The organism is Polaribacter septentrionalilitoris, assembly GCF_009832745.1.
In the GTDB taxonomy this organism is placed as follows: Bacteria; Bacteroidota; Bacteroidia; order Flavobacteriales; family Flavobacteriaceae; genus Polaribacter; species Polaribacter septentrionalilitoris.
In genome coordinates this window covers 57672-109574 of sequence record NZ_VRMJ01000032.1, presented here as the reverse complement: position 1 = coordinate 109574, position 51903 = coordinate 57672, and the positions used below count along the sequence as shown (strand labels likewise).

Below are 51903 nucleotides of genomic sequence, written 5' to 3'. Positions count from 1 at the left end.
AGAACATCTTTTTACCATGAAGTACTTTGGCATAATAATCTACTTTAGTAGTTACTGATAAGTTGGATAAAAGAGCTTCTGGTATAACTCTCAATAATTGATTTACTGAAATTTTATGATCTTTAAAAACTGACATAAATAGCTGATTATCAGATAAAAAGATACGTAAATATTATCAAATAAACAAGCTAAATAGTTGATTTTTAGTTTCTTAAATAGTAATTTATAAAACAAAAAAGTCGGAAGAAAAATCTTCCGACCATGACTAACAATTTAGTCGGACTTTTTTATTATATCATAATCAACTAAACCAAAATGAAAACACTTTTTAGAAATTACACAAATACATTTAGAGGCCTCTCTAGAGAAGTTTGGTGGTTGTCTTTAATCACTTTTGTTAATAGATCTGGTACTATGGTAATTCCATTTTTATCATTGTATTTAAACAAAAGTTTAAACTTTTCAATGCCAGATGTTGGTTGGATCATGTCTTTTTTTGGTTTGGGCTCTGTTGTAGGAACTTGGATTGGAGGTAAATTAACAGACAGAATTGGCTATTATAAAGTGATGTTTGTGAGTCTCTTTTTAACTGGAGTTTTTTTTGTGTTACTTCAATATGTAGAATCTTTCCACGGATTTTGTGCAGGTATTTTTTTGGTAATGTTAGTGGCAGATGCCTTTAGACCTGCCATGTTTGTTGCACTGAGTGCCTACAGTAAACCAGAAAATAAAACACGTTCTGTAACACTAATTCGTTTGGCAATTAATTTAGGGTTTTCTGCAGGACCTGCAATTGGCGGTTTCATAATTACAGCAATTGGATATCAAGGTTTATTTTGGATGGATGGAATTACCTGTGCTTTGGCAGCAATTTTATTGCTTAACGTACTAAATCCGAAGAAAGTAAAAGTATTGGATGAGGTAAAAGCTATAAACCCTGTTTCTGCTTATGAAGACAAAGCATTTTGGATATTTTTTATAGCGATGTTTATTTTTGGTTTTGTGTTTTTACAATACTTTTCTACAATGCCTTTGTATTATAAAGATAACAGAATGCTATCAGAACTTGAAATAGGATTACTGATGGGTTTTAACGGATTTTTTATTTTTCTGCTTGAAATGCCGCTGATTAAATGGTTAGAAGATTCAAAAAAATCGAAAGTAAAATTAATTGCTTTGGGATTGTTTTTAACAGCGATGAGTTTTATCGTTTTAAATTTAACAGGTTGGATTGGAATTCTAATTCTTGGGATGTTATTTATGACAGTTGGAGAAATGATTGCATTTCCGTTTTCAAATGCCTTTGCTGTAGAAAGAGCTAAAAAAGGAAATCAAGGAGAATATATGGCTCTATATAGCATTTCATTTTCATTATCACACATTTTTAGTCACAATATTGGTATGCAAATGGTTGATGAATTTGGTTATGAAATCACTTGGAATATAATTACACTTTTTGCTTTATTTGGTGTTTTTATTTTACTGTATTTGTTAAGTGTTTTGAAAAAAGAGAAATTAATTAAACCTTAATTACTCCTGTTTTCCCTAAAATAAAACCAATAATTCCTACTGTAATCATAATAACAATAAACAAAATAACTAATCCTAATAAGAATTTAAGTAATCTTAAAATAGACTGCCAAAAACCATGTTTATAGAATTTAGCAAAAACATATAAATAGTAAGCAATATAGAATAATGTGCTATATATGTATATAGCAGGATTAACTAAAATGGCAAGAAAAAAAGCGATAAGAACTACAAAAGTAGAAAAACCAGAAATGTAAGCGTTGATAATGACATGTTCACCAAAATTATGTGGTTTCCAATAGGTCCATTTGCTTAGTAAAGTATAGAATAACAAAAATACAAAAGTCAATAAATTATAATATTTAAGCATAAACTTCATCATATTATCCATGAACTTTAATTGCATTTGAGCAACTTTCTTTTCAAGTTGAAGTTTTTGCAGTTCTTTTTTAGAGGTTTCTGGAGTTGTAATAATTTCCTTTTCAGCCTTTTCTTTGAGTTCCTCTATTTGATATGAATTAACATTAGTTTGTATTCTAATAAAATCTTCTGCATAATAGTTGAAAATTAATAATGATAAACCAGCACCAATGGCTAAAAAAGCAAACGGATTTACATATCTTTTACGAACACCTGTTAAATATTCATTAATAACATCATCTGGATGGGTAGTCATTTTACGAAGTGTAAGAAAAAAACGACTATCTACACCAAAAGTATTAATAAAAAGATCTACAATAAGTTGCTTAAATGTAATTCGATTTAAGACCACCTTAGCACCACAATTATCACAAAATTGTGCATTCTCTTCTAAAGGATCTTCACAATTTTTACAATTCATATAGTTAGTTTTTTAACTCATTTCTCCTCATTGGCATCCCGTCAATTAGGGTAAATAATTTATCTAAAGATACTAATTTTGTTTGTCTGAGCTTTATGCCACCATCTAAACCAATTAACACAACTTCAAAAGTCATGTTTTTTGAACGGTATTTTTTAGTTAGTTTTTTTGCAGGGTACCATTTAGAGTTAAAATCTGTGGTAAATTTATCTTTTGAAAATTGATAAATAATTAGCTTTCTTTCCAGTAATCCTTCTTTATCTTTTGATAAAATATTGATTTGCTCCTTAAAAATATCTGAGTTTCTGTCATCAGAAAACACCAACAGCAGTCTGTTTTTCCATTGGTGTTTTTTTAAATCTTGACTTAGCATATTAGAAGTTACGATAATCATAAAAAGAAAACATGCAACTCTCATTCGTATGAATTTAAACCTTAATCAATCGCTTTTTTAAAAGTCCTCTTACCACCAACAATAGGTATTGTAATTTTGGTTTCTTTTAGATCAACAGTTAATTCAGTTCCTGGTTTAGGCAATAAGGTGTAATTGTTATCACTCGAAAAAATCATCAGCCCAATTTGTTGACCTTTTTTAATGATTTGATCATCAGGTTGTAAATCAAAAGTCATTTTATAAAACTTACCCGGTTTTAGAGGTTTACTTTTTGTTAACGATTTGTAATTCTGCAAATCTGCCCAACTACGAGTAATTATGTTATCAGTAATTTTTGATCTTCTACCTTTATTCCATGGTAAAGAAACTAAGTAAACCGATAAATTTACAGCAGGTTTAGAACTTGCAGCTTTAATAGTTATTGTTGGAATTCCTGAAATATGAATGTCTTCTTTTAATATTGGAGAAACATATAATAAGCGATGATTTGTATAATCTGCCTGCGCTAAAGCTTCAGAAGAAAAAGAATAATTGTCTACTAAAGTTTCAGTTCCTTTAGAGTTTGAGTTGTCTAACGTTAATGTCCCAGCTTCAGGTGAATTTCCGTTTAAATAAAAAGTCACGTCTTGAGCTGCAGGATTTGGATAGTTTTTATATGCTGTTGGCTCACTTCTTTTATCATTTTCTCTAACAATCCAAGCTTTTGGGTCATTCTCTACACCATTTTCTATACCATGTAAATATCGTGTAAACCAACGATTCATCATTTTTATAGGAGGAGGTCCACCATGACCGTTTTGATGATAATAAATTTGAGTTGATAACCCCATTTCTGAAGCTTTTTTGTAGATTCTGTAACTATGTTCTGGCATTACATTCCAATCATTAAATCCATGAGACATCAACAAGGCTGCTTTCATAGGTTTCATGTCATTTAAATAATCACGTCCAGCCCAAAAATCATTATAATCACCAGTAAGTCTATCCATACCATTTGCCATCTCAGTATCACGAACTTTAGCATTGTTATAATCTCTTTTTCTAATGAATTTTTTAGAACCAACATTATCTTTCATATAACTCTTATTCGGAATTAAATCTTCTCCACCACTATGAATAAAGTCATATAAAACATCAATATCTTCACCCAAATAGCCACCAGGAGAACGTACCAAACCATTAGATCTATAATAATGATAATAAGATGTATTTGGAGCAATAGGTATAATTGCTTCTAAGCCATCTACACCAGTTGTTGCAGCTGCTAAAGGCAAGGTTCCGTTGTAAGAAGTTCCTGTCATTCCAACTTTTCCAGTTGTCCAATACGCTTTTACTTCTTCTTTTCCAGTTCTCGATGAATAGCCTTTTGCTCTTCCATTTAGCCAATCTATGACTGCTTTTGGTGCCAAGGATTCATTATCACCACCTACTGTTGGAGAACCATCTGACAAACCTGTTCCTGGAGATGAAGAGTGCACAACAATATAACCTCTAGGAACCCAAGTTCTTATTTGAGAATTAGAAATAATAGGTCTTTTACCTCTTCTTTTTACTTCAGCATGATTTCTTTGTTTTGGTTCTTCACCAATTTCATGCTTTACATCCCAAAAAATAGGAGCATTGCCTGCTGTTCCAGCGTAATAAGGGCTTGATTCGTACACAACAGGAAGTTTTAAACCGTTTTCTGTAGCTGCTGGTCTAGTTACATCTACATGCATTCTGTCTAGTTTCCCATCTCCATCTGTGTCAAAAGTTGTTTCAACCCATAAATCATGACGAATCCATGTTGATTGATCTTTAAATGCTTCTACAATTTGTGCTTCACCATCTTTAAAGACTGGTTTTGCATCTTGAGCATTAAGTTGATAACAAAATGCTATAAGGTAAAATAAAATGATTTTTTTCATGGATGTTATTTTAATACTGAAAATTCAATACTAGAATCTGTAAATACAGTATGGGTTTGTGTTTTAAAGTCTTTCTCATCTGCTTTGTATATGTTGTCTACATAAGTTTGCGGATTTAAATCGATTAAAGGAAACCACGTACTTTGTACTTGAATTTGTAGTTTATGTCCTTTTTTAAAGGTGTGAAAAACGTCTTGCAGTTTAATATTTACAGCGGTTTTTCTATTAGGAGTAAAAGGTTCTGGTTTTGAAAAACTATTTCTAAAACGTCCACGCATTACTTCACTTCTTACCATTAAATGATAATTACTCATTTTTAAATGATCTTGTAATTTATCGTTATTTTCTTTTGTGTCTGAAGGATGAACATCAATCACCTTTACGATCCAATCTGCTGCAGTTCCAGTTGTAGCTACTTTTAGTTTTGCCATGATATCTCCAGCCAAAGTAAAATCCTCAGTTAAGACATCCGTTTCAAACACCAAAACATCAGGTCTTCTTGCAGCAAAACGCTGATCGTCTGTCATGTATTTTCTTGGTGTAAAAACGGTTTTAATATCTTCTGAATAAGGTACAGGACGTTTTACATCGCTTATAAACTGAATTCCTTTAGGTGATTTTTTGTCAGTAGTTAATTCTTGATTTTCAGATAAAAACCAATCTTGCTTTACCACATTTTTTGGCGGCCAAGAATCATAAGAACTCCATTCTTTTTTACCAGAATCATACACGTAGGCTTCAGGCAAACCAGAATTTTTATCACCTTTTCCTTTTAAGAAGTGATGAAAGAATTTTGTTTCAACTTCAGATTGATATTTTAAAGAAATAGAATCACCAAAGTAATAATTACCAACAGAATTTTTTACTCCAGTTCTTGCCCATTTTCCATGATCCCAAGGTCCAAAAACCATGGTGTTGTAATTGTCTTTTCCTTGTTTTTCAATGCCTTTGTAAGTTTCTAAAGGACCGTATAAATCTTCAGCATCAAACCAACCACCAACAATCATTGTTGCTACAGAAGAAGGTACTTTATCCATGTGTTGAATGATACCTTTACTTTGCCAAACTTCATCATAATTAGGATGCTCTACAATCTCTTTCCAGAAGAAATCATCAATTTGATTTTTTTTCTGAGTAGCACTGACATCTAACTTATCATACCGAAAAAATTCATTCAAGTTTTTTAAAGGACCTTTATCTAAGAAAAATTGATATTGGTCTTGAGTATTCATTTTCGGAAAAGAGTACCAAGCTGTATCTGTTGGAGTGTCTTTGTAAGTACCAAATAAAGAAATTGCTCTAAAATAACTTAATAAAAATGCTCCATTGTGATGAAAATCGTCAAAGAAAAAATCACCAATACATGCCTGTGGAGAAGCTGCTTTTAAAGCAGGATGTGCATCTATTGTAGAAATTGTTGCATAATGTCCTGGATAAGAAATTCCCCAAGTTCCAACTTTTCCATTATTATTTTCTACGTTTTTAACTAACCAATCTATGGTGTCATAAGTGTCAGAAACTTCATCAGCTTCATTTTCTTTTTTATTAGGAATATAAGCACGCATATTGTCGTATACACCTTCGCTCATCCAGCGTCCACGAACATCCTGATACACTACAATGTATTTGTCTTTCATTAAATGCTGGTTTGGACCAATTCTAGTTTTCATTTTTCCTTCTCCATAAGGTCTTGAGCTGTATGGAGTTCTTTGCATTAAAATTGGATATGTTTCACTTTTATCCTTGGGCGAGTAAATGGTTGTATGTAATTTTACACCATCTCTCATTACAATATCAACTTCTTTTTTTGTGTAATTGTCAGTTACAAAAGTGTCTTTTTTTGCAACAGTTGTTTTGTCTTCTGAAGATGAATTTGTGCAAGAGAAGAGTATTGAAAATCCTAAAAATAATAGTAGTAAATATTTTTTCATGATAGGTTAGTTTTATTTTGCTAAAATTACGAAACTAAAAAGAGTTTCTTAAAAAGGAATTGTTAAAATGATTTAATACTTAATGGATAAGAAATAGCAGACTAAGAAGGAGGTTTAGTAATTAATTGGAACTAATAAAGAGTTCAGCATTTAATCGAATAATAAAAAAAGGTTCTCATTTGAGAACCTTTTTTTGTGATTTTACAACCCTTTTAACCAAGCATTTCTTAGTTGTTTCTTAGGATTTGTATCTGGTAAATCTTCGATAACCAGTTTTTCTACTTCAGCATAACCTTTGGTAAAATTGCCTTCTAGTTTTAATTCTTTTCCATCTCTTACGACACCAAAACTAATTTTATCCCCCTCTTTCCATTGCATAGACTGTCCAATAAAATTTCTAATATTTTTTAAAGTAACAGCTTCTCCGTTTATAGATTTGATAACATCACCACCTTTTACACCTAAAGCCTCTAATGCGGTGTTTTTTCTATTGGTAAAAAAGATTTGTCCTTCTCTGTTTCCAGAAATAAACATTTGTCTGCTGCTGTCAAAAAAGTAACCTGCATCAATTTTTTCTTTTTTCTTTACAATACCAACTTTAGCAAAGTATTCATCATAATCTATAGCTGTATTACCAGTTAAGTGACTTTCAAAAAAAGTACCAACAGAAGGATATGTCATACTCGTAATTTCTGCAAGAATTTCATCGTCTTTAAAAGGTTGATGTTCTCCGTATTTATTAGATAAATCTTTCATTAAATTTCGAATACCATATTTACCTTTGCTTTCTTCTCTTAATAGAATGTCTAATGTCATCCCAATCAATGCTCCTTTTTGATATACGTTTCCGTAGTTTTTAGCATATTTATCTTCTAAAATATTTTTACTCATTTTAGTAAAAGACATGGTATCATTAAAACGTAAAGAACGAGCAATTTTACCTTTCATTTTATCAATGAATTCTTGCTCAGTAATTAGTCCTTGATTTACTTGGAATAAATTAGCAAAGTATTCTGTAATACCTTCGTACATCCATAAATGTTTTGACATGTTAGGTGTATTAAAATCAAAAGAATGTATCTCTTCAGAATGCACAGATAATGGCGTTACAATATGAAAAAACTCATGAGAAACTGTTCCGTTAATCATTCCGTTTGCCAATTGTTGTTTGCTGTAGGTTTCTGGATAAACAACAGTTGTTGATGATAAATGTTCTAATGCACCAAAACTATTCCATTTGTATATCGTTGGATCAAATAAATACACTAAAATATTGTACTCATTAGTAGTAGAAAAACCTTCTAAAAAATTGGTTTGAGCTTCAACCATTTTCTTTAAATCTTCCTCCATGTCTTTTGCAGCATGTTTGTTGTTAGGCGAATAAACAGCCATTGAAACTTCAACACCGTTAACTTTAAAATTAACCGTATTTAATGGAGCATACATAATAGGATTGTCTGAAATCTCATCATATCTGCTTGCTAAAAAGATGTCTTTTGTATTGTCTTCTTTAGTTGTGTTTTTATTGATTAAAGATGAAGTCTCATACAAATTATCAGGATGAGAAATTGTCAATTCATAAGGATTTTCTTTGTCGCCTTTAAAATATCCTACAAAACCAGGAAGGTTTAAAAAGAAATTTTTACCCGCTTCAATATTGGTTCCAGCCATGACATAAATACCATGTTTTTTCTTAGAATCAAAAGTATCATCAACCCAATAAGAGATTTTATCTAATTGTTTGGCATTGTCAATTTGCCACGAATTAGGGTCAAGTTTACTAACTTTAAGTTCGTTTCCATCGTAATCAAATGCTTTGATGTTTGAGACAAACTGACCATAATCACTAATTGCATAAGTTCCTGGTACAATTGCAGGAATTTGATATACTACAGATCGTTGGTTAAATTTTCCAGGATTCACTTCTACCTTAACTTTATCGTCAACAACGTTATTTAAATCCATTAAAACTTTAATGGTAGTATCTTTTTTTGATACATTAAAAGTGGCACAACTACCTAAAAAAGCAATGGTAATTACAGCAATTAATATTTTTTTCATGATTGATATATTATAATTTCGAGCAAAAATATTAGATTTTATTAGTTTTTAAGTCTATTTAACAAAACTTTGGGAGGTTGTAATTTTAACAATTAGAGCATATCGTTGTCAATTATAAATGCCTTATTTTTGCAAAATATGCAAGAAACAAAAAAACATCAATTAACAGATTGGTTACCAACTACAAAGAAAGAAGTTAAAATTCGTGGTTGGGAACAATTAGATGTTATTTTATTTAGCGGAGATGCTTATGTAGATCATCCTTCTTTTGGTCCTGCAGTAATTGGTCGTATTTTAGAAAGTTATGGTTTAAAAGTGGCCATTGTTCCGCAACCTAGTGTAAACGATAATTTACAAGATTTTGAGAAATTAGGGAAACCAAGATTATTTTTTGCTGCTACAGGAGGTTGTATGGATCCTATGGTATCTAATTATACAGCCAGCAAACGCAGACGCGATAAAGATGCCTATACACCTAATGGTGATAAAGGTTTTAGACCAGATTACGCAACATCTGTGTACTCGAAAATTTTAAAAGAAAAGTTTCCTGATGTTCCTGTTTTAATTGGCGGTATTGAAGCTTCTCTAAGACGTGTAACACATTACGATTACTGGTCTGATAAATTGTTGCCTACAATTTTAGAAACTTCTAAAGCAGATATGTTGGTGTACGGAATGGGAGAGCAGCCATTACGTGAAATTGTAGAACTGCTGCAAAAAGGAGTGCCATTTTCTAGTTTAAAAAACATCAAGCAAACTGCTGTTTTAATTAATCCTAAGGATGAGAAAATACCAGTTGTAAAAGATTGGGAAGACGTAGAAATCAATTCTCATGAGGCATGTTTGGGTGATAAAAAAACCTTTGCATCTAATTTTAAAACGATTGAACAAGAATCAAATAAGTTAAAAGCAAGACGAATTTTTCAAAAAGTTGGTAAGCGATTATTGATGATAAATCCACCATTTCCAACAATGACAGAAGCAGAAATTGATGGTTCTTTCGATTTGCCTTACACAAGATTACCGCATCCAAAATACAACAAACGTGGACCAATACCTGCGTTTGAAATGATAAAATTTTCGATTAACATTCATAGAGGTTGCTTTGGTGGATGTAGTTTTTGTACGATTTCTGCACACCAAGGAAAATTTATTGCGAGTAGAAGTCAAGAATCTGTGTTAAAAGAAGTAGATAAAGTGGCTAATATGCCAGACTTTAAAGGCTATTTGTCTGATATTGGAGGTCCTTCTGCAAACATGTATCAGATGAAAGGAAAAGTACAAGAAATTTGTGACAAGTGTGTTGCGCCTTCTTGTATATCTCCTGTAATTTGTTCTAATTTAGATACATCACACAAACCATTAACAGAGTTATATCAAGCTGTTGATAAACATCCAAAAATAAAAAAATCTTTTATTGGTAGTGGAATAAGGCATGATATGTTAGTGCCAGAATTCAATAAAAATGCCGACCCAAAAGAATTGGATGCTTATACAGAAGAGGTGATGACCAAACACGTTTCTGGCCGTTTAAAAGTGGCTCCAGAACACACTTCTGATCCTGTTTTAAAGTTGATGCGTAAACCTTCGTTTACCTATTTTCATAAGTTTAAAGAACGTTTTGATAGAATTAATATCAAGAAGAGACTAAATCTACAGTTAATACCCTATTTTATTTCAAGTCACCCAGCAAGTGAAGTAGAAGATATGGCAAATTTAGCAGCAGAAACCAAAGATATGGGCTTTCAATTGGAGCAAGTTCAAGGTTTTACACCAACACCAATGACAGTTGCTACAGTGATTTATTATTCAGGATATCATCCGTATACATTAAAACCAACACGAACTCCAAAAACCAAAAAAGAAAAAGAAGACCAACATAAATTTTTCTTTTGGTATAAGAAAGAAAACAAAGATTGGATTAGAAATACCTTAAATAAAGTTGGTCGTCAAGATTTGTTGAAAAAATTATTGCCTGAGAACAATTCTTGGCAAAAGAATAAAAAAGCCAAAGCTGCAAAACATACTTTTGATGATGCCATTCCTTTTAACAAGCGTAAAAAGAAAGTAAAACGAACTTCTAAGAAAAGGAGGTGAATATTATCTATAGTTTACTTTACACCGTTTATTGAATTAATTTATTGGTGTCAAATGAAGTAACTAAAGAAAATCGTTTATTAAGTATTTAATAGAGATAATTTCAGACAAAATTTTTTATGACGCTCAACTATTATTACTAGTTGGTAAAAACAATACTTTTAAAATTAAAGTAGTTTTATCAATAAAAGGAGACATAAGAAAGATTACAAAAACCTTCTATACCAACTATCTTCTATTGGTACTTCCCAAAAGTTATCGAAATCGTGTTTAGAAGTAATTAAGTTGTCAAAAATGATAGTTTTAGAAGTAACAGCTTTATTTTTTAAAAGTTTTTTAAAATCTTTTAACTCTTTATATTGTAAAAATTCTCCTTGTTTAAAACAGACGTTCATTTTGTCTAACAATTCAATATTATAAAAGTTTTGGAGTTCTAAAATAAAGGATACAGATGCATCAATATCTAAGCTTGTTAAATTAGCTTCGGTATCATCAGCAGCCAAAATAATAAACCTGTTATATAAAAATTGATATGAAGCTTTAAAATCAGGATTTTCTGATTTCCATTTTGTAACAAAAGATTTGATATTATGTTCTAACTCTTCAATTTCTGTAGGGTAAAATTTTCTACTTGAAGGATAGATCCATATTTTGGCATCATCTGGTAAGGAATTGTATTCTACAAACATCTTTAGATTATAAAGATGCAAATATAGAAAAAGAAAAACCGTAATCTTTTATATGAGATTACGGTTTTTATTATGCTTCTTTCAGGATAGATTTTTGAACAATTTTAATAAAATCATTTTGTATATCTTTTCCTTTGTCTTTGTTATACCAAACCTGCAAATCTTGTTTAAATTGAGCATCTAAGCCTCCATGTTCAGTTTTATAGTCCTGTACCATTTTAGTTGCTGTAGTTGGTCTTGGCCCCCAAGTGTCAATTACATTGTTTTCGTTGTCTAATGCTATTAATTTAGGGATTGCTTTACCACCGTTTGTTAAAAATAAATTCATTAATTCTTCATTCTCATCTCTTAAGACCAATTGAAGATTTATATTTTTATTTTCTGCAGCAATTTTATTGATTACAGGTAAATTTTGAGCAGCATCACCACACCAACCTTCAGCTAAAACCAACCAAGTTTGAGATTCTTCTAAAGATTGAATTACATTAATAGTTTCTTCATATAATTTAATAGTTTTATCTAATCTTTTCATCCTTTTGTCATTCAACAAGCTGTAGTTGGTCAAAGCTTCAGATTGTTCAATTCCAGTAGCTTTTCCATCATTTAACAAGTTGCTAACTAATGCTCTATATTCTTGATATGTATAGGCGTTATCTAAACTTTTCTCTATAATTTGTTTCATGTTTTTTTAATTTGATACAAAGTTACTTTTTATGTTTTCTATATATAGTAACTATTGTTACATACTGTATAAGACGAACAAATTTAGCTTCCTTACAATATGTATTACTGATGTTTTTTTAAGTTTAGAATGATGTCTTTTGTCATCGATGCTAAATCAAATTGATGTTGCCAATTCCAATCTTCTCTGGCTTTAGAATCGTCTATAGATTGTGGCCAACTATCTGCAATTTGTTGTCTAAAATCTGGTTGGTAAGATATCTCAAAATCAGGAATGTGTTTTTTAATTTGTGTAGCAATTTCTTTAGGTGTAAAACTCATTGCAGCTAAATTGTAGCCTGTTCTTACTTTTACTTGAGACGATTTTGCCTGCATTAGTTGAATTGTTGCATCGACGGCATCATCCATATACATCATTGGCAAACGAGTGTTTTCTGATAAAAAACAAGTGTATTTTTCTTCTTTTAATGCCTTAAAATAAATGTCTACAGCATAATCTGTTGTACCACCACCTGGTTTAGATTTCCAAGAAATAATTCCTGGATAACGCAAACTTCTCACATCTACTCCATATTTATCATGGTAATAGTTACACCAAAATTCTCCAGCTAGTTTACTAATACCATAAACAGTAGAGGGTTCCATTATTGTGTTTTGAGGAGTGTTTTCTTTAGGTGTAGTTGCGCCAAATACAGCAATAGAACTTGGCCAATAAATCTGTTGAATGTGTTTTTCTTTGGCTAAACCTAAAACAGCTAACAAAGAATTCATGTTTAAATTCCAAGCTTTTTGAGGATACTGTTCTGCAGTTGCAGATAACATGGCTGCCAATAAATATACCTGAGTAATATTGTATTTTTTAATCACTTTTAAGATTTGAACTTTGTTGGTAGCATCTATAAGTTCAAAAGGACCAGAATTCATCATTTCTTCATTCCCTTCTCTAATGTCTGATGCGATAACATTTTTATTACCATAGATTTCTCTTAGCTTTTGGGTAAGTTCATTTCCAATTTGCCCACTAGCACCTAGAATTAACAATGTATCACTCATAAAAATTTAATTGCAATATTATTAGCGACAAAGGTACTTAATTTTGTTATTCTTAAAAAAGAGGATTTTAAATAAATATTTGTTAAAAAAATAGTAAAATTAAGTCGATTTGTTAGTGTTTTATTAAATTGTATAAAGCTAGAGGTAAAATGTGTATTTTTACCCAACTAATTTTTAGAATGTGAAATCAATTACCTTTTTTGTTGTTTTTTTACTTTTGTGTTCTTGTGGTAATAAACAGAATACTAACAATGATGAATCAAAAGAGACACCTAAACTAAGTGTTGTAGAAACTCATACTCCGTTGATAGCAGTAAATGAGGGTTTTACAAAAGAAATTGAAGATTGGAAAGAATTTAATGCTCTAATTTCTTTTATAAAAAAATTCGAAAAAGTTTCTCCAAGAGAAGCGTTAAGTAACGCTTTAGAATTAAATGATTTGGTTAAAAACTTAAAAGATAGTGTTGTACCAGCAATTTTTAATATTCCTTCTTTTCATGCAAGAGTAAATGTGCTTGAAAATGAAACATTACGATTGGCAGATTTAACATTAATTTCTGCAATTACTGCAGATGATGTGAATTCTCAGGTAGAGAAAACCATTGCTGCAGCATCTTCTGTAAATTCTAAAATAAACACAATATTATCCAAAAAACGTTTTGAAGACGAAATTAATTTTGATTTAGATAACATCGGAATTGATTCAACTAAAATTGATAGTCTTTCTAGAAAAACTATTGATATGAATAAGCAGAAAAAACAAGTTAAGAAGAAATATACCCCAGAAAAATAAAAATGAAATATTCATATTTAACTATAATTTCGCTAATTTTATTTACTGCTTGTGGCAACCAAACTGAAGATTCAACTCAAACTGATGTCACAATAAAAACAACAGTAAATACATTATTAAATGATTGGCATAAAGCAGCATCAGAAGCAGACTACAAAAACTATTTTGACAAAATGGATCGTGTTTCTGTATTTATAGGAACTGATGCTACTGAAAACTGGACTAAACAAGATTTTGAGAATTACAGTAAACCACATTTTGACAATGGTAAAGCTTGGGATTTTAAAGTATTAGAAAGAAATGTTTACCTAAGTGATTCAAAAAAACTGGCTTGGTTTGATGAAAATTTAGACACAAAAAGAGGAACTTTTAGAGGTTCTGGAGTGTTAGAGAAAAAAGAAAATACATGGAGAATAAAACATTACGTATTATCTCTTCCAGTTCCTAATGAAGATATGGCTGAAGTAGTTAAGATTACTAAAAAAAATGATTCTATTTTTAGAAGTAAATTTAATTAAGAATATCATTTACTGTTTTGTAAATTAACTCAGTTTCATAGCCTTTTCTGAGTAAAAAATCAATGAGTTTTTTGTTTCTTTTATATGGATTAGATTCGTTGATAACTTCGTTTCTGTTTTCTGTAATTCTGTAAATGGTAGCTATATATTCTTCTTCATCAATTTCTTTGAGTGCTGTTTTGATATTGTATGCAGAAATATCTCTAAATTTTAACTCTCTAACAATACGTTGTTTTCCCCAATGTTTAATTCTAAATTTCCCTCTGGCAAAACTTTTTGCAAACCGTTCTTCATTTAAAAAGTTGTTTTGCATTAGACTTAATAAAATCATTTCTTTCGCTTCTGGAATTAAATGATATTCTCTCATTTTTTGCTCCACTTCTTTATGACATCGATCTTGGTAGACACAATATTGCTCTAATTTTCGTTTTATTTCATCAACAGTAAAAGATGGTTTTTGTAACATGGTTTCGAAAATACAAAAAGGATTGAAATCCTAAGACTTCAATCCTTTTTAATTAAGTTTTATTAAATTGTTTTATCCAATTTCTTCAATTTGTTTGCTCATTTCTAATTGTTCTGAACTTTTAGAACCTCTTATCCACATTTTAAATTGTGTAATTAAGTAGAATAAAATTGGTACTACAACCAAAGTTAAAAAGGTTGCTACAAATAAACCATAAATAACTGTCCAAGCTAAAGGACCCCAGAAAATTACATTATCTCCACCCATGTAAATGTTAGCATCAAACTCACTAAACAAGGTAAAGAAGTTGATGTTTAAACCAATTGCTAACGGAATTAACCCTAAAATAGTAGTAATTGCCGTTAATAATACTGGACGTAAACGTGCTTTTCCTGCTTTTACCACAGCTTCAAAAAGATATTCTTTTGGTAAAAATGCTGTATCTTCTAAATCTAATTCTTCCTTTTTTCTGTCGATTAGTAATTGTGTATAATCAAGCAGTACAACTCCATTATTTACTACAATTCCTGCTAGAGAAATTATCCCCATCATCGTCATCATAATTACAAAGGATGCACCTGTAATTACAATACCTCCAAAAACTCCAATAAAGCTTAAGAAAATAGCAATCATAATAATGGCAGGTTTAGAAACCGAGTTAAACTGAAAAATCAAAATAAAGAAAATCAAAGCCAAACCTTTAAAGAAAGCACCCATTAAAAAGGTTTGTTGTTTGTTTTGCTCTTCTATCTGACCTGTATAATCAATACTGATGCTAGCTGGTTTTTCAGTAAAGTTTTTCATTTCTTCTTTAATCTGATTTACTACAGCAGCAGCATCTACATAACCAGGAGCTAATTGAGAATATACTGTAACAACACGTTTGGTGTCTTTGTGTTTTATAGCACTAAAACCAGAACTATTAGATTGTTTTGCAATTGCAGAAATTGGAACTGCTTTTATTTGCCCTGTATTGTCTCTAAACGTAATTGTTTGGTTGAATAATGCACTTTTGTTATACCTAATATCTTCATTAAAACGAACATTAATGTCATAATCATCCCCATCTTCTTTATAAATACCCGCTTTTGCTCCAAAAATAGAATTCCTTAATTGTTGTCCAACTTGTCCTGTAGCTACACCTAATTCCCCTGCTTTTTTTCGATCAACTTCTACTTTCATAGAAGGTTTGTCTTTGTTTACATCAATTTTTAATTCATCAACCCCAGGAACATTTTGTGAGTTTACAAAAGCACGCATTTTTTCTGCAGTGGCAATCAATTCCTCATAATCTTTTCCTTCTAATTCAATATTTATAGGCGCTCCTGCAGGTGGACCATTAGCATCTTTTTCAACAGAAATTAAGACTCCAGGGTAAATTCCTGTTAGGGCTTCTTGTACTTTTTGACGTAATTTTTCACTATCTAAACCACGTCTGTACTTATATTGACGCATTGAGGCAGTAATTTTACCTTTATGTGGCATTTCTGCAGCAGAACCACCATCAGTTTGTGGATTTCCAGCTCCTTCACCCACTTGAGAAACAGCACTTTCTACCATAAAGTTTTTACCATTATCCATATACAACTCTTGGTTTAAGATGCTATATACACGTTGCTCAATTTCTTTGGTAATTTTATTGGTTTCATCAATATCTGTTCCTTGTGGATATTCGATATATACCACAACTTGATTTGGTTTGTTGTCTGGGAAGAACTCAATCTTTGTTCTTTGCGACGCAACTGATGCTCCAAAACCTCCAAAAGCTGCAAATAATAAGATAAAAGTCCCGACTGTAATTGCAATTGGTTTCCATCCACTTAAAGCCGCTTTTAATGTTTTTTCATAGGTGTTTTCTAACCAAACTAATGTGTTTTTTTGAAAATAATTAGCAGCTTTTCTTAAGAATAATCTGTATACCCACAACATAATTGCAGTAAATACCATAACAGAACCTAAGCCTCTATATTCGCCTCCAACTAGTAAAATTACAATACCAAACAACCCTACAATTGCAGAAATGGTAATAATTCTTTTGATAGGCATGTCTTTATCTTCGGTGGTCATAAACTGAGAAACCAAAACAGAATTAAAGAAAATAGCCACTACTAAAGAAGAACCTAAAACTACAGATAATGTAATTGGGAAATAAATCATAAACTGCCCAAAAAGCCCAGGCCATAAACCTAATGGAACAAATGCTGCAACTGTAGTTACAGTAGAAATAATAATAGGAAAAGCAATTTCTCCAATACCTTTTTTGGCAGCTTCTACTCTAGATAGCCCTTCTTCATCCATTAAACGATATACGTTTTCTACAACCACAATTCCGTTATCAACCAACATTCCAAGCCCCATAATTAGTCCAAACAGAATCATGGTGTTTAGGGTGTAGCCAATAGCGCCTAATATCATTAAAGACATAAACATAGACATTGGAATAGCAAAACCAACAAATAGTGCGTTTTTAAACCCTAAAAAGAACATTAAAACAGTTACTACTAAGATAATTCCAAAAATAATATTGTTAACCAAATCGTCTACTTGACCAATGGTTTTGTCAGATAAATCATTGGTTATCGTTACTTCTAAATTCTTTGGGAAATACTCATCTTTGGCTTTATTTACAATAATTTTTATTTCATCTGCAGCAGCAACCATATTTTTCCCAGCACGTTTTTTTACATCTAACATAACCACTTGTTTACCATCTTTTCTGGCAAATGTGGTTTTGTCTTTTTCTTTAAAACTTACAGTTGCAACATCTTTTAAGTAAATAGAATTCCCTTTTTCAGACTTAATTACAAAGTTTTTTAAGTCTGATGGTTTATCTATTTCTCCTAAAATTCTTATGGTTCTTCTCTGTCCGCTTGCAATTAAATTACCAGCAGAAGAGGTAACATTTCCATTTTGGATGGCACCCACAATATCGTTAAAGCTTACTTGCATAGCCATCATTTTATAGATGTCTACAGCAACTTCAACCTCTCTGTCTTGCACACCTCTAATGTCTGCTTGTTTTACTTCATTTAAATCTTCTATTTCATCTTGTAAATATTCTGCAAACTCTTTTAGTTTTTGTAGCGGATAATCACCAGAAATATTAATATTTAAAAAAGGAATCTCTTCAGACATACTTAAATCAAAAGCATTTGGATCTACTTTTGCACCATTAAACGTTGGCCAATCTTCAGATGCTTTTTCAGTATCTAATTTGTCTTTTACACGTTGTTTGGCAACTTCAACATCCATGTCATCATCAAATTCTACAATAATCATAGAATAATCTTCTTGAGAAGTTGAGGTTATTTCTACAACACCACTCAATCCTTTTAACTGATCTTCAAGTGGATCTGTAATTAGTTTTTCTATATCTTCTGCAGTGTTTCCAGGATAGAGAGTGCTAATGTATATTTTGGTTTCTTTAATTTCAGGAAAATCTTCGCGAGGCATACTAAAATATGCAGAAATACCTAAAATTAGAATCAAGAAAATAGCAACATACATCGTGGTTTTATTTGAAATTGCCCACGAGGATAGTTTAAATTCTTTATCTGTTTTCTTTATTTTAGTCATTAGTCTGTGGTCTTTAGACGTTAGTCTTTGGTTTCGTTTAAATATTTTAATAAAGCTGTAATCATTTTTGATAATTAAGCTAATTTTTCTCTTAATATCAAGCTTTCATTTTCTGTAATGAAATTTTGATTATTGGTAATAGTTACACATACAACACATTCTTTAATTGAGCCTAAAGAGATTTTTGATCTACTTTTAAATCTTCAAATTTGAATTTTATTGTTTTCATAATTCTACAATCTACAGTCTAAAAACTACTGACTAATCTTAACTTCTTGCCCGTCTTTAACGGTTCTTGCACCAGCTTCAATTAATTGATCTCCTACAGAAATACCGTCTAAAATTTCGATAATATCTCCTTGTGTTTTTCCTGTTTTAACAACGGTTTGCATAGCAGTACCAATATTGTTTTTAATATTTTTTACCACGTATACATACTGTTTACCTTCAGCATTTTCCGATATAATACTTTGTGGAATTAAAATGGCTTCTGAATTTGTGTAATCGTTAATTTTTAACTTTGCTGTTAAGTTTGGTTTAATACTTCTATCTTGATTAGGCACTCCAATTTCTACTTTGAAGGTACGATTTGATGGATTTATAAAATTACCAGTTTGACGTACTTTAGTATCTATAGTTTTGCCCAAAACAGGAAATTGAATCTCTACATCTTTTCCTTTTGTAATATTGGTGATGTAGGTTTCTGGGACATCTGCCTCTATATACATGTTGCCAAGGTTTACAATTCTAAATATTTCTGAACCTGGACCTGGAGAAACTACATTACCTTGAGTTTTGATTACTTCATCAATAATACCAGAAAAAGGAGCTCTAATGGTAGATTTATCCAATTGTTTTTTTAACTGAGCCAACGTATTTTTTTGAGCTTCGTAGTTGGTTTTAGTTTGTAAAAACTGAATTTCTGAACCAATTTTCTGTTCCCATAATCTTTTCTGACGTTCGTACGTTGTTTTAGCGAGTGCAGTTGTAGCTTCTAATTGAGCAACTTGTTGCGACATTCCTCCGTCATCAATTCTTGCTAAAATTTGTCCTTTGGTTACTTTTTGTCCTTCTTTAACCAAAACACGTTCTAAAGTACCTGGCATTTCTGGATAGATTAAAACGTTTTGTTTTGTTTTTACATTTCCTTGCAATTCCAAATAATGTGTAAAAACTTCATTTTTTACATTTAAAGCAGTTACTAACGGAACTCTTTTTATAGTATCTAACTTTTCAATTTCTGTATTTAATTTTTTAATTTTTGCAGAAACATCAGAAAGCTGTTTGTCTAATTCAGATTTTTTATTTCTGATCTCTTTTAAGTTTTTTGTAGCGATAACATCATCTACAGATTGTTCTTTTTTATCTCCACAAGAAGCTAAAATAAGTGTAGTTAAAAGTGCTAAATATATTTTTTTCATGATTTTTTTATTTGATTGGTAAGTTTAGTGCGTTTTCTAATGCCGCTTTTTTAGCAATGACATCTAACATAGATTGGATGTAATTTTGTTGCTGTGAGTATAATTGATTTTGCGCTTGTAATAAATCGAAGCTCGATGAAATTCCTTCAAAAAACTTAATTCTTTGCTTTTTTTCTATGCGTTCTGCAAGACCAACATTTTTCTTTGCTGTATTGTAATTTTCAATACTTAGTTGATAGTCACTTTTTGCTTTTTTTGCTTGTAAACTTAATCTTTGTTTGGTTTCTTCTAAACGTAAATCTGCAGTTTCTAAAGCTATTTTAGCTTGGGCAGTTTTAGCAGTTCTTCCCAAACTACTAAAAATAGGAACATTTAGACTAATACCAAATAAAGATGACTGAAACCAACGTTGCTCACTTTCAAAAAATGTAAATGAGTTAGAAAAAGCTTGAGTTCCGTAATTGATAAAAGCACTTAAACTTGGTAAAGCCTTACTTTGCTCTAAACGCATCATCAATCTTTTAGATTCTCTATCGTTTTCAGCAATTTTAAAGTCGATATGATTGTCAACCTTAAAAGGAGTAGAGATTAAATTCAAATTAATATTTCCAATAGCTAAAGAATCTAAAGAATCTGTAAGAATTAATTGAGTGTTAATAGGGTTACCTAAAGCAAGGTTTAGCATTTGGTATCCAATTTCTTTCATTCTTATCACACTACTCAGTTGACTTTTTAAGTTTCCTAGTGTAATTTCTAATTGTTCAACATCTTCTTCTTCATTCAATCCGTTTTCATAAATCTTTTTGGCGTCATCATAGTTTTTCTGAAGTATTTTTATGTTTCCTTTTAGAATGGCAATGCTATTTTCTGTTACCAAAACGTTTCCGTATGCATTTACAACTGCCTCTCTGGTTAATAATTCAGTCTTTTCTTGTGCTTGATTAGAGATTTTTAAATAGGTTTTAGAAGCTTGTAAACCTACTAAGTATGACCCATCAAAAAGTAATTGACTTAGCGTCACAGACGCATTTAGGTTTTGCTTTGTGCCAAATACAAACTCTTCATCAACTCCATCACCATTAATGTCAGCAACACTAATAGGTTGTTTTAAGAAGTTTTGATAATCTACATTGGCATTTATTTGTGGTAAGCCAATTGTTGTGGTTTCCCAAACTTTTTCCTTTGCAGAAGAAATATCTTTTCTTGCAGCTCTTGTATTATAACTGTTCTCTAAAGCGTAAACTATAGCCTCGTCTAAAGAGAGTTTTAATGTTTTTTCTTGCGCATTAATCATTGCTGATAAAAAGAAAAAACAAAAAATAATTAGGTATCTTTTCATTTAAAATTGGTTGTTTTTAAGTTGTTTTTCTAATTCTAATAATCCTTTTTCGGTACAAATTCCTCTTAAATGATATTCTAAGTAGTAATTCATTAGTGTTTGCATAGAGTAATTATTTAATGGAAAAAGATCTTTATCTTTTATACCTGTAACTCCATTAAAATAGATTCGTGATATAAATTCCAAGTCGATATTTTTTCGATACAAACCAAGTTCAATTCCGCTTTTTAAATTATCTATAATACAGCCTTGCATTATATCAAATTGTTTGTGTTTTAAAGAAGTATAAATTTTTGGATAATACTTTTGCAGTTGGAATTGAGGTGAGGATTTTTCATCTTTTAAATGTTCCATAACTAACTTTTTAATAGAAAAAAGCTCTTCAATAGGATTCATTTTTGAATCTAAAATGCAATCTATACCTTTACAAATGGTGTTAAACATATATTCAGTAACTGCTGCTACTAATTCTGTTTTATTCTTAAAATACTTGTAAATCGTTTTTTTTGAAACACCTAAAGCACTAGCTATTTCATCCATAGTAACACTCTTAAAACCTAGGTTTAGAAAGAGTTCATTCGATTTTTCTAATATTTTTTTTTCCATAATTAGAGTGCAAATATATAAACGGAAACTTTAGAAACAAAAAAAGTTTCCAAAGTTTTAATGATTTTTTAACATTTGAATTATTTATTGAAATTTCTTTACATTATTTTTACAAAAAATTACAGATTTGGACATTTTACATTATCAGAAAGATTTTATAGATTATTTAGAATCAAAGAAGTGGGTACGCGAACCCAAGAATTTATATGAGCCTATTGACTATATTATAAAGTTAGGAGGAAAAAGAATGCGTCCAATTTTAACTTTGATAGGGGCAGATATTTTTTCTGATGATTATCAAAAAGCAATGCCAGCAGCTTTAGCAGTTGAGGTTTTTCATAATTTTACATTAATTCATGATGATATCATGGATGATGCTCCTCTAAGAAGAGGAAAAGAAACTGTCCATGAAAAATGGGATACTAATACAGGTATTCTTTCTGGTGATGCAATGTTGATTTTAGCATATCAGTTTTTCGAAAATTATGAACCAAGCGTATTTCAACAATTGGCAAAATTGTTTAGCAAAACAGCGTTAGAAGTTTGTGATGGTCAGCAATTAGATGTAGATTTTGAAACTAGAAATGATGTTACCATTGATGAATATATCAATATGATACGCCTAAAAACATCAGTTTTGGTGGCAGCTGCCTTAAAAATGGGTGCTATAGTTGCAGAAACTTCAGAAGAAAACGCCAACTTAATTTATGATTTTGGCTTAAACTTAGGATTAGCTTTTCAATTACAAGACGATTTCTTAGACACCTTTGGTAATCCAGAAACATTTGGAAAACAAGTAGGAGGGGACATTATAGAAAATAAAAAGACGTATTTATATCTAAAAGCCTTAGAAGTTGCAAATGATCATGATAAAGGAAAACTGAAATACTATTACAGAAAAAAGTTGAAAGACAATGTTGTTAAAATTACAGATGTAAGAAGAATGTTTGAATTAAATGGGATTCCTGATTTAATAAAGACAGAAATTAAAAATTACACTGACAAAGCTTTTGATACACTTGCTGCCATGAATATATCTGAAGAAAATAAAAAAGGCTTAAAAAACTTTGGTCTTTGGTTAATGAACAGATCTGTGTAATTATTGTTCTAAATTATTTGCAAATAATTTAAAATTAATAGTACATTTGCAGCCACATTGTTGATTTTAGAAACTTTAAGGTTTTAAAAATTAATAGGGTCCTATAGCTCAGTTGGTTAGAGCACCTGACTCATAATCAGGTGGTCCATGGTTCGAGTCCATGTGGGACCACAACATAAAACCTCAATACTTTTCCATAAAAGTATTGAGGTTTTTTTTGCTAAAGTCATATTAAGTTAAATAGAAATATGATTTTAGTACTTTTATTCAGTGGATATTTAGTTTATTAACATAATAGCCTTATATTTGCAGAAATATAAAGATTTCAAATTTTAATCTGGGGGGATATAAAATGAAGAAAAAATATTATTTAGCATTTTTATTAATGCTATTGTTTACATCTGTGTTGAGTAGTCAAGTGGTTCCACCACCTACACCACCACCACCACCACCTGGTCTGCCAATAGATGGAGGTTTATTGTTTTTGACAATAACAGGCCTTCTATATGGAATAATCAATTTTAAAGAGAAGTAAGTCTACTTACATATTTTCCAATAACATCAAACTCTAAGTTTACAGTTTCTCCAATTGTGATGTTTTTAAAAGTAGTATTTTCTATAGTATAAGGAATAATAGCTACACTAAATTCGTTCAATTTTGAGTTTACAACCGTTAAACTAACTCCATTTACAGTGATAGAGCCCTTTTCTATGGTAATATTTCTTAGTGTTGCATCATAAGTGAATGTAAAAATTGTGCTACCACTTTCTTTAATTATGTTTGTGCAAATTGCTGTTTGGTCTACATGACCCTGAACAATATGGCCATCTAAACGATCACCTAATTTCATTCCTCTTTCTAAGTTAACAGAACTAGAAACAGATAAGCTACCAATATTTGTTTTGTCTAATGTCTCTTTTATAGCTGTTACAGTATATTCATTATTATTAATGTTAACAACTGTCAAACAAACACCATTGTGAGCAACACTTTGATCAACTTTTAGTTCATTTGTGAAGCTACATTTTATAGTAAGATGAAGGTTGTCTTGTTCTTTAGTAATGTTGGTAATAGTTCCAATTGATTCTATAATTCCAGTAAACATATCAGTAAAATTTAGTTACTTTTGCAATATTCAAAAATAAGGATAATAGAAGAGTTACTATGGATAAATCTGATAAAATTATTGTTGGTATTTCAATTGGAGATTTAAATGGTATTGGAATTGAAGTGATTCTAAAAACCTTTCAAGATAAGAGAATGCTTGAGTTTTGTACACCAGTGCTATTTGGAAGCACAAAAGCTATCTCATATCATAAAAAAGCCATGCAAATAGAAGTCCCAATTCATGGAGTTACAGATATCAATCAAATCAATCACAACAAAATTAATGTCCTAAATATTTGGAAAGAGGAAGTTGTCATAGAATTAGGTAAAGCAACTAAAGAATCTGGAGCTTATGCTGCAAAATCCTTAGAAAAAGCAGTTGCTTTTTTAAACGATAAAAAAATTGATGTTTTACTAACTGCTCCAATCAATAAAGAAACAATTCAGTCAGAAAATTTTAACTTCCCTGGGCATACAGAATATCTAGAAGCTAAATTAAAAGGTGATAGTTTGATGATTTTAATGACTAATGAACTAAGAATAGGTTTAATTACAGGGCATATTCCTATATCTAAAGTAGCTGAAACCATTACTCCAGAATTAATTACATCTAAAATTGAAACGATGCATGCCTCTTTGGTTCAAGATTTTGGAATTAACAAACCTAAGATTGCAGTACTTTCTTTAAATCCTCATTGTGGAGATAAAGGTGTGATAGGTGAAGAAGATGATGTTATAATTGCGCCAACCATTCAGAAAATACAAGAATCTGGGAAGTTGGTTTTTGGGCCATATGCAGCAGATGGTTTCTTTGGTTCAGAAACTTACAAGCAGTTTGATGGTGTTTTAGCAACTTATCATGACCAAGGTTTAGCGCCGTTTAAGGCATTATCTTTTGGTAATGGAGTTAATTATACTGCAGGTTTAGATGCGGTTAGAACCTCTCCTGACCACGGAACAGCTTTTGATATTGCTGGAAAAAACATGGCAAACCCTTCGTCTTTTAAAGAAGCGCTATTTGCTGGAATACAAATTTTTAAAGCAAGAAAAGAGCATAAAGAGCTATCTAAAAATCCTTTAGTAGTTAAGTAAAATTCTTTTTTCAAGAAAAGATTGTAAAATAATAATTTTTTATATCTTTGCACGCTCAATTGATGTTTGGTAATGAAAGACTTAAAAGAATTCAACATACAGTTTGTAGGATTAAAAGAAGGAAGTCATTTATTTAAATATAAAATTGACAATACGTTCTTTGAAGCTTTTAATTTTGATGATTTTGAAGATGCATCATTAAATGTAGCTTTAAATTTTATTAAAAAAAGTACTTTGTTTGAGCTTACTTTTTCTGCCAATGGTTTTGTAAAAGTACCTTGTGATATAACAAATGAACTTTTTGATCTAGAGGTAAAAACAAACATGCCTTTAGTTGTAAAATTTGGACCAGAATTTAATGATGATAATGAGGAGATTTTAATCTTACCTCATGAAGCTTACGAATTTAATGTTGCGCAATACATATATGAAATGATTGTATTGGCAATTCCATACAAAAAAGTACATCCTAAAGTATTGGATGGTACTATGGAGTCAGAAGCATTAAATAAATTAAAAGAACTAGAAATAAAAAAAGAAAAAACTGTTGAACAAACAGACCCAAGATGGGATAAATTAAAGAATTTAATAACAGATAAAAAGACATAAAATGGCACATCCTAAAAGAAAAATATCTAAAACAAGAAGAGATAAAAGGAGAACACATTATAAAGCATCAGCGCAACAAATTGCTACAGACCCAACAACTGGAGAAGCACACTTATACCATAGAGCTCACTGGCACGAAGGTAAATTGTACTACAGAGGTCAAGTAGTATTAGAATCAGCTTCAGCTGAAGTTTAGAACAACGTAAAAACTTGTAAAAAACCCTCATTTTTGAGGGTTTTTTTGCGTTTTTGGATTAAAACTTAAGCTTTTTGATAAATTTTGCAATAAAAAGTGAAATAATTTTCACTACTTTTGACTATTCTAAATTTTAGAAATTAAACCACAATTATGGCTAAAATCACTGCAGCAATTACAGCAGTTGGGAAATATGTTCCTGAATATGTATTAACAAACAAAGAGTTAGAAACCTTTGTAGATACAAATGATGAGTGGATTACCTCAAGAACAGGCATTAAAGAAAGAAGAATTTTAAAAGGCGAAGGCTTAGGAACTTCTTTCATGGCAATTAAAGCCGCTGAAGAATTACTTCAAAAATCAAACGCTAAAGCATCAGAAATAGATTTGGTCATTGTGGCAACAGCTACACCAGATTTACCTGTTGCATCAACTGCTGCTTATGTAGCTTCAGAAATTGGAGCTGTTAATGCTTTTGCCTACGATTTACAAGCAGCTTGCTCAAGCTTTTTATACGGTATGTCTACAGCTGCAAGTTATATAGAGTCTGGTAGATACAAAAAAGTTTTGTTAATTGGAGCAGATAAAATGTCATCAATTATAGACTACAAAGACAGAGCGACTTGTATTATTTTTGGTGATGGAGCAGGAGCTGCATTGTTTGAGCCAAATAATGAAGGCTTAGGATTACAAGATGAATTTTTAAGAAGTGATGGGATAGGAAGAGATTTTTTAAGAATTGAAGCAGGTGGTTCTATAATGCCACCAACTCTAGAAACGGTTCAACAAAAAAAGCATTTCGTTTATCAAGAAGGTAGAACTGTGTTTAAATATGCGGTATCTAATATGGCTGATGTAGCAGAAAAAATGTTAACCAGAAATAATCTAAAAGAAGAAGATATTCAATGGTTGGTAGCACATCAAGCAAATAAAAGAATCATAGAAGCAACAGCTAATAGAGTAGGAGTTTCATCAGAAAAAGTAATGATGAACATTCACAAATACGGAAACACTACTTCTGCAACATTACCACTTTTGCTAGCTGATTATGAAAGTCAATTAAAAAAAGGAGATAATTTAATTTTTGCTGCCTTTGGTGGTGGTTTCACATGGGGAGCTGCTTATTTAAAGTGGGCATATAATTCATAAACTTAACAACTAAACTATAATGAGTATGGATATTAAAGAAATTCAAAATCTGATAAAATTTGTAGCAAAATCTGGCGCAAGCGAGGTAAAGTTAGAAATGGAAGATGTTAAACTTACTATTAGAACAGGTTCTGGTAAAACAGAAACTACAATTGTGCAAGCTGCTCCTATGCAAAATGTGCCACAACAAGTTGCTGCTCCAGCACAACCAGTAGCTGCACCAGCAGAACCAGCTAAAACGGAAAGTGAAAATTCTAAATATGTAACTGTAAAATCTCCAATTATTGGAACTTTTTATAGAAAACCAGCACCAGATAAACCAAACTTTGTTGATGTTGGTTCTGAAATTAGCACTGGAGATACAGTCTGTGTAATCGAAGCAATGAAATTATTTAATGAGATAGAATCTGAGGTTTCTGGTAAAATTATAAAAGTTTTAGTAGACGATTCTTCTCCAGTAGAATTTGATCAACCATTATTTTTAGTTGATCCTTCATAATATAGGGTTTAGATTTTAGAGTTCAGATTATAGATTTTCTAACTCATAACTCAAAACTCATCATTTAAAACTCTTAAATTATGTTTAAAAAAATATTAATTGCCAATAGAGGAGAAATAGCACTACGTGTTATTAGAACTTGTAGAGAAATGGGCATTAAAACTGTTGCGGTATACTCTACTGCAGATGAAGAAAGCTTACATGTTCGATTTGCAGACGAAGCAGTTTGTATTGGTCCTGCAGCAAGTTCAGAATCGTATTTGAAAATGCCTAATATTATTGCTGCTGCAGAAATTACAAATGCAGATGCAATTCATCCAGGATATGGATTTTTATCAGAAAACGCTAAATTTTCTAAATTATGTGAAGAGCATAATATCAAATTTATTGGAGCAACTGGTGAAATGATAGATCAAATGGGAGATAAAGCCAATGCAAAATCTACTATGATTGCTGCTGGTGTACCATGTGTGCCAGGGTCTGAAGGTGTTATTACCGATTTTGATGAATGTGAAAAATTAGCAGAAGAAACAGGTTACCCTGTAATGTTAAAAGCGTCTGCTGGTGGAGGTGGTAAAGGAATGCGTGCTGTTTGGAAACCCGAAGATTTAAAAGAAGCTTGGGATTCTGCAAGACAAGAATCAAAAGCTGCTTTTGGGAATGATGACATGTACATGGAAAAACTGATTGAAGAGCCAAGGCATATCGAAATTCAAATTGTAGGAGATTCTTTTGGTAAAGCATGCCACTTATCAGAAAGAGATTGTTCTGTACAAAGACGTCATCAAAAATTAACAGAAGAAACACCTTCTCCATTTATGACTGATAAATTGAGAGAAGATATGGGTAATGCAGCTGTAAAAGCTGCAGAATTTATTAAATATGAAGGGGCAGGTACAGTAGAGTTTTTAGTTGATAAACACAGAAACTTCTACTTTATGGAAATGAATACTCGTATACAAGTAGAACATCCAATTACAGAAGAAGTTGTAAATTACGACTTAATTAGAGAGCAAATTCTTGTTGCTGCAGGAGTGCCAATTTCAGGAAAAAACTACTATCCTCAAATGCATTCTATAGAGTGTAGAATTAATGCTGAAGATCCTCATAATAATTTTAGACCAGCTCCAGGAAAAATTGCAACTTTCCATGCTCCAGGTGGTCATGGAGTTAGAATAGATACTCATGTATATGCAGGGTATATGATTCCACCAAATTACGATTCTATGATTGCGAAATTAATTACTACTGCTCAAACAAGAGAAGAAGCAATTAATAAAATGAAACGTGCATTAGATGAGTTTGTAATTGAAGGAATTAAAACTACAATACCTTTCCATAGACAGTTAATGGATCATCCAGATTATGTTTCAGGAAACTATACCACTAAATTTATGGAAGATTTTAAAATGGAATCTTAAGATAAAATTTAGCTTAAAAATGAAATAGAAATAGAGAATACACTTAGTGTTCTCTATTTTTTTTATCTTTAAAGTTAAAAATAATAATATGAAAATAGATGGTATTGATAAAAAAATAATAAGGAGTTTAGTAAAAGATGCTAGAACTCCTATTTTAAGTATTGCTAGAGAAGTAGGCATCTCTGGAGCAGCAATTCATCAAAGATTACGTAAACTAGAAAAATCGAAATTAATTGATGGATACCATATGAAAATTAATCAATCATCAATTGGTTATACTACAACTTCTTTTGTAGGCATACACTTAGAGCCAACAGCGGTTTTGTCATCAATTATTAAGCGATTAAAAGAAATACCAGAAGTTGTAGAAAGCCATTACACAACTGGTAATTATTCAGTTTTTGTTAAGATTTTAAATAAAAACAATCAAGATTTGATGCGTGTTTTAGAAACCAAAATTCAACAAATAAATGGAGTTTCTAAAATTGAAACTTTTGTTTCTTTGCAACAACAAATTGATAGACAAATACATATCTAAATAAATTTAAACCAATTTATTAAACCATTTAACGAGTTTTTTAAACCGATAATCTAACATTTATTTTTGATGACTTTTTTTTTATGATTTTTACAATCCCGAAAAATGTTAACCATTAATGAAATCACTTTCTATTTTACTTATTGATGATGATGCAATTGAAAGAATAAAGTTTAAGCAGGTTTGTAAAAAAATTAAATTTAATTGCTCTATTATAGAAGCTAAGAACGGAAACGAAGCTTTAGAGTGTTTAAATAATGAGCAAAACTCTTTTCACATTGTAATATCAGATTTACAAATGCCTAAAATGAATGGTTTAGAACTGCTTAAAAAGATAAGGTATATTGAAAGATTGAAAAATATTCCTATGATTATTATGTCAAACTCTCAAGAAGATCACCATTTAAAAGAATGCTATAAATACGGAATTTCAGGTTATTTTACTAAGCCATCTAATTTTACTGAATACACAAAGAAAGTAAAAGCAGTACTTAAATACTGGAAAAGTAATGAATTACTTTCCAATTAATTATTACCTTAGAAATCTTAATTAAGACTATTTTAGATAATGGAAAATCCAAATTTAAATTATATTAAAGAACTTTCTGGAGGAGATGTAACCTTTGAAGAAAGTATTTTATCGATATTAAAGAAAGAATTTCCAGAAGAATTAGCGCTTTTTAAGAAAAATTACGAAGAAAAAAATTACGATGAATCTGCCAATAATGTTCATAAAATAAAACACAAAATTAGTATTTTAGGGATGAGAAAAAGTTTAGAATTAGCTTCTGAGTTCGAAAATGAACTAAGAACAGGTAAAACAACACTCCATAAAGATTTTTTAAATGTTCTTAATAAAATTCATGTATATTTAGGGTGTTAATTTAACCCCTTAAAGCTAATGAATTGTATAATTATAGATGACGATGCAACTGCGAGACTAATTATTAGTCAATTATGTAATAATTCTAAACAAATTTCTGTTTTAGAGGAGTTTAGTTCTGCAATAGAGGCTATTAAATACCTAAACTCTACTGATGTGGATGCAATATTTTTAGATATTCATATGCCAAGTTTTTCGGGTTTTGACTTTATTAAAACCTTAAAATCTCCACCCAAAATAGTATTAACCACTTCTGATAAAAACTTTGCTTTAGAAGCTTTTGAGTATGATTGTGTTGTTGATTATTTGGTAAAACCAATTACTAAAGAAAGATTTGAAAAATCAATTCTTAAATTAACAAACATAAAGGATACTAAAATTATAACTAAAGTAAATCCATCAAAAGACGAGTCTAGTTTTATTTACGTTAGTGTTGACAGGAGATTGGTTAAAATTAATATTCCTGATATCTTTTTTGTAGAAGCTAAAGGAGATTATATTAGTATAAAAACTGCTCAAAAAAATTACATTGTGCATTCTACACTTAAAAAAATTGAAGATAAATTGCCATCTTCTCTTTTTTTAAGAATACACCGTTCTTTTATTATCAATATTTCAGAAATAATAGATATTGAAGATAATAGTGTCTTAATTCAAAAAAGTGTTATTCCAATTAGTAGATCAAACAAAAGCGAATTGATGAAAAGACTAAATCTTTTGTAAAATTCTTTAACGAGCATATTAACCCATTTAACTTACAAAAATTACCAATCAACGAAAACCCTTTGTTTCAGCTTCTTTTAGATACTATATTTGTAGTGTAATTAAAGGGGTTTAATTATATAGTTTAGGTTAATAACAATCATAAGTTGGGGGATTTATAGATTGAATTAAAAAGAGTTGATAGTTTTATCAACTCTTTTTTGCTGTTATGGTATGTAAATAAGAACAAATTTAAAAGTGTTATTAAACCTTTCTTTTTAATATCTGTCTAAAAATGTATATCTTACTAAAGACATGAAACAAAAACATATTCAACATTTATTTTGGCGCGCAAGTTTTGGTATTAATTATAATGAATTGAATAAACTTGAAACCAAGTCAACATCAAAAGTAGTTAAAGAGCTTTTTAAAGATTCTAAAACTATAAACACGTTAAAGGTAAATCTTGATGAATTGCTAGATGTAAAGCTTAAATCTAAAAAAGAACTTAAAGAAATATACTCTGCAAAAGAATTACAAAAACTAAGAAATAAATCTCGTAAAAAAGTAAGAGAATTAAATTATGCTTGGATTGATAGATTGTCTGAAAACAAATCTGTTTTAAGAGAAAAGATGACCTTATTTTGGGCTAATGTTTTTGTGTGTAGAGATAATGATATTTTCTTTATTCAACAATATAACAACGTTTTAAGGCAACATGCATTAGGAGATTTTAGAGCTTTTGTAAAAGCGATAGCTATGGAGCCATCTATGAGTAAATATCTAAACAACAGGCAAAATGTAAAAAGAAAACCTAATGAGAATTTTGCAAGAGAATTAATGGAACTTTTTACTTTAGGGATAGGTAATTATACAGAGCAAGATATTAAAGAATCTGCTAGAGCTTTTACAGGTTGGTCTTTTAAAAGAAATGGAGCTTTTTTTCTAAGAAAAAAACACCATGATTACAATCAAAAAACATTCTTTGGAAAAACAGGAAATTTTAATGGAGATGAAATAATCGATATCATTTTAGACCAAAAGCAATGTGCAAGATTTATTTGTTCAAAAATTTATCAATATTTTGTAAACCCAAGAATAAACAAAAGTAGGTTAGAAGAAATTACAACAGTTTTTTATAAAGATTATAACATTAGTAATGTAATGCAATACATTTTTACTTCTAAGTGGTTTTATGATGATGAAAATATAGGAGTAAAAATAAAATCTCCTATAGAATTGCTGGTAGGTATCAACAAAACAGTACCTGTTAAATTCAATAAAAAAAGGCAGTTGAATTATCTACAAAAAATGATGGGGCAACAATTATTATACCCAGAAAATGTTGCGGGTTGGAAAGGTGGTAAAAGTTGGATAGATTCTAATACCTTAATGTTTAGAATGAAATTAGCCTCATTAATTTTAAATAATGCCATCATCAATTTAGAAGAAAAAGGTGACTTTGAAGATACATTTGAAATGTATTACAAAAAAGCAAAAAAAAGAAATAGGTTTATAAAGACGACTAAAAATTGGGAATATTTTGATGCTATTTATAGCAATATTTCATCAAAAGAATTAACAGAAACTATAGTTGTTTCTAAGCTTGATAAGGATACAGAAAACTTTTTAAATAATCTCGATATTACATCCAATAGAGATTTTTGTGTTCAATTAATGTCTATACCAGAATACCAACTTTGTTAAACTTATAAACATGAAAAGAAGAGATTTTTTAAAGCAAAGTACTTTAGCAAGTAGCCTGTTTTTTGTGCCAAATTTTGTAAAAGCATTTGAGAATGTTACTAAAAACACATTTCAACATAAAAAATTAGTTATCATTCAGTTGGCTGGTGGTAATGATGGTTTAAACACAATTATTCCTTATACAAATGATATTTATTACAAAAGTAGACCTCAGCTTTCTATCAAAAAAAATAAACTAATTAAAGTCACAGATGAATTAGGTTTTCATCAATCTTTATCACCATTAAAGAATTTATATGACCAAGGATATTTGTCTATAATTAATAATGTAGGGTATCCTAATCCAAATAGATCTCATTTTAGATCTACAGATATTTGGCAAACCGCAAGTGATGCTAATGAATATATGAGTTCTGGTTGGGTTGGAAGATATATCGAAAAATACGGTAAAAATCCCTATTCAGGAATTGAATTAGATGATAGTTTATCATTGATTATGAAAGGAGAAAACATCAATGGGATTGCTACCAAAAATCCGAATGTGTTATTTGCAAATACAAATACTCCGTTTTTTGGAAAATTGTTAAATAAACAAACAGACGAACATCTGAGTGAACATAATTTAGGGTATTTATACAAAACAATGATTGAAGCAAAATCATCAGCAAAATATATTTATCAAACTTCTAAAACGTATAAGAGTAAATTAGAATATCCTAAGAATCCTTTTGGAGGCCAATTAAAAACTACAGCAGAATTTATAAACTCTAATTTAGAAAGTAAAGTGTATTATGTTTCTATGGGAGGATTTGATACGCATGCCAATCAAGTTAATAGGCAGAGTAATCTTTTAAAAACCTATAGTGAATCTATAGAAGTTTTTGTAAACGATTTAAAAAAGAACGATACTTTTAAAGATACATTAATACTAACTTTTTCTGAATTTGGTAGAAGAGTTCAGCAAAATGCAGCAGCAGGAACAGACCATGGAGCGGCTAATAATGTATTTTTGATTGGTGAAAATTTAAACAAAAAAGGGTTTTATAATGATGCTCCTAATTTGATGAATTTAGACCAAAATAAAGACATTATTCACACTGTTGATTTTAGAGAAATTTATGCTACTATATTAGACAAATGGTTAGAAGTAGATCATCATTCTATAATTAGTAAAAAGTTTAGTACATTAAACTTTATTTAATTCATCATATTTTTGTCATACAACAAAAAAACCGTAACAAATAAATGTTACGGTTTTTGTACTGAAGATGGGACTTGAACCCATACGGGCATTACTGCCCACTGGATTTTAAGTCCAGCGTGTCTACCAATTCCACCACTTCAGCATTGGTATTATGTATTGTAGAGCGAAAGACGGGATTTGAACCCGCGACCCTCACCTTGGCAAGGTGATGCTCTACCCCTGAGCTACTTTCGCAGTCATTATTTTATGAACTTTTGCCTAAAATTATAGATGTATAATTAAGAGCGGTGCAAATATAGTAAGTTTTGTTTATGTGACAAATACTTTTATGTTTTTTTTAGCGATTTTTTACCCTTAAAAAGCAATCAACTGATTCTTAGGAGGCAATAAAAAATAAAAGCATCTAACCATAGATGCTTTTATTTTTAATGTGTATAAGTAATCAATTATTCTTATTACTTAGCTGCTGCATATCTTTTTTCAACTTCATTCCAGTTGATTACTTTAAAGAAAGCATCAATATAATCTGGTCTTCTATTTTGATAGTTTAAGTAATAAGCGTGTTCCCAAACGTCTAACCCTAAAATAGGAGTTCCACCGCAAGTAACACCTGGCATTAATGGATTATCTTGATTTGGAGTAGAACAAACTTCCACTTTTCCTCCAGGTAACACACATAACCAAGCCCAACCAGAACCAAACTGCGTAGCTGCTGCTTTAGAAAAAGCATCAATAAAAGCATCTTTAGAACCAAACTCAGCCTCAATAGCATCTTTTAATTCTCCAGATAAATATCCTCTATCTTCTGGGTTCATTACGGTCCAAAATAATGAGTGATTGTAAAACCCACCTCCATTATTTCTAACAGCACCATTACTCATATCTAAATTAGTTAGAATATCTTCTATAGATTTTCCGTCTAAGTCAGTTCCTTCAATAGCTGCATTTAATTTTGTTGTGTATCCGTTGTGATGTTTTGTATGGTGAATCTCCATAGTTCTTGCATCTATATGTGGTTCTAACGCGTCATAAGCGTATCCTAATTCTGGTAATTGAAAAGCCATTTTTTATGTTTTAATTGTTAAAATAATATTGTTGACGTAAAATTAGAAAATATGAAACAGTTAAACAAAATATTATACTTTTGTTAACTTATAATACTATAAGGAAGATTTATTCCCCATATTTTTTCATAAACTCTTCTAGTTTATTCACCATGTTTTTACTTCCACAAATAAAAGGGACTCTTTGATGCAATTCAGTTGGCTCTACATCCATTGTTCTAACATATCCATCAGAGGATTTTCCATTAGCCTGTTCAGCTAAAAAAGCCATTGGGTTACATTCGTATAACAAGCGTAATTTTCCATTCGGATTTCTTGATCCTTTAGGGTACATATATATACCACCCTTAATCATATTTCTATGAAAATCAGAAACTAAAGACCCAATGTATCTACTTGTATAAGGTCTTTCTCCTTCTTCTTCTTGGCAATATTTGATATATTTTTTTATTCCTTCTGGGAAATCAAAATAATTTCCTTCGTTTACAGAGTAAATATTTCCATCTTCTGGAAACTGCATGTTTGGATGCGATAAGTAGAAAGATCCAATTGCTGGGTTTAATGTAAATCCGTTAACACCATCTCCTGTAGTGTATACTAACATTGTAGAGGTTCCGTAAACCACATAACCAGCAGCAACTTGTTCGCTTCCTTTTTGTAAAAAATCTTCTAATTGTACAGGGGTACCAACAGGGGTAACACGTCTATATATAGAAAAGATAGTACCTACAGATACATTTACATCGATATTTGAAGAACCATCTAAGGGATCTATTAGCACTACGTATTTATTTTGATGATTTTCATCAATACTATTAATAGTAATAAAGCTGTCTTCTTCTTCACTGGCTATACCACAAACAATATTTCTTCTTGTTAAAGTCTGAATAAATTTGTCATTAGCATAAACATCTAATTTTTGCTGATCTTCTCCTTGAATATTAGTGTCTCCAAATGCCCCAATAATATCAACCAAACCAGCTTTGTTTACTTCATGGTTAACCACTTTTGCTGCCAAACGGATAGAATTTAAAAGACTAGAAAGTTCTCCTGAACTGTATTTAAATGCATGTTGATGTTCAATAATAAATTCGCCTAAGGTTTGTTTTTTTTCTGTCATATTTGGTAGATGTTAATATTTTAAACAAATATCTATAATTTTTAATTATTCACTATCCTTTTCTATCTGTTTTCCATAAATAAACAACTTTTTTCTCAGAATTTTTAACAAATCAAAAATAAGTGTTCAAAATATTTAAATATTTTTGGTCGATATCAAAACAACTATCTTTGGCAAAAATTTAAAGAAATGGATTTTTTAATACGATTAGGACAAGAAAAAGACATGCAGGCTGTGTTAGATTTAATTACAGAATTGGCAATTTTTGAAAAAGAACCGGATGCAGTAAAAATAACCGTAGATGATTTGATAAAGGATGGATTTTCAGAGAACCCTAAGTTTAAAGTTTTTGTTGCAGAACAAGAAAACAACATCATTGGTATAGCATTGTTTTATGAGCGTTATTCTACCTGGAAAGGAAGAACCATTCATTTAGAAGATTTAATTGTTACTCAAGAAAAGCAAAAAATAGGAGCAGGTAAAGCCCTATATACTGCCGTTTTAAAATATGCTTACGATAACAATTACAACAGAGTTGCATGGGAGGTAATTGATTGGAATACTAATGCCATCAACTTTTATAAAAGTACTGGTGCAACCTATTTAAACGACTGGTCTGTGGTACAAATGAATAAAGAGAATTTAGCAAAATTTATAGAAAATAGTTAAAATGAAAATTTTCAAATTTGGAGGAGCATCTGTTAAAGATGCAGCAAGTGTAAAAAATGTAACTCAAATTTTACAAAGCGAAGGAACAGAAAATACAGTAGTTGTAATTTCTGCAATGGGAAAAATTACCAATGCTTTTGAAGAAGTAATTGATGCCTATTACAATAAGACAGATGAGCTGCCAGAAAAACTTGGAGTAATAGAAGATTTTCATAAAGAAATAATGCATGGGTTGTTTGAGAAGAACGATGAAATTTACAGAGAAATAGAAATTCTTTTAGGTGAATTGAGTTGGTTTTTGGCAAGAAATACCTCTAGAAGGTTCAATTATGTATACGATCAAATCATTTGTTTTGGAGAGTTGTTATCTACTAAAATTATTAGTGCTTACTTAACTAAAATTGGAGTAGAGAACAATTGGTTTGATGTAAGAAACTACATTAAAACAGATAGTAATTATAGAGATGCAAAAGTAGATTGGGAGTTGACACAATCTATTATTTCAGAAAGATTAGATGCCTCTAAATTAAACATTACTCAAGGTTTTATTGCAGCTAATGATACAGAAAATACAACCACTTTAGGTAGAGAAGGTTCAGATTATACAGCAGGAATTTTTGCCTATTGTTTAGGTGCAGAAAGTGTTACTATTTGGAAAGATGTACCTGGTGTTTTAAATGCAGACCCAAGAGTTTTTTCTGAGACCACTTTGTTAGAGCAAATCTCTTATGAAGAAGCTATAGAAATGGCATTTTACGGAGCCTCTGTAATTCACCCAAAAACATTACAACCACTAGAGAGAAAAGAGATTCCTTTATTAGTGCGTTCTTTTGTAAATCCAAAAGAAACAGGATCAAAAGTAACGAAAGGAGCAAGATTAGTACCTTATATACCATGTTTTATCGTAAAGAAAAATCAGATTTTAGTATCAATTTCTGCATTAGACTTTTCTTTTATGGTAGAGAATAATATCAGTTATATTTTTCAGAAATTACATGATTATCAGTTAAAAGTAAACCTTATTCAGAATTCAGCAATAAGTTTTTCGGTTTGTATCGATAACAAATTCAATAAATTTGATGCTTTTTACGAAGAGTTAAAAACACAGTTTAAGATTGATGTGCAAAAAGGGATAGACTTATACACTGTTCGTCATTTTGATGATAATGCAATTGCAGCAATAGAAGCAAAAGGAAATTCTTTGTTAACTCAAATTAATAAAGAAACTTCACAAATTGTGGTAGCCCCAAATTAAAAAGATTTGTTTCAAATTTTTTAGTAAGTTTGCAAATGGCTCTTATTAATATACATGGCATTAGTAACATCTAAAGAAATTGCACAAGTAATTGGTTTGCAGAAACTTGGTTTCTTGGGAACTTTTATTGGTTGGTTATTATTAAGAGTTCTACGCATCTCTGCACTCAATAGAATTTACAATAAAAATAAAAACAAGTCTGATTTAGATTTTCTAAATGGCGTTTTAGACGATTGTGAAATCAAATTTGAAATTCCTGAAGAAGATTTAAAAAGAATACCAAAAGAAGGGCCTTTTATAACCATCTCTAATCATCCTCTAGGAGGTGTAGATGGTATTTTGTTATTAAAGTTATTATTAGAAAAAAGAGCAGATTATAAAATTATTGCTAATTTTTTATTGCATCGCATTGAGCCACTAAAACCTTATGTGATGCCAGTAAACCCCTTTGAAAACAGAAAAGATGCCAAATCTAGTGTTGCAGGTATTAAAAATGCCTTATTACATCTAAAAGAAGGCAAGCCTTTAGGTATTTTTCCAGCTGGTGAAGTATCTACGTATAAAGATGGTAAATTAAATGTTGATAAACCTTGGGAAGAAGGAGCTGTACGTTTGATTAAAAAAGCTAATGTTCCTATAATTCCAATCTACTTTCATGCAAAAAACAGTAGGCTATTTTATTTATTGTCTAAAGTAAGTGATACGCTAAGAACTGCAAAATTACCATCAGAAGTAATCTCACAAGGCGGAAGAGTAATCAAGGTTAGAATAGGAAAACCAATTTCTGTAAAAGATCAAGCAGAGTTCAAGGAAGTACCTGCTTTTTATGAGTTTATTAGAAAAAAAACTTATATGTTGGCCAATCCTTTTGCAAAAGCACATAAAATAATTTCTACTCAAAATTTAAAAATCCCAAAAAAACCTGCCAAAAAAATTGTATCCCAACGAAGTGTAGATTTATTTGTAAAAGAAGTAGAAGCGCTCAGAAAAGCTAAGGGAAGGCTGTTAGAAAGTAAGAATTATGAAGTCTTTTTTGCAAACCCAAAAGATATACCCAACTTATTACATGAAATTGGTAGGTTAAGAGAAATCACTTTTAGAGATGTTGGTGAAGGCACAAATAAATCGATAGATTTAGATAAATACGATAAGTATTATTACCACATGTTTCTTTGGGATAGAGAAGCAAACTGTTTAGCAGGTGCTTATAGAATGGGGTTAGGTAATGAAATCTATAAAAAATACGGTATCAATGGTTTTTATGTACAAACTCTATTTAGAATAGAGCCTGAACTTCATCAAATGATGGAAAATACTATTGAAATGGGTAGAGCTTTTATTATTGGTGAATATCAACAAAAACCAATGCCATTGTTTTTACTTTGGAAAGGAATTGTACATGTTACCTTGCGTTATCCAGAGCATAAATACTTAATGGGTGGTGTGTCTATTAGCAACCAATTTTCTGACTTTTCTAAATCGTTAATGATTGAGTTTATGAAATCTCATTATTACGATCCATACATTGCACAATATATTTATCCTAAAAAAGAATACAAAGTAAAATTAAAAGATGGTGACAAAGATTTTGTATTTGATGCAACAAAAGCTGACATGCAAAAATTTGATAAAGTTATTGATGAAATTGAACCTGGAGCTTTAAGAATACCCGTTTTAATAAAAAAATATGTCAAACAGAATGCACGTTTGGTTGCGTTTAATGTTGATCCTAAATTTAATAATGCTGTAGACGGATTGATGTATATTAAAGTTGCAGATATTCCAGAAAGTACAGTAAAACCAGTAATGGAAGAATTTCAAGCAGAATTAGAACGTAAAGCAACTGAAGAGTTACAAAATAAATAAAGTATAAATACTGAAAAGTTATTTAAAGTTTACTTCAGCGTTTTATGATTAGCCATTAATCAAAGACTCTAAGACATCTCCAACATAATAAGCTACTAATGCAGCTAAAGTTCCTAAGATTAGTGTTTCTATAATCCCTTTTATAATATTTGATTTTGTAATCATCGCTTTTAAAGCTCCAATAATTATAAAAACAATTCCAGTTAATATTGATGAAATCAAGAACAAATCAATATTTATTTTTTTATACAAATCAATTACATAAATCAGTAAAGGAATAAACCCCATAATTAAAAAAGAAATATAAGTAGACAATCCAATAAAAACGGGAAGTTTTTCCATTTTTGTAGGATTGGTTTTTTTTGCTCTTTCAGAACTTGCAGAAAGATAACCACCAATAGACATGGCAAAACCATCTGCCAATAAATTGGCAAAACCTAAAATTAAAATCACATTACTTTCTAAATTAGCACCAACAGAACCAGCAACTACAGCAAAAGTGGTAATGGTGCCATCTATACCACCATATACAAGTTCACCAAGATATAGGTGAAGTTTAGAGAAAAGAAGACTACGTTTACTATGTGTTTTCAAAATAATGGTTTTAGATGTGAACTTATTTTTTTATTTAAAAAGTCAAGTGGTACTTTTGCATCAATGCAAAATCTAGAACTTTCTTTTTTTAATCAAAATTTTGTTACTGAAAATCAACAAATACAACATCCTGTTTTAAAGAAAAAAGAAGTAAGTCTTTTTATTAAAAGAGAAGATTTAATTCATCCTTTTGTTTCTGGAAACAAATTTAGAAAATTAAAATATAATATTCTAGAAGCTAAGCGTAATAAAAAGAGCGTTTTACTAACATTTGGAGGTGCGTTTTCTAATCACATAGTAGCTACTGCTGTTGCAGCCAATATAAATGGTTTTAAATCTATAGGGATTGTTCGAGGTGAAGAGTTGGGTGTAGACTTAGAAAAAACACTTTTACAAAATAGTACTTTACAAAATGCATCTAAAAACGGAATGCAGTTCGAATTTATATCAAGAGAAAAATTTAGAGAAAAAACGAAAAAAGAATTTATAGATCAACTTAAAGAAAAATATGGCAATTTTTATTTGATACCTGAAGGAGGAACAAATGAATTAGCTGTAAAAGGCTGTGAAGAAATTTTAACAGAAGATGATAGTAAATTCGATTATATTTGTGTTGCAGTGGGAACTGGAGGTACAATTTCTGGATTGATAAATGCATCGAAACCACATCAAGAAGTATTGGGTTTTCCAGCTTTAAAAGGTGATTTTTTAAAGCATGAGATTCTTAAATTTGTGAGCAACCAAAATTGGGATTTACAAACCGAATATCATTTTGGTGGGTATGCAAAATATAATTCAGAATTAATTGGGTTTATCAATGATTTTTCAGCTGAAAATTCTGTTTTGTTAGATCCAATTTATACAGGAAAAATGCTATTTGGTCTTTTAGACTTAATCGAAAAAAATCATTTTAAAAAAGGAACAAAAATTCTGGCAATTCATACAGGTGGGGTACAAGGAATTCAAGGATTTAATCAAAAATTACAAAAAAAGAATCAACAAATTATTAAAAGTTTATGAGATTAAGGATTGTGTTGTATTGCGTTAGTTTGTTCATCTTAGCAAGTTGTGGTGCTAAAAAAAAGACGGTTCAAAATAAGAAAAACTCTGGAATCGTTTTAGTAGAACCAAAGCCGGTAAAGTTGCCTTCTGTTAAAGAAGATAAGCACGTTAAAAAACTGAAGAAATCTAACAAGAATTTCAATAAATATACCTTAAAATATATCGAAGATTATGCTGCACTTGCTGTTAAAGAAATGCATGTGTACAAAATTCCAGCAAGTATAACACTAGCTCAAGGAATTTTAGAATCTGGAAGTGGTAGAGGAGATTTAGCTCGAAAATCTAACAATCATTTTGGGATAAAATGTCATACACAGTGGAAAGGAGAACGTGTGTATCATGATGACGACGAAGACCAAGAGTGTTTTAGAAAATATCAGTATGTAGAAACGTCTTACAACGATCATTCAAAATTCTTAACACAAAGAAGGCGCTATGCATTTTTGTTTAATTACAGAACAAGTGATTATAAGCGTTGGGCAAAAGGATTAAAAAAAGCGGGTTATGCTACCGATAGAAAATATCCTGCTAAATTAATAGGCATTATAGAGCGTTACAAACTACAAGAATTCGACAAAGTAAAAAAGAGAGATTTTAAATTAAAAAAGCATAAAAAAGAAACCAAAAAACATAAGAATAGAACTCCTATTGTTAATTACTATGAGGTTAAAAAAGGGGATACTTTATACGGTATTGCAAGAAAATTTAATACTACTGTTGCTGTCCTAAAAAAGTTAAATGGATTAAAAAGTAATACTATTGCTATTGGTCAGCGTTTGGTAACAAAGTAGTTCTTTTAAGAATTAATGCTTGTAATACTTTTTCTACCCCATTATTGTTGTTACTTTCTGTAGAATAATTGGCAATGTTTTTTACATCTTGATGTGCATTACCCATAGCAAAACTAAAGCTAGCTTCTTGTAACATTTCTAAGTCATTATGGTAATCACCAAAAACTAAGGTTTCTTCTTTAGTAATGTTTAGTTTTTTCTGTACTTCTCTTAAAGCATTGCCTTTGTTTGCTTTATTTTCTGAAATGTCTAACCAGTTTTTACCAGAAATTTTAATAAGCATTTCATCTTTTAAACTTTTTACTGCTGGGTAAATGTGTTTTTCTGAAGAATTGAAATGATACACTGCAATTTTTAGAAAATCTTCATCATTTACAATATCAATTAAATCATCTACAATTTGATAACTATGGTAATACTCTTGAAAAAGATTGATAAAATCTGGATTTTGAGATTCAATAAAAGCCCTATTTTGGCCACACAAAACAATATGAGTGTCTTTAATGTCTCTTAAAAGAGGAATCACTTTTTTTATTTTTTCTGGAGCTAATGCATTTATTTGTAAAAGATCATCTCCTTTTTTTATGAGTCCGCCGTTTTCAGCAATTACATAAATTTCGTCTTTTATCGCAGACAATTTATCAACAATACTATTGTATTGTCTTCCACTGGCAGCTACAAACTGAATGTTGTGTTTTTTTAAGATTTGAAATTGTTCAAAGAACAAGCTACTAACTTCTCCTTGGGTGTTGAGTAACGTTCCATCCATATCAGAAACCACCAACCTAACTTTTTCTAGATTCAAAAGTAATGCGATTTTATAAGATTTTTTTAGTTGAATTTCTTTCAACCAAATCAGTTCTAACAACTATAGTTTCTTGTTTTTTCTTCTCAGTAGATTTGTCTTCTAATCTATCAATTAATATTCCTGCTGCAGTTTCACCCATAATTTCTCCATGTTGACTTACGGTAGTCATTCTTGGACTTGAGTGTCTTGCTAAAATACCATTAGAAAAAGAAATTACAGAAAAATCTTGAGGTATGTTGTGTCCTTGTTTTTGGGCAACTTTCATAGCCGCAATTGCAGAAGATTCATCTGTGGCTAAAACACCATCAATTTTATTGTTCTTTAAAATAGGTTCTAAAATTTTTTCATAGTTTTTGTAGTTGTCATCTATGTTTATGATTAGATTTTTATCAACCTCTATGTTATGATCTTCAAGTCCTTTTAAATACCCTAATTGTCGTCTTCGTCCAATTTCTAAGTTATGTATTGTAGATATAAAAGCAATGTTTTTATGACCTAATTTTACCAAATGGCCAACTGTACTTCTTGCACTATCAAAATTATCGGTTACTACCTTATCACAATCTAAACTATCCGCAACTCTATCAAACATCACAATTGGAGTTCCGTTATCGAGCACATTTTGAAAGTGTTTGTAATCTCCTTTAGAGACAGTTTCTTCTGCTAAAGAAAGAATAAATCCGTCTATACTTCCGTTAGAAAGCATCTCTATAGTTTCTACTTCTTTGCTAAAAGATTCGTTAGAAATACAAGAAATAATTTTGTACCCTCTATCATTAGCTACTTTTTCTATACCATTAAATACTTGAGCAAAAAAATAGTTCAACATATTCGGAATAATAATTCCAATAGTCTTTGTTTGTCTATTTTTTAAACTGAGTGCGTTAAAGTTAGGTTTATAGTTATTTTCTTTAGCGTATTTCTGAATTTTTTCTTTGGTGCTTACACTAATTTCATAGCTGTCATTCAGAGCCTTAGAAACTGTAGAAATAGAAACATTGAATTCTTTAGCAATGTCTTTAATGGTAAGTCTTTTCATAATTTCATTAAAAAATTAAGCCCTAAAATACAAAATTCTCTGAAAAGAAAGTTAAAAACTAATTATTTTACAATTTTATAATATTTCCGATGTTTTAAAATTTCATAACCCATTAAACTATAAAGGATTAAATATTCTACAAAGACAACATATAAATTTTCTTTCCAAGGTAAATTTGAATAAGCCTGATAACTAAGAATAATGACCAGAGTCCAAATTACAGGAAAACGATATTTGGTGAAAACAGCTAAAATTAATGGGGTTGCTAAATACCAAGGATGCACAGTAGTTGCCGTAAAATAATAAAAACACAAGCCAAATAAAAGTGCAGTTATGAGTTGGTTCATACTTTTATTTTTTCTGAAGAACGTAATAAAAAGCAAAAACAATATGGTTAAAACAGGAGTGATTTTACCAATAATGGCAATTTCATTATACCCTCTAAACCAGTAACCTATTTCTCTAAACACATAATAAAAACTGGCATTAAATTCAAAATTCCGAAACCATAGCCCCACAGAATTGGAGTAGTTTTCAATGAGTTCTGATGAATAAAACGGTAAGAATAACAAAATAGTTGTTAAAAAAACAATGGTATAAAAACCAATTAATTTTTTAAAACCAAGAATCCATTTTTGCTCTTTTTTAACAAACCATTGGTAGAATAATGGCAAAAATAATAACGGAATCAATTTTACTGAAATAGAAAAAGCAAAAATCACCGCAGCCCAAATCCATTTTTTTTGAAATAACAAATACAAACTCCAAACCAAGAAAAATAACATGACAGATTCAAAATGTAAATTCCCAGTAAGTTCTATAATAACAAACGGATTTAAAACATACCAAAAAATGTTTCTTACAGGCAGCTGTAGTTTTTCTAAAAGCTTTTTACCAAAATATAAAATTCCGATATCAGCTAAAATGATGATGACTCTTAAGACTATTACAGAACCAAAAATACTTTTGCTGGCAAATAATGCAGCGATAAAAAAGCACAATTGATTTAAAGGTGGGTAATTGGTGTAATGACTTCCATTCATTTCGCCCATTCCATGGTAGAGGTTGTTTGTTTCTGCAATAGGATGTAAACCTTGTTGGATATAGGTTTCAGGGAGCGATAAATACGGATTAATACCTTCTAAAATCATTCTTCCATCCCAAATAAATCGATAAAAATCTTGCGATAAATTAGGAATAGCAAACAAGAAAATTAACCGAAATAGAATGGTTAACCCTATTAATGTAGTAAGGTTAATGGTTTTGCTTTTTATCAAAAAATAAAAACAAACAAATAAAGAACACCATAAAAAAAGTAGTTTGTTAAAGTCTGTTCTTTCTAAGAAATATGCAAAAGTAAAGTAGAGTAGAACACTAATCAGAATTAGAAAAGCATCTTTATATTTTGTTACAAAAGACATTAGGCTTTAGAGAAAATAGACTTAAAAAACACATAGCTAAATCCAATACAAAGCATCAAATGAAAAGGAAATAACCCGTAATCACCTCCTTGATTTCCTACAATAGAAGCACTATACATTCCAAAAGCAAAATAGATAGCTAGTAGGCCCTCTAAAACCACATGAATAGAAGGTTTCTTTTTAATGTACTTGTTGTTTTTCCATCCGTCAGAAAGTGTTTTGATATTAAATTTTGGAGTTCTTACAAACTCACTTTTTTTACCAAAATGACCTTCTAAAACAGCAATGGTATTGTGTAAAGAAAAACCCATTGCTACAGAGAAAAATGTAAAAAATGCACCAATGTATTTCATGAATTTTACAAAACCACCACCATAAATATTTTTATACATGTACCAATAACATATAAAAAAGATAAGTGTACTAATTACAAAGAAACTCATTACAATAAAATACACTTTTAAATGCTCATATTCGTTTTTAATGTATAACATAGGAATACTTAAAACGGCAACTAAGAATATGCAGGTAAACATAGAACTGTTTAGCAAATGCAGTAAACTATGAATTTTAGTTTTAAAAGAAACGTTTTTACTTTGAATAACGCGTCTCATCATTTTTTGAAAATTCTCAGCTCCACCTTTGTTCCATCGAAATTGCTGTGATCTTGCAGCACTAATTACCACAGGCAATTCTGCAGGAGTTTCTACATCTGGCAAATATTTGAATTTCCAATTTTTTAATTGCGCTCTGTAGCTTAAATCTAAGTCTTCTGTAAGTGTGTCTCCTTCCCAGTTTCCAGCATCGTAAATACAAGATTTACGCCAAATCCCTGCTGTTCCGTTAAAGTTGATAAAGTGTCCTTTGCTATTTCTACCTACTTGTTCTAGTGTAAAATGAGCATCTAACGCAAATGCCTGAATTTTTGTTAAAGTAGAATAGTTTCTGTTGATGTGTCCCCATCGTGTTTGGACAACCCCAATATTTTTATCCTTAAAATAAGGAACAGTTTTATGTAACCAATCTGATTTCGGTAAAAAATCAGCATCAAAAATGGCAATAAATTCTCCTTTTGCAATTTCTAAACCTTCTTTTAATGCACCAGCTTTAAAACCTTTTCTGTTGGTTCTTCTAATGTGTTGAATGTCAATACCTTTTTCTTGAATTTTTTGGATGTGTTTTGCAGTTGTCTCAATAGACTCATCAGTAGAATCATCCAAAACCTGAATTTCTAATTTGTCTTTTGGATAGTCTAATTTTGCAATGTTTTTTAATAAGCGCTTCATTACATACAGCTCATTATATACAGGCAATTGTATGGTGACAAACGGAATTTCATCAAGATTAGAAAAATCGAACTTTTCTGAGTTGTCTTCTTTTTTTCTAGCTTTTAAGTAGTTTATAAGTAGGTTCAATTGTGCCAATGCATACATAAAAATAAGTATCAGCGAAATTGAGTAAATAACAATGATGATGTATTCTAAAACCACTACTTAAAACTATATTTAAAAATCCAACCTAAAATCTTAATCCCTGCAAATATAGTTCCTTTTACGGTTCCTGAAACTTTTGAAACTCCAATTCTATTTCTATATTTCATTGGTATTTCTGTGTAGGTTAGTTTTTGTTTTAAGGCCTTTAATTGCATTTCTACAGTCCAACCATAGGTTTTATCTTGCATTTGTAAAGCCAAAAGTTTATTGTATTTAATGGCTCTAAAAGGACCTAAATCTGTAAATTTTGCACCAAAAAACAATTTCATTAAAAAGGTGGCTAGCCAGTTTCCAAACACTTGTTGTGGGGTCATTGCTCCTGACTCTCTTAACTTTTTTACACGTGCGCCAACCACAAAGTCGATATTGTTATTTAGAATAGGATGTACCAATTCTGTAAGTTGTTCAGGATAATCAGAATAATCTCCATCTAAAAAAACAATGATGTTTGGTTTCTTTTCTTGCTGAGCGATATAATCCATCCCTTTTAAACACGCGTAACCATACCCTTTTCTTTCTTCGGTTAAAACTGTTGCACCCGCTTTTTTGGCATTGGTTTCTGTTTGATCTGTAGAATTGTTACTGACTACAATAACTTCATCAACAATTTTAGGAATATCATTTACAACATTTCCAATAGAATCTTGCTCGTTATAAGCAGGTATAATTACTTTAATGATAGGTTTCATTCTCTTAAATCATTAAGACTGTTCTCATTTCTAAACGATGAAAAATCTGTCCATTCTTTAATCTTTTTCCCTTGCTTAAATTTAGAAGCTTTAATCAATTTATTATTACGGTAAATTAAGCAGTAGCCATTTTTTTGATTATTTTTTAATTGACATTTATGGTTTACAAAACCTTTATTGTCATAAAACAACCACCAATTGTATTGTGTTCCTTTTTTAAAATGCCCTTCTTTTTCTTTGCTTGAATTTCGGCGGTAAAAGTACCAATATTTCGTTTCTAAATTGTTTTTAAAATGCCCTTCTTTTTTAATATTTCCATTTTGATAATAGAATTTCCAATACGCTGTTTTATGAGTATTCAGAAGCCAGCCTTCTTCCTTTATTTGTCCGTTAGTGAAATATTCTTTATGGTATTTTTTTTGAGAGAAAACGCTCTTAGAACTACTCATCACCAATAAAAAAAAGAAACACAAGCAAAGATGTAAAAGTCTAAAATTTTTAAACTGAAAATTGATACTAAAAACTGCCAACTTATTTCTTGTTTACCAAACTCATCAAATCAACATCATTACCCAATAAAATTTCAGTTGGATTAATACGTCCTTCTTCAGGTCCATTTTCTAGCTTTAAAACACCTCTTGGGCAAACTGCAGAACAAACTCCACACCCTACACAACTAGATCTTACAATATTTTCTCCTTTTTGGGCATAAGCTCTTACATCTATACCTTGTTCACAATACGTAGAACAGTTACCGCAAGAAATACATTGTCCACCATTGGTAGTAATTCTAAATCTCGATTTAAAACGTTGTACCAGACCTAAATAAGCAGCTAAAGGACAACCAAACCTACACCAAACACGGTTTCCGAAAATAGGATAAAAACCTGTACCAATAACACCCGCAAACCAAGCACCAATTAAAAAGCTGTAGGTGTCTTTTATCCATTGAGATTTGATGCCAATAAACGATTCTGCTCCAGAAAAATAACAATATAAAGTAACTAAGGTCATCACTAAAGAAAAGACCAAAACAGAATGAATTAACCAACGTTCTAATTTCCAAGCGTTCAAACTCTTATTAGAATGTTGTCTGTAAGGATCTCCTAATGTTTCTGCCAATCCTCCACAGCCACAAACCCAAGAACAGTACCATCTTTTTCCAAAGAAATAGACCATAACAGGAACAATAATTAAGGTCAATACAATACCCCAAACTAAAATAAAGATTCCAATTCCACCACTATTACGTAAACTATCTAAGTTCCATTCAAAGAAAAAATCATAATCTAACGGAAACGCATTTTTAAAATCATACCCAGGCATGTTAAGACTAGTCATAATTTCTGGAATTAAAAATGCAAATACAATTTGGAAAAATAACACAGAGGTTGTTCTTACAATTTGATATTTATTATGTCTGTATTTGATGTACATTCTAACACCCATAACCAACATAATTGTACAGTATAAAAACCCATAGACAAACCATTGCGAGGCATCACCACCATTTAAAAAATTACTAATAGGGTCTAAAATATACGTCCAGTTTACCACATAATCTGGCATAAAATACAATACCAAGTAGAAAGTAACCAAGTAAATTAAAACCAACCAAGCTATCCAACCTCTGTTAGTAGCAGATTCTAAATAAATTCCATCATTTTTAATCCCTGGTTTTCCTAGTAAAACCAAGTTAGGAATGATAAATAACAAGGCTCCAATTATTCCCAATCCAAAAGTTAACAACCAAGCCAAACTAGATTTATTTTTGGTAAAACCAGTTCCTGCCTTTTTAGCCAATTCGTAGCTTAAGGTGTGTGGTTTTCCGTAGATTTTATATTGGTACTGTTCGCCTTTTTTATCCCAGTTTTTTTCAGCGTCATATTTGGCGATTAAATTGTCATAGTAAGTATTAGAGGTTTCAAAAGCAGTTCTTACTTTGCTTGAAAATTCAAAAATATTTTGTGGTTCTTTGGTAACTACAGCTTTCTGTAATTGCCCTTTTATAATTTCACTCTTATAGCCTTTTTCTTGAATATAATTGTCTAATTCAGATTTAGTTAAATTGTAAGAACCTGTAAAAATAGTACCTGTAAAAATGGTTAATCCTAATAAAAAGAGTATTAAACCTGTTTGTTTTATAAGTTTCATGGTAGGTTATGCTTTAGCGAATATTCGTTTCCAACTTTTCTTTTTCAATTGAATACTTGTGTTATTTTCTAGATTAAATTTTGCCACAATTTCAGCCTCATGTAATTTGTAAAACTCAGGGTCAAAATTAGCATCCGCTAAATATTCTAAGACGTATTCTACAGATTGATTTTCGGTAAGCCATTTGTCAAAAATTTCATGACGCATTCGAATCCCAAAGGTGTTGATTCCTAGAAATCGATTCGTATTTTTATCATAAGAAATGGTAATGCAAATATTTTCTTTAGGATGTTGCCATTGAAAATAAGTTTCATGTTCTCCTTTACTTTTTTCGCTAAACACCCAACCATAGGTTTGGTATTCGATATCTAAAAACTTTGCAGAATTAAACCAATGCCCGGGTTTGTATTCGGTTTTGTTGCCACAAATGGTTTGCGCAACTGTTTCTCCCATCATTCTGCCTGTGTACCAAACCGCCTCTATATTTCTACGTTGTCCAATAGATTTGTGTTGTTCTGCACAATCTCCTATTGCGTAAACATCAGAAATATTTGTCTCTAAAAAACGATTGACTAACACACCTCTTTTTGTTTCGATATCACTTTGTTTGATAAAATCAATATTTGGTGTTACCCCAGCAGTTAAACCCACAACATCACAAAAGATTTCTTCACCAGTTTCTTCGATAATTATTGATTTTACTTTACCATTTTCATCTGCTTTAATTTCTTTAAGATTGGTGTTTAATCTTAAATCGATATGATGTTCTTTGATATGTTTGTTAATCATTTCAGATTCTTGAGCAGGCAAAACTCCGTTCCAAAAACTAGATTCACGCACTAAAAAAGTTACAGGAATATCCCTGCTTCTCAGCATTTCTGCCAATTCAATTCCAATCAATCCACCACCAACAATTACCGCTCTTTTACAAATATCTTTGTTAGGAGCATATTTTTCTAGTTTTTCTAGATCTTGTTTATGATACATGCCCATAACACCATCTAAATCTTGTCCTGGCCATCCAAATTTATTAGGTTTAGAACCTGTGGCAATAATCAGCTTGTCATAAGAAAGTTGTTCTCCATTTGTAAAATTCAAAACTTTTTTATCGGTATTGATATTGTCTACAAAACCTTCTTTTAAATCGATGTTGTTTTTCTCCCAAAACCAGTTTTCATAAGGTTGTGTATGTTCAAACTTTAGATGCCCCATATATATGTACATGAGTGCAGTTCTAGAAAAAAAATATTTGTTTTCTGCAGAAACAATAGTAAGTTGATGATCAGAATTCTTTCTGATATGTCTTGCAGCGGTAACTCCTGAAATTCCGTTACCAATAATAACAATGTGTTGCATAATTAATTGATTGATGACAATTCTGTCGAAGCTAAAGTTAAGAACTTAACGAGTAATAATAATTTAGAATTAGTTTAAATAATAAAAGTCAAAAATCTTTGTAAGTAGTTTTAAAATGTTCAGACTGATGTGTTAGTAAAATGAAAATCCAATTAAAATCAACCTAAAAACATGAAACATATTTTTACAAAAATAGTCTTAGTACTTGTGTTAATCATTAATTTACAATCTTATGCACAAGATGATAATGATACCAATAAAAGTAATATTCAAACCTATACACCTTCAAAATTGTTAAATAAAGGACAATGGGATATTAAATTTTTTAACAATCTATATACCGAAACAAAAGGGAAGTTTAATGGCGTAAAGGCAGATAAAGCAAGAGAAACGTATTTTACCTCTACTGTAG

At 30.5% G+C, this 51903-nt stretch carries 48 protein-coding genes and 3 tRNA genes (1 of these 51 cut by a window edge); 24 read left to right on the top strand and 27 right to left on the bottom strand.

The features are described 5' to 3' along the window. The first annotated feature begins 315 nt into the window (after positions 1-315). The gene (locus tag FP421_RS07330; RefSeq protein ID WP_159949137.1) at positions 316-1530 is read left to right on the top strand and encodes an MDR family MFS transporter; all 1215 of its coding nucleotides are present in this window, start codon (positions 316-318) and stop codon (positions 1528-1530) included. Here FP421_RS07330 and FP421_RS07325 read toward each other — a convergent pair. The 5 genes from FP421_RS07325 to FP421_RS07305 form a co-directional block, all read right to left on the bottom strand. Next, positions 1520-2371, bottom strand: a complete 852-nt coding sequence (locus tag FP421_RS07325; protein WP_159949135.1) for a DUF3667 domain-containing protein — start codon at positions 2369-2371, stop codon at positions 1520-1522. The two genes, FP421_RS07330 and FP421_RS07325, sit on opposite strands and share 11 nt — an antisense overlap. A 4-nt stretch (positions 2372-2375) precedes the next feature. After that, the gene (locus FP421_RS07320; protein ID WP_159949133.1) at positions 2376-2789 is read right to left on the bottom strand and encodes a DUF4174 domain-containing protein; all 414 of its coding nucleotides are present in this window, start codon (positions 2787-2789) and stop codon (positions 2376-2378) included. A gap of 17 nt (positions 2790-2806) precedes the next feature. Then, complete coding sequence (locus tag FP421_RS07315; RefSeq protein WP_159949131.1) at positions 2807-4672, bottom strand: Xaa-Pro dipeptidyl-peptidase; 1866 nt, start codon at positions 4670-4672, stop codon at positions 2807-2809. Between the two features lie 5 nt (positions 4673-4677). Further along, positions 4678-6603, bottom strand: a complete 1926-nt coding sequence (locus tag FP421_RS07310; protein WP_159949129.1) for a CocE/NonD family hydrolase — start codon at positions 6601-6603, stop codon at positions 4678-4680. Between the two features lie 201 nt (positions 6604-6804). Further along, positions 6805-8664 carry a M61 family metallopeptidase gene (locus tag FP421_RS07305; RefSeq protein ID WP_159949127.1) on the bottom strand — a complete coding sequence of 620 codons (1860 nt, stop codon included), beginning with the start codon at positions 8662-8664 and terminating at the stop codon, positions 6805-6807. Between the two features lie 138 nt (positions 8665-8802). Here FP421_RS07305 and FP421_RS07300 point away from each other — a divergent pair, with 138 nt between their 5' ends. After that, positions 8803-10761, top strand: a complete 1959-nt coding sequence (locus tag FP421_RS07300) for a YgiQ family radical SAM protein (protein ID WP_159949125.1) — start codon at positions 8803-8805, stop codon at positions 10759-10761. Between the two features lie 206 nt (positions 10762-10967). Here the strand turns inward: FP421_RS07300 and FP421_RS07295 are convergent, their stop codons facing one another. The 3 genes from FP421_RS07295 to FP421_RS07285 all read right to left on the bottom strand — a co-directional run bounded on the left by FP421_RS07295 (position 10968) and on the right by FP421_RS07285 (position 13184). Further along, on the bottom strand, positions 10968-11450 hold the full coding sequence (locus FP421_RS07295; RefSeq protein WP_159949123.1) for an ABC transporter ATPase: 483 nt from the start codon (positions 11448-11450) through the stop codon (positions 10968-10970). A 70-nt stretch (positions 11451-11520) separates the two neighbouring features. Then, positions 11521-12132: a thioredoxin family protein gene (locus FP421_RS07290; protein ID WP_159949121.1), complete on the bottom strand. Its 612-nt coding sequence runs from the start codon at positions 12130-12132 to the stop codon at positions 11521-11523. Between the two features lie 104 nt (positions 12133-12236). After that, the gene (locus tag FP421_RS07285) at positions 12237-13184 is read right to left on the bottom strand and encodes an NAD-dependent epimerase/dehydratase family protein (RefSeq protein WP_159949119.1); all 948 of its coding nucleotides are present in this window, start codon (positions 13182-13184) and stop codon (positions 12237-12239) included. A 181-nt stretch (positions 13185-13365) separates the two neighbouring features. On the opposite strand from FP421_RS07285, the gene FP421_RS07280 reads away from it, so the two are divergent. Both FP421_RS07280 and FP421_RS07275 read left to right on the top strand, forming a co-directional pair. After that, positions 13366-13977, top strand: coding sequence for a hypothetical protein (locus FP421_RS07280; protein ID WP_159949117.1), 612 nt, complete (start codon positions 13366-13368; stop codon positions 13975-13977). A gap of 2 nt (positions 13978-13979) precedes the next feature. Beyond that, positions 13980-14495: a nuclear transport factor 2 family protein gene (locus tag FP421_RS07275; protein WP_159949115.1), complete on the top strand. Its 516-nt coding sequence runs from the start codon at positions 13980-13982 to the stop codon at positions 14493-14495. On the opposite strand, the gene FP421_RS07270 is transcribed toward FP421_RS07275, so the two are convergent. The 5 genes from FP421_RS07270 to FP421_RS07250 form a co-directional block, all read right to left on the bottom strand. Next, the gene (locus tag FP421_RS07270; protein ID WP_236548069.1) at positions 14488-14961 is read right to left on the bottom strand and encodes a regulatory protein RecX; all 474 of its coding nucleotides are present in this window, start codon (positions 14959-14961) and stop codon (positions 14488-14490) included. The two genes, FP421_RS07275 and FP421_RS07270, sit on opposite strands and share 8 nt — an antisense overlap. Before the next feature lie 72 nt (positions 14962-15033). Then, positions 15034-18537, bottom strand: coding sequence for an efflux RND transporter permease subunit (locus FP421_RS07265; RefSeq protein WP_159949113.1), 3504 nt, complete (start codon positions 18535-18537; stop codon positions 15034-15036). Positions 18538-18791: 254 nt separating this feature from the next. Further along, complete coding sequence (locus FP421_RS07260) at positions 18792-19958, bottom strand: efflux RND transporter periplasmic adaptor subunit (RefSeq protein WP_159949111.1); 1167 nt, start codon at positions 19956-19958, stop codon at positions 18792-18794. Between the two features lie 7 nt (positions 19959-19965). Next, positions 19966-21297 carry a TolC family protein gene (locus FP421_RS07255; protein WP_159949109.1) on the bottom strand — a complete coding sequence of 444 codons (1332 nt, stop codon included), beginning with the start codon at positions 21295-21297 and terminating at the stop codon, positions 19966-19968. Next, the gene (locus FP421_RS07250) at positions 21298-21903 is read right to left on the bottom strand and encodes a TetR/AcrR family transcriptional regulator (RefSeq protein WP_159949107.1); all 606 of its coding nucleotides are present in this window, start codon (positions 21901-21903) and stop codon (positions 21298-21300) included. 127 nt (positions 21904-22030) lie between these two features. On the opposite strand from FP421_RS07250, the gene FP421_RS07245 reads away from it, so the two are divergent. Both FP421_RS07245 and FP421_RS07240 read left to right on the top strand, forming a co-directional pair. Beyond that, positions 22031-23002, top strand: a complete 972-nt coding sequence (locus FP421_RS07245; RefSeq protein WP_159949105.1) for a polyprenyl synthetase family protein — start codon at positions 22031-22033, stop codon at positions 23000-23002. A gap of 97 nt (positions 23003-23099) precedes the next feature. After that, positions 23100-23173: transfer RNA gene (locus tag FP421_RS07240), tRNA-Ile, on the top strand. Between the two features lie 350 nt (positions 23174-23523). Here FP421_RS07240 and FP421_RS07235 read toward each other — a convergent pair. Continuing rightward, the gene (locus tag FP421_RS07235) at positions 23524-24108 is read right to left on the bottom strand and encodes a riboflavin synthase (protein ID WP_159949103.1); all 585 of its coding nucleotides are present in this window, start codon (positions 24106-24108) and stop codon (positions 23524-23526) included. A gap of 59 nt (positions 24109-24167) precedes the next feature. Between FP421_RS07235 and pdxA the strand changes: the two genes are divergently transcribed. The 12 genes from pdxA (at position 24168) to FP421_RS07175 (ending at position 34107) form a co-directional block, all read left to right on the top strand. Continuing rightward, a complete protein-coding gene (pdxA, locus tag FP421_RS07230) occupies positions 24168-25202 on the top strand; it encodes a 4-hydroxythreonine-4-phosphate dehydrogenase PdxA (protein WP_159949101.1) in 1035 nt (344 codons plus the stop codon). A gap of 72 nt (positions 25203-25274) precedes the next feature. Further along, positions 25275-25811, top strand: coding sequence for a YceD family protein (locus FP421_RS07225; protein ID WP_159949099.1), 537 nt, complete (start codon positions 25275-25277; stop codon positions 25809-25811). A 1-nt stretch (position 25812) separates the two neighbouring features. After that, positions 25813-26007 (top strand): 50S ribosomal protein L32, encoded by a 195-nt coding sequence (gene rpmF / locus FP421_RS07220; RefSeq protein ID WP_159949097.1) that lies wholly within the window; start codon positions 25813-25815, stop codon positions 26005-26007. A gap of 153 nt (positions 26008-26160) precedes the next feature. Continuing rightward, positions 26161-27156 carry a beta-ketoacyl-ACP synthase III gene (locus FP421_RS07215; protein ID WP_159949095.1) on the top strand — a complete coding sequence of 332 codons (996 nt, stop codon included), beginning with the start codon at positions 26161-26163 and terminating at the stop codon, positions 27154-27156. Positions 27157-27181: 25 nt separating this feature from the next. Then, positions 27182-27655 (top strand): acetyl-CoA carboxylase biotin carboxyl carrier protein, encoded by a 474-nt coding sequence (accB, locus tag FP421_RS07210; RefSeq protein ID WP_159949093.1) that lies wholly within the window; start codon positions 27182-27184, stop codon positions 27653-27655. Between the two features lie 80 nt (positions 27656-27735). Next, positions 27736-29076, top strand: a complete 1341-nt coding sequence (gene accC, locus FP421_RS07205; RefSeq protein ID WP_159949091.1) for an acetyl-CoA carboxylase biotin carboxylase subunit — start codon at positions 27736-27738, stop codon at positions 29074-29076. 88 nt (positions 29077-29164) lie between these two features. Further along, positions 29165-29614 (top strand): Lrp/AsnC family transcriptional regulator, encoded by a 450-nt coding sequence (locus tag FP421_RS07200; RefSeq protein ID WP_159949089.1) that lies wholly within the window; start codon positions 29165-29167, stop codon positions 29612-29614. 118 nt (positions 29615-29732) lie between these two features. Further along, positions 29733-30143, top strand: a complete 411-nt coding sequence (locus FP421_RS07195) for a response regulator (RefSeq protein ID WP_159949087.1) — start codon at positions 29733-29735, stop codon at positions 30141-30143. Positions 30144-30182: 39 nt separating this feature from the next. Next, on the top strand, positions 30183-30497 hold the full coding sequence (locus tag FP421_RS07190) for an Hpt domain-containing protein (protein ID WP_236548068.1): 315 nt from the start codon (positions 30183-30185) through the stop codon (positions 30495-30497). 18 nt (positions 30498-30515) lie between these two features. Beyond that, complete coding sequence (locus FP421_RS07185; RefSeq protein ID WP_159949085.1) at positions 30516-31220, top strand: LytR/AlgR family response regulator transcription factor; 705 nt, start codon at positions 30516-30518, stop codon at positions 31218-31220. A 294-nt stretch (positions 31221-31514) separates the two neighbouring features. Continuing rightward, positions 31515-32906 carry a DUF1800 domain-containing protein gene (locus FP421_RS07180; protein ID WP_159949083.1) on the top strand — a complete coding sequence of 464 codons (1392 nt, stop codon included), beginning with the start codon at positions 31515-31517 and terminating at the stop codon, positions 32904-32906. A 10-nt stretch (positions 32907-32916) separates the two neighbouring features. Next, positions 32917-34107 carry a DUF1501 domain-containing protein gene (locus FP421_RS07175; protein ID WP_159949081.1) on the top strand — a complete coding sequence of 397 codons (1191 nt, stop codon included), beginning with the start codon at positions 32917-32919 and terminating at the stop codon, positions 34105-34107. Between the two features lie 59 nt (positions 34108-34166). Here the strand turns inward: FP421_RS07175 and FP421_RS07170 are convergent. From FP421_RS07170 to fbp, 4 genes are all read right to left on the bottom strand, one after another. Beyond that, positions 34167-34252 (bottom strand) — tRNA-Leu (locus tag FP421_RS07170). A 20-nt stretch (positions 34253-34272) separates the two neighbouring features. Further along, positions 34273-34344: transfer RNA gene (locus FP421_RS07165), tRNA-Gly, on the bottom strand. Positions 34345-34565: 221 nt separating this feature from the next. Next, on the bottom strand, positions 34566-35174 hold the full coding sequence (locus tag FP421_RS07160; protein ID WP_159949079.1) for a superoxide dismutase: 609 nt from the start codon (positions 35172-35174) through the stop codon (positions 34566-34568). Between the two features lie 109 nt (positions 35175-35283). Beyond that, positions 35284-36294 (bottom strand): class 1 fructose-bisphosphatase, encoded by a 1011-nt coding sequence (gene fbp, locus FP421_RS07155; RefSeq protein ID WP_159949077.1) that lies wholly within the window; start codon positions 36292-36294, stop codon positions 35284-35286. A gap of 189 nt (positions 36295-36483) precedes the next feature. Here fbp and FP421_RS07150 point away from each other — a divergent pair, with 189 nt between their 5' ends. From FP421_RS07150 to FP421_RS07140, 3 genes are read left to right on the top strand one after another with little or no spacing between them, the layout of a single operon-like run. Continuing rightward, a complete protein-coding gene (locus FP421_RS07150; RefSeq protein ID WP_159949075.1) occupies positions 36484-36963 on the top strand; it encodes a GNAT family N-acetyltransferase in 480 nt (159 codons plus the stop codon). Position 36964: 1 nt separating this feature from the next. Next, the gene (locus FP421_RS07145) at positions 36965-38218 is read left to right on the top strand and encodes an aspartate kinase (protein WP_159949073.1); all 1254 of its coding nucleotides are present in this window, start codon (positions 36965-36967) and stop codon (positions 38216-38218) included. Between the two features lie 54 nt (positions 38219-38272). Further along, entirely contained in the window at positions 38273-40084 is a 1812-nt protein-coding gene (locus tag FP421_RS07140) for a GNAT family N-acyltransferase (RefSeq protein WP_159949071.1), read from the top strand. 48 nt (positions 40085-40132) lie between these two features. Here the strand turns inward: FP421_RS07140 and FP421_RS07135 are convergent, their stop codons facing one another. Further along, positions 40133-40678, bottom strand: a complete 546-nt coding sequence (locus FP421_RS07135; protein ID WP_159949069.1) for a VIT1/CCC1 transporter family protein — start codon at positions 40676-40678, stop codon at positions 40133-40135. 63 nt (positions 40679-40741) lie between these two features. Between FP421_RS07135 and FP421_RS07130 the strand changes: the two genes are divergently transcribed. Both FP421_RS07130 and FP421_RS07125 read left to right on the top strand, forming a co-directional pair. Then, entirely contained in the window at positions 40742-41698 is a 957-nt protein-coding gene (locus tag FP421_RS07130; protein ID WP_159949067.1) for a 1-aminocyclopropane-1-carboxylate deaminase/D-cysteine desulfhydrase, read from the top strand. Next, complete coding sequence (locus tag FP421_RS07125) at positions 41695-42531, top strand: glucosaminidase domain-containing protein (RefSeq protein WP_159949065.1); 837 nt, start codon at positions 41695-41697, stop codon at positions 42529-42531. Before FP421_RS07130 ends, FP421_RS07125 begins: the two co-directional genes overlap by 4 nt. Here FP421_RS07125 and FP421_RS07120 read toward each other — a convergent pair. From FP421_RS07120 to FP421_RS07085, 8 genes are all read right to left on the bottom strand, one after another. After that, positions 42503-43336: an HAD family hydrolase gene (locus FP421_RS07120; protein WP_159949063.1), complete on the bottom strand. Its 834-nt coding sequence runs from the start codon at positions 43334-43336 to the stop codon at positions 42503-42505. The genes FP421_RS07125 and FP421_RS07120 overlap by 29 nt on opposite strands. 13 nt (positions 43337-43349) lie before the next feature. After that, positions 43350-44378: a LacI family DNA-binding transcriptional regulator gene (locus FP421_RS07115; protein WP_159949061.1), complete on the bottom strand. Its 1029-nt coding sequence runs from the start codon at positions 44376-44378 to the stop codon at positions 43350-43352. Positions 44379-44440: 62 nt separating this feature from the next. Next, positions 44441-45799: a mannosyltransferase gene (locus tag FP421_RS07110; protein WP_159949059.1), complete on the bottom strand. Its 1359-nt coding sequence runs from the start codon at positions 45797-45799 to the stop codon at positions 44441-44443. Then, positions 45799-47289, bottom strand: coding sequence for a cellulose synthase family protein (locus tag FP421_RS07105; protein WP_159949057.1), 1491 nt, complete (start codon positions 47287-47289; stop codon positions 45799-45801). Before FP421_RS07105 ends, FP421_RS07110 begins: the two co-directional genes overlap by 1 nt. Next, positions 47289-47981 (bottom strand): glycosyltransferase family 2 protein, encoded by a 693-nt coding sequence (locus FP421_RS07100; RefSeq protein WP_159949055.1) that lies wholly within the window; start codon positions 47979-47981, stop codon positions 47289-47291. Before FP421_RS07100 ends, FP421_RS07105 begins: the two co-directional genes overlap by 1 nt. Further along, positions 47978-48430, bottom strand: a complete 453-nt coding sequence (locus tag FP421_RS07095) for a toxin-antitoxin system YwqK family antitoxin (protein WP_159949053.1) — start codon at positions 48428-48430, stop codon at positions 47978-47980. Before FP421_RS07095 ends, FP421_RS07100 begins: the two co-directional genes overlap by 4 nt. Before the next feature lie 82 nt (positions 48431-48512). Further along, positions 48513-50135 carry a 4Fe-4S binding protein gene (locus FP421_RS07090; protein WP_159949051.1) on the bottom strand — a complete coding sequence of 541 codons (1623 nt, stop codon included), beginning with the start codon at positions 50133-50135 and terminating at the stop codon, positions 48513-48515. A gap of 6 nt (positions 50136-50141) precedes the next feature. Continuing rightward, positions 50142-51491 carry an NAD(P)/FAD-dependent oxidoreductase gene (locus FP421_RS07085; protein ID WP_159949049.1) on the bottom strand — a complete coding sequence of 450 codons (1350 nt, stop codon included), beginning with the start codon at positions 51489-51491 and terminating at the stop codon, positions 50142-50144. Between the two features lie 171 nt (positions 51492-51662). Between FP421_RS07085 and FP421_RS07080 the strand changes: the two genes are divergently transcribed. Further along, positions 51663-51903, top strand: the beginning of a protein-coding gene (locus FP421_RS07080) for a hypothetical protein (RefSeq protein WP_159949047.1). Its footprint extends 632 nt past the window's final position; only the first 241 of its 873 coding nucleotides appear in the window; it begins with the start codon at positions 51663-51665; its stop codon lies off the right edge, out of view.

Excerpts from the sequence above, each read along its gene's own strand:
- FP421_RS07330 (WP_159949137.1), top strand. The coding sequence starts at position 316 with ATGAAAACACTTTTTAGAAATTACACAAATACATTTAGAGGCCTCTCT.
- FP421_RS07325 (WP_159949135.1), bottom strand. The coding sequence starts at position 2,371 with ATGAATTGTAAAAATTGTGAAGATCCTTTAGAAGAGAATGCACAATTT.
- FP421_RS07320 (WP_159949133.1), bottom strand. The coding sequence starts at position 2,789 with ATGAGAGTTGCATGTTTTCTTTTTATGATTATCGTAACTTCTAATATG.
- FP421_RS07315 (WP_159949131.1), bottom strand. The coding sequence starts at position 4,672 with ATGAAAAAAATCATTTTATTTTACCTTATAGCATTTTGTTATCAACTT.
- FP421_RS07310 (WP_159949129.1), bottom strand. The coding sequence starts at position 6,603 with ATGAAAAAATATTTACTACTATTATTTTTAGGATTTTCAATACTCTTC.
- FP421_RS07305 (WP_159949127.1), bottom strand. The coding sequence starts at position 8,664 with ATGAAAAAAATATTAATTGCTGTAATTACCATTGCTTTTTTAGGTAGT.
- FP421_RS07300 (WP_159949125.1), top strand. The coding sequence starts at position 8,803 with ATGCAAGAAACAAAAAAACATCAATTAACAGATTGGTTACCAACTACA.
- FP421_RS07295 (WP_159949123.1), bottom strand. The coding sequence starts at position 11,450 with ATGTTTGTAGAATACAATTCCTTACCAGATGATGCCAAAATATGGATC.
- FP421_RS07290 (WP_159949121.1), bottom strand. The coding sequence starts at position 12,132 with ATGAAACAAATTATAGAGAAAAGTTTAGATAACGCCTATACATATCAA.
- FP421_RS07285 (WP_159949119.1), bottom strand. The coding sequence starts at position 13,184 with ATGAGTGATACATTGTTAATTCTAGGTGCTAGTGGGCAAATTGGAAAT.
- FP421_RS07275 (WP_159949115.1), top strand. The coding sequence starts at position 13,980 with ATGAAATATTCATATTTAACTATAATTTCGCTAATTTTATTTACTGCT.
- FP421_RS07270 (WP_236548069.1), bottom strand. The coding sequence starts at position 14,961 with ATGTTACAAAAACCATCTTTTACTGTTGATGAAATAAAACGAAAATTA.
- FP421_RS07265 (WP_159949113.1), bottom strand. The coding sequence starts at position 18,537 with ATGACTAAAATAAAGAAAACAGATAAAGAATTTAAACTATCCTCGTGG.
- FP421_RS07260 (WP_159949111.1), bottom strand. The coding sequence starts at position 19,958 with ATGAAAAAAATATATTTAGCACTTTTAACTACACTTATTTTAGCTTCT.
- FP421_RS07255 (WP_159949109.1), bottom strand. The coding sequence starts at position 21,297 with ATGAAAAGATACCTAATTATTTTTTGTTTTTTCTTTTTATCAGCAATG.
- FP421_RS07250 (WP_159949107.1), bottom strand. The coding sequence starts at position 21,903 with ATGGAAAAAAAAATATTAGAAAAATCGAATGAACTCTTTCTAAACCTA.
- FP421_RS07235 (WP_159949103.1), bottom strand. The coding sequence starts at position 24,108 with ATGTTTACTGGAATTATAGAATCAATTGGAACTATTACCAACATTACT.
- pdxA (WP_159949101.1), top strand. The coding sequence starts at position 24,168 with ATGGATAAATCTGATAAAATTATTGTTGGTATTTCAATTGGAGATTTA.
- FP421_RS07225 (WP_159949099.1), top strand. The coding sequence starts at position 25,275 with ATGAAAGACTTAAAAGAATTCAACATACAGTTTGTAGGATTAAAAGAA.
- rpmF (WP_159949097.1), top strand. The coding sequence starts at position 25,813 with ATGGCACATCCTAAAAGAAAAATATCTAAAACAAGAAGAGATAAAAGG.
- FP421_RS07215 (WP_159949095.1), top strand. The coding sequence starts at position 26,161 with ATGGCTAAAATCACTGCAGCAATTACAGCAGTTGGGAAATATGTTCCT.
- accB (WP_159949093.1), top strand. The coding sequence starts at position 27,182 with ATGGATATTAAAGAAATTCAAAATCTGATAAAATTTGTAGCAAAATCT.
- accC (WP_159949091.1), top strand. The coding sequence starts at position 27,736 with ATGTTTAAAAAAATATTAATTGCCAATAGAGGAGAAATAGCACTACGT.
- FP421_RS07200 (WP_159949089.1), top strand. The coding sequence starts at position 29,165 with ATGAAAATAGATGGTATTGATAAAAAAATAATAAGGAGTTTAGTAAAA.
- FP421_RS07195 (WP_159949087.1), top strand. The coding sequence starts at position 29,733 with ATGAAATCACTTTCTATTTTACTTATTGATGATGATGCAATTGAAAGA.
- FP421_RS07190 (WP_236548068.1), top strand. The coding sequence starts at position 30,183 with ATGGAAAATCCAAATTTAAATTATATTAAAGAACTTTCTGGAGGAGAT.
- FP421_RS07185 (WP_159949085.1), top strand. The coding sequence starts at position 30,516 with ATGAATTGTATAATTATAGATGACGATGCAACTGCGAGACTAATTATT.
- FP421_RS07180 (WP_159949083.1), top strand. The coding sequence starts at position 31,515 with ATGAAACAAAAACATATTCAACATTTATTTTGGCGCGCAAGTTTTGGT.
- FP421_RS07175 (WP_159949081.1), top strand. The coding sequence starts at position 32,917 with ATGAAAAGAAGAGATTTTTTAAAGCAAAGTACTTTAGCAAGTAGCCTG.
- FP421_RS07160 (WP_159949079.1), bottom strand. The coding sequence starts at position 35,174 with ATGGCTTTTCAATTACCAGAATTAGGATACGCTTATGACGCGTTAGAA.
- fbp (WP_159949077.1), bottom strand. The coding sequence starts at position 36,294 with ATGACAGAAAAAAAACAAACCTTAGGCGAATTTATTATTGAACATCAA.
- FP421_RS07150 (WP_159949075.1), top strand. The coding sequence starts at position 36,484 with ATGGATTTTTTAATACGATTAGGACAAGAAAAAGACATGCAGGCTGTG.
- FP421_RS07145 (WP_159949073.1), top strand. The coding sequence starts at position 36,965 with ATGAAAATTTTCAAATTTGGAGGAGCATCTGTTAAAGATGCAGCAAGT.
- FP421_RS07140 (WP_159949071.1), top strand. The coding sequence starts at position 38,273 with ATGGCATTAGTAACATCTAAAGAAATTGCACAAGTAATTGGTTTGCAG.
- FP421_RS07130 (WP_159949067.1), top strand. The coding sequence starts at position 40,742 with ATGCAAAATCTAGAACTTTCTTTTTTTAATCAAAATTTTGTTACTGAA.
- FP421_RS07125 (WP_159949065.1), top strand. The coding sequence starts at position 41,695 with ATGAGATTAAGGATTGTGTTGTATTGCGTTAGTTTGTTCATCTTAGCA.
- FP421_RS07115 (WP_159949061.1), bottom strand. The coding sequence starts at position 44,378 with ATGAAAAGACTTACCATTAAAGACATTGCTAAAGAATTCAATGTTTCT.
- FP421_RS07110 (WP_159949059.1), bottom strand. The coding sequence starts at position 45,799 with ATGTCTTTTGTAACAAAATATAAAGATGCTTTTCTAATTCTGATTAGT.
- FP421_RS07100 (WP_159949055.1), bottom strand. The coding sequence starts at position 47,981 with ATGAAACCTATCATTAAAGTAATTATACCTGCTTATAACGAGCAAGAT.
- FP421_RS07095 (WP_159949053.1), bottom strand. The coding sequence starts at position 48,430 with ATGAGTAGTTCTAAGAGCGTTTTCTCTCAAAAAAAATACCATAAAGAA.
- FP421_RS07090 (WP_159949051.1), bottom strand. The coding sequence starts at position 50,135 with ATGAAACTTATAAAACAAACAGGTTTAATACTCTTTTTATTAGGATTA.
- FP421_RS07085 (WP_159949049.1), bottom strand. The coding sequence starts at position 51,491 with ATGCAACACATTGTTATTATTGGTAACGGAATTTCAGGAGTTACCGCT.